General features: G+C 65.0%; 51 protein-coding genes, 1 tRNA gene and 1 pseudogene (2 of these 53 only partly in view). 18 read left to right on the forward strand and 35 right to left on the reverse strand.

Going from position 1 to position 56,113, the window contains the following annotated elements; all coding sequences use genetic code 11:
• The 9 genes from HUI96_RS10215 to HUI96_RS10255 all read right to left on the reverse strand — a co-directional run.
• Positions 1 to 528: the 5' end (the start) of a branched-chain amino acid ABC transporter substrate-binding protein gene (locus tag HUI96_RS10215; protein WP_188254532.1), read on the reverse strand. Its footprint begins 591 nt before the window's first position; only the first 528 of its 1,119 coding nucleotides appear in the window; the start codon lies at positions 526 to 528; its stop codon lies off the left edge, out of view.
• A 141-nt stretch (positions 529 to 669) separates the two neighbouring features.
• A complete protein-coding gene (locus HUI96_RS10220) occupies positions 670 to 1,017 on the reverse strand; it encodes a DUF6867 family protein (protein WP_188254533.1) in 348 nt (115 codons plus the stop codon).
• 15 nt (positions 1,018 to 1,032) lie between these two features.
• Positions 1,033 to 1,761, reverse strand: coding sequence for an ABC transporter ATP-binding protein (locus HUI96_RS10225; protein ID WP_188254534.1), 729 nt, complete (start codon positions 1,759 to 1,761; stop codon positions 1,033 to 1,035).
• Positions 1,761 to 2,843, reverse strand: coding sequence for an ABC transporter ATP-binding protein (locus HUI96_RS10230; protein ID WP_237684049.1), 1,083 nt, complete (start codon positions 2,841 to 2,843; stop codon positions 1,761 to 1,763). Before HUI96_RS10230 ends, HUI96_RS10225 begins: the two co-directional genes overlap by 1 nt.
• Positions 2,843 to 4,234, reverse strand: a complete 1,392-nt coding sequence (gene livM, locus HUI96_RS10235; RefSeq protein WP_188254535.1) for a high-affinity branched-chain amino acid ABC transporter permease LivM — start codon at positions 4,232 to 4,234, stop codon at positions 2,843 to 2,845. The genes HUI96_RS10230 and livM overlap by 1 nt, the downstream gene beginning before the upstream one ends.
• 3 nt (positions 4,235 to 4,237) lie before the next feature.
• Positions 4,238 to 5,140 carry a branched-chain amino acid ABC transporter permease gene (locus HUI96_RS10240; protein ID WP_188254536.1) on the reverse strand — a complete coding sequence of 301 codons (903 nt, stop codon included), beginning with the start codon at positions 5,138 to 5,140 and terminating at the stop codon, positions 4,238 to 4,240.
• Between the two features lie 324 nt (positions 5,141 to 5,464).
• Complete coding sequence (locus HUI96_RS10245) at positions 5,465 to 6,466, reverse strand: 4-hydroxyproline epimerase (protein WP_188254537.1); 1,002 nt, start codon at positions 6,464 to 6,466, stop codon at positions 5,465 to 5,467.
• A 45-nt stretch (positions 6,467 to 6,511) separates the two neighbouring features.
• Positions 6,512 to 7,771 carry an NAD(P)/FAD-dependent oxidoreductase gene (locus HUI96_RS10250; RefSeq protein WP_188254538.1) on the reverse strand — a complete coding sequence of 420 codons (1,260 nt, stop codon included), beginning with the start codon at positions 7,769 to 7,771 and terminating at the stop codon, positions 6,512 to 6,514.
• Between the two features lie 21 nt (positions 7,772 to 7,792).
• Positions 7,793 to 8,686 carry a dihydrodipicolinate synthase family protein gene (locus tag HUI96_RS10255; protein WP_188254539.1) on the reverse strand — a complete coding sequence of 298 codons (894 nt, stop codon included), beginning with the start codon at positions 8,684 to 8,686 and terminating at the stop codon, positions 7,793 to 7,795.
• Positions 8,687 to 8,789: 103 nt separating this feature from the next.
• On the opposite strand from HUI96_RS10255, the gene HUI96_RS10260 reads away from it, so the two are divergent.
• Complete coding sequence (locus HUI96_RS10260) at positions 8,790 to 9,443, forward strand: GntR family transcriptional regulator (protein ID WP_337918209.1); 654 nt, start codon at positions 8,790 to 8,792, stop codon at positions 9,441 to 9,443.
• 98 nt (positions 9,444 to 9,541) lie between these two features.
• Here HUI96_RS10260 and bfr read toward each other — a convergent pair whose 3' ends face one another.
• A complete protein-coding gene (gene bfr / locus HUI96_RS10265) occupies positions 9,542 to 10,027 on the reverse strand; it encodes a bacterioferritin (RefSeq protein WP_188254540.1) in 486 nt (161 codons plus the stop codon).
• Positions 9,993 to 10,304, reverse strand: a complete 312-nt coding sequence (locus HUI96_RS10270; RefSeq protein WP_188254607.1) for a (2Fe-2S)-binding protein — start codon at positions 10,302 to 10,304, stop codon at positions 9,993 to 9,995. Before HUI96_RS10270 ends, bfr begins: the two co-directional genes overlap by 35 nt.
• 350 nt (positions 10,305 to 10,654) lie before the next feature.
• On the opposite strand from HUI96_RS10270, the gene HUI96_RS10275 reads away from it, so the two are divergent.
• Both HUI96_RS10275 and HUI96_RS10280 read left to right on the forward strand, forming a co-directional pair.
• Positions 10,655 to 11,902 (forward strand): NAD(P)/FAD-dependent oxidoreductase, encoded by a 1,248-nt coding sequence (locus HUI96_RS10275; protein ID WP_188254541.1) that lies wholly within the window; start codon positions 10,655 to 10,657, stop codon positions 11,900 to 11,902.
• Positions 11,903 to 12,046: 144 nt separating this feature from the next.
• Positions 12,047 to 13,285 carry a TCR/Tet family MFS transporter gene (locus tag HUI96_RS10280; protein WP_188254542.1) on the forward strand — a complete coding sequence of 413 codons (1,239 nt, stop codon included), beginning with the start codon at positions 12,047 to 12,049 and terminating at the stop codon, positions 13,283 to 13,285.
• Here HUI96_RS10280 and HUI96_RS10285 read toward each other — a convergent pair.
• Positions 13,282 to 14,418 carry a DegT/DnrJ/EryC1/StrS family aminotransferase gene (locus HUI96_RS10285; RefSeq protein ID WP_188254543.1) on the reverse strand — a complete coding sequence of 379 codons (1,137 nt, stop codon included), beginning with the start codon at positions 14,416 to 14,418 and terminating at the stop codon, positions 13,282 to 13,284. The two genes, HUI96_RS10280 and HUI96_RS10285, sit on opposite strands and share 4 nt — an antisense overlap.
• 246 nt (positions 14,419 to 14,664) lie before the next feature.
• Here HUI96_RS10285 and denD point away from each other — a divergent pair, with 246 nt between their 5' ends.
• The 3 genes and pseudogenes from denD to HUI96_RS10300 all read left to right on the forward strand — a co-directional run.
• Entirely contained in the window at positions 14,665 to 15,645 is a 981-nt protein-coding gene (gene denD, locus HUI96_RS10290; protein ID WP_188254544.1) for a D-erythronate dehydrogenase, read from the forward strand.
• A 125-nt stretch (positions 15,646 to 15,770) separates the two neighbouring features.
• Positions 15,771 to 16,016, forward strand: a complete 246-nt coding sequence (locus tag HUI96_RS10295; protein ID WP_188254545.1) for a type II toxin-antitoxin system Phd/YefM family antitoxin — start codon at positions 15,771 to 15,773, stop codon at positions 16,014 to 16,016.
• Between the two features lie 17 nt (positions 16,017 to 16,033).
• Positions 16,034 to 16,420, forward strand: a pseudogene (locus HUI96_RS10300) (type II toxin-antitoxin system VapC family toxin); the annotation flags it as partial.
• A 7-nt stretch (positions 16,421 to 16,427) separates the two neighbouring features.
• Here the strand turns inward: HUI96_RS10300 and typA are convergent.
• Positions 16,428 to 18,254 (reverse strand): translational GTPase TypA, encoded by a 1,827-nt coding sequence (gene typA / locus HUI96_RS10305; protein ID WP_188254546.1) that lies wholly within the window; start codon positions 18,252 to 18,254, stop codon positions 16,428 to 16,430.
• Positions 18,255 to 18,452: 198 nt separating this feature from the next.
• Here typA and HUI96_RS10310 point away from each other — a divergent pair, with 198 nt between their 5' ends.
• A complete protein-coding gene (locus HUI96_RS10310) occupies positions 18,453 to 20,150 on the forward strand; it encodes an adenylate/guanylate cyclase domain-containing protein (protein WP_188254547.1) in 1,698 nt (565 codons plus the stop codon).
• An 83-nt stretch (positions 20,151 to 20,233) separates the two neighbouring features.
• Positions 20,234 to 20,725 carry a GNAT family N-acetyltransferase gene (locus HUI96_RS10315; RefSeq protein WP_188254548.1) on the forward strand — a complete coding sequence of 164 codons (492 nt, stop codon included), beginning with the start codon at positions 20,234 to 20,236 and terminating at the stop codon, positions 20,723 to 20,725.
• Between the two features lie 111 nt (positions 20,726 to 20,836).
• Here the strand turns inward: HUI96_RS10315 and HUI96_RS10320 are convergent, their stop codons facing one another.
• The 7 genes from HUI96_RS10320 to HUI96_RS10350 all read right to left on the reverse strand — a co-directional run bounded on the left by HUI96_RS10320 (position 20,837) and on the right by HUI96_RS10350 (position 28,604).
• Entirely contained in the window at positions 20,837 to 22,210 is a 1,374-nt protein-coding gene (locus tag HUI96_RS10320) for an FGGY-family carbohydrate kinase (RefSeq protein ID WP_188254549.1), read from the reverse strand.
• Positions 22,211 to 22,488: 278 nt separating this feature from the next.
• Positions 22,489 to 22,803, reverse strand: a complete 315-nt coding sequence (gene rhaM / locus HUI96_RS10325; protein WP_188254550.1) for an L-rhamnose mutarotase — start codon at positions 22,801 to 22,803, stop codon at positions 22,489 to 22,491.
• Positions 22,804 to 22,808: 5 nt separating this feature from the next.
• The gene (locus HUI96_RS10330) at positions 22,809 to 23,864 is read right to left on the reverse strand and encodes an ABC transporter permease (protein WP_237684050.1); all 1,056 of its coding nucleotides are present in this window, start codon (positions 23,862 to 23,864) and stop codon (positions 22,809 to 22,811) included.
• Entirely contained in the window at positions 23,861 to 24,874 is a 1,014-nt protein-coding gene (locus HUI96_RS10335; RefSeq protein WP_188254551.1) for an ABC transporter permease, read from the reverse strand. Before HUI96_RS10335 ends, HUI96_RS10330 begins: the two co-directional genes overlap by 4 nt.
• A 176-nt stretch (positions 24,875 to 25,050) precedes the next feature.
• Complete coding sequence (locus tag HUI96_RS10340; RefSeq protein WP_188254552.1) at positions 25,051 to 26,553, reverse strand: ATP-binding cassette domain-containing protein; 1,503 nt, start codon at positions 26,551 to 26,553, stop codon at positions 25,051 to 25,053.
• 164 nt (positions 26,554 to 26,717) lie between these two features.
• Positions 26,718 to 27,734, reverse strand: a complete 1,017-nt coding sequence (gene rhaS / locus HUI96_RS10345) for a rhamnose ABC transporter substrate-binding protein (protein WP_188254553.1) — start codon at positions 27,732 to 27,734, stop codon at positions 26,718 to 26,720.
• Positions 27,735 to 27,809: 75 nt separating this feature from the next.
• On the reverse strand, positions 27,810 to 28,604 hold the full coding sequence (locus tag HUI96_RS10350) for a DeoR/GlpR family DNA-binding transcription regulator (RefSeq protein ID WP_188254554.1): 795 nt from the start codon (positions 28,602 to 28,604) through the stop codon (positions 27,810 to 27,812).
• Positions 28,605 to 28,796: 192 nt separating this feature from the next.
• Here HUI96_RS10350 and HUI96_RS10355 point away from each other — a divergent pair, with 192 nt between their 5' ends.
• Positions 28,797 to 30,887, forward strand: a complete 2,091-nt coding sequence (locus HUI96_RS10355; protein ID WP_188254555.1) for a bifunctional rhamnulose-1-phosphate aldolase/short-chain dehydrogenase — start codon at positions 28,797 to 28,799, stop codon at positions 30,885 to 30,887.
• A 96-nt stretch (positions 30,888 to 30,983) separates the two neighbouring features.
• On the forward strand, positions 30,984 to 32,276 hold the full coding sequence (gene rhaI / locus HUI96_RS10360) for an L-rhamnose catabolism isomerase (RefSeq protein ID WP_188254556.1): 1,293 nt from the start codon (positions 30,984 to 30,986) through the stop codon (positions 32,274 to 32,276).
• A gap of 333 nt (positions 32,277 to 32,609) precedes the next feature.
• Here rhaI and HUI96_RS10365 read toward each other — a convergent pair whose 3' ends face one another.
• From HUI96_RS10365 to HUI96_RS10375, 3 genes are all read right to left on the reverse strand, one after another.
• On the reverse strand, positions 32,610 to 33,317 hold the full coding sequence (locus tag HUI96_RS10365) for a FadR/GntR family transcriptional regulator (protein WP_188254557.1): 708 nt from the start codon (positions 33,315 to 33,317) through the stop codon (positions 32,610 to 32,612).
• Positions 33,314 to 34,492 carry an enolase C-terminal domain-like protein gene (locus HUI96_RS10370; RefSeq protein WP_188254558.1) on the reverse strand — a complete coding sequence of 393 codons (1,179 nt, stop codon included), beginning with the start codon at positions 34,490 to 34,492 and terminating at the stop codon, positions 33,314 to 33,316. The genes HUI96_RS10365 and HUI96_RS10370 overlap by 4 nt, the downstream gene beginning before the upstream one ends.
• Positions 34,493 to 34,633: 141 nt before the next feature.
• On the reverse strand, positions 34,634 to 35,521 hold the full coding sequence (locus HUI96_RS10375; RefSeq protein WP_188254559.1) for a sugar phosphate isomerase/epimerase family protein: 888 nt from the start codon (positions 35,519 to 35,521) through the stop codon (positions 34,634 to 34,636).
• Between the two features lie 362 nt (positions 35,522 to 35,883).
• Here HUI96_RS10375 and HUI96_RS10380 point away from each other — a divergent pair, with 362 nt between their 5' ends.
• The 4 genes from HUI96_RS10380 to HUI96_RS10395 all read left to right on the forward strand — a co-directional run bounded on the left by HUI96_RS10380 (position 35,884) and on the right by HUI96_RS10395 (position 40,879).
• Positions 35,884 to 36,939, forward strand: a complete 1,056-nt coding sequence (locus tag HUI96_RS10380) for a sugar phosphate isomerase/epimerase family protein (RefSeq protein WP_188254560.1) — start codon at positions 35,884 to 35,886, stop codon at positions 36,937 to 36,939.
• Between the two features lie 203 nt (positions 36,940 to 37,142).
• Entirely contained in the window at positions 37,143 to 38,327 is a 1,185-nt protein-coding gene (locus HUI96_RS10385) for a Gfo/Idh/MocA family protein (protein ID WP_188254561.1), read from the forward strand.
• A 382-nt stretch (positions 38,328 to 38,709) separates the two neighbouring features.
• Positions 38,710 to 39,894 (forward strand): tRNA epoxyqueuosine(34) reductase QueG, encoded by a 1,185-nt coding sequence (queG, locus tag HUI96_RS10390; RefSeq protein ID WP_188254562.1) that lies wholly within the window; start codon positions 38,710 to 38,712, stop codon positions 39,892 to 39,894.
• A 79-nt stretch (positions 39,895 to 39,973) separates the two neighbouring features.
• A complete protein-coding gene (locus HUI96_RS10395; protein WP_188254563.1) occupies positions 39,974 to 40,879 on the forward strand; it encodes an SDR family oxidoreductase in 906 nt (301 codons plus the stop codon).
• A gap of 151 nt (positions 40,880 to 41,030) precedes the next feature.
• On the opposite strand, the gene HUI96_RS10400 is transcribed toward HUI96_RS10395, so the two are convergent.
• Positions 41,031 to 41,115, reverse strand: a tRNA-Leu gene (locus HUI96_RS10400).
• Between the two features lie 349 nt (positions 41,116 to 41,464).
• Here HUI96_RS10400 and HUI96_RS10405 point away from each other — a divergent pair.
• Entirely contained in the window at positions 41,465 to 42,892 is a 1,428-nt protein-coding gene (locus tag HUI96_RS10405; RefSeq protein ID WP_188254564.1) for a mannose-1-phosphate guanylyltransferase/mannose-6-phosphate isomerase, read from the forward strand.
• Positions 42,893 to 42,986: 94 nt separating this feature from the next.
• Here the strand turns inward: HUI96_RS10405 and HUI96_RS10410 are convergent, their stop codons facing one another.
• Complete coding sequence (locus HUI96_RS10410; RefSeq protein WP_425299208.1) at positions 42,987 to 44,099, reverse strand: cell wall hydrolase; 1,113 nt, start codon at positions 44,097 to 44,099, stop codon at positions 42,987 to 42,989.
• 232 nt (positions 44,100 to 44,331) lie between these two features.
• On the opposite strand from HUI96_RS10410, the gene HUI96_RS10415 reads away from it, so the two are divergent.
• Positions 44,332 to 44,775 (forward strand): DoxX family membrane protein, encoded by a 444-nt coding sequence (locus HUI96_RS10415; RefSeq protein ID WP_188254565.1) that lies wholly within the window; start codon positions 44,332 to 44,334, stop codon positions 44,773 to 44,775.
• A gap of 36 nt (positions 44,776 to 44,811) precedes the next feature.
• Here the strand turns inward: HUI96_RS10415 and pmtA are convergent, their stop codons facing one another.
• From pmtA to HUI96_RS10430, 3 genes are all read right to left on the reverse strand, one after another.
• Positions 44,812 to 45,417 carry a phospholipid N-methyltransferase PmtA gene (gene pmtA / locus HUI96_RS10420; RefSeq protein ID WP_188254566.1) on the reverse strand — a complete coding sequence of 202 codons (606 nt, stop codon included), beginning with the start codon at positions 45,415 to 45,417 and terminating at the stop codon, positions 44,812 to 44,814.
• A 77-nt stretch (positions 45,418 to 45,494) separates the two neighbouring features.
• Positions 45,495 to 46,622 (reverse strand): molecular chaperone DnaJ, encoded by a 1,128-nt coding sequence (gene dnaJ, locus HUI96_RS10425; protein WP_188254567.1) that lies wholly within the window; start codon positions 46,620 to 46,622, stop codon positions 45,495 to 45,497.
• A 193-nt stretch (positions 46,623 to 46,815) separates the two neighbouring features.
• Positions 46,816 to 47,331 (reverse strand): phosphatidylglycerophosphatase A family protein, encoded by a 516-nt coding sequence (locus tag HUI96_RS10430; protein WP_188254568.1) that lies wholly within the window; start codon positions 47,329 to 47,331, stop codon positions 46,816 to 46,818.
• 133 nt (positions 47,332 to 47,464) lie between these two features.
• On the opposite strand from HUI96_RS10430, the gene HUI96_RS10435 reads away from it, so the two are divergent.
• Positions 47,465 to 48,103, forward strand: a complete 639-nt coding sequence (locus HUI96_RS10435) for a CDP-alcohol phosphatidyltransferase family protein (RefSeq protein ID WP_188254569.1) — start codon at positions 47,465 to 47,467, stop codon at positions 48,101 to 48,103.
• 92 nt (positions 48,104 to 48,195) lie between these two features.
• Here the strand turns inward: HUI96_RS10435 and dnaK are convergent, their stop codons facing one another.
• Positions 48,196 to 50,109, reverse strand: coding sequence for a molecular chaperone DnaK (gene dnaK, locus HUI96_RS10440; protein WP_188254570.1), 1,914 nt, complete (start codon positions 50,107 to 50,109; stop codon positions 48,196 to 48,198).
• A gap of 237 nt (positions 50,110 to 50,346) precedes the next feature.
• The gene (locus HUI96_RS10445; protein ID WP_188254571.1) at positions 50,347 to 51,333 is read right to left on the reverse strand and encodes a Gfo/Idh/MocA family protein; all 987 of its coding nucleotides are present in this window, start codon (positions 51,331 to 51,333) and stop codon (positions 50,347 to 50,349) included.
• Between the two features lie 307 nt (positions 51,334 to 51,640).
• Here HUI96_RS10445 and HUI96_RS10450 point away from each other — a divergent pair, with 307 nt between their 5' ends.
• On the forward strand, positions 51,641 to 51,997 hold the full coding sequence (locus HUI96_RS10450) for a septal ring lytic transglycosylase RlpA family protein (RefSeq protein WP_188254572.1): 357 nt from the start codon (positions 51,641 to 51,643) through the stop codon (positions 51,995 to 51,997).
• Between the two features lie 32 nt (positions 51,998 to 52,029).
• On the opposite strand, the gene HUI96_RS10455 is transcribed toward HUI96_RS10450, so the two are convergent.
• The 5 genes in view from HUI96_RS10455 to HUI96_RS10475 are tightly spaced (at most 11 nt apart) and all read right to left on the reverse strand, a layout consistent with a single transcriptional unit that may run on beyond the window.
• Positions 52,030 to 53,085, reverse strand: a complete 1,056-nt coding sequence (locus tag HUI96_RS10455; protein WP_188254573.1) for a D-alanine:D-lactate ligase-like protein — start codon at positions 53,083 to 53,085, stop codon at positions 52,030 to 52,032.
• 11 nt (positions 53,086 to 53,096) lie between these two features.
• On the reverse strand, positions 53,097 to 53,852 hold the full coding sequence (locus tag HUI96_RS10460; protein WP_188254574.1) for an MBL fold metallo-hydrolase: 756 nt from the start codon (positions 53,850 to 53,852) through the stop codon (positions 53,097 to 53,099).
• A 1-nt stretch (position 53,853) separates the two neighbouring features.
• Complete coding sequence (locus HUI96_RS10465) at positions 53,854 to 54,492, reverse strand: 2-dehydro-3-deoxy-6-phosphogalactonate aldolase (RefSeq protein ID WP_237684052.1); 639 nt, start codon at positions 54,490 to 54,492, stop codon at positions 53,854 to 53,856.
• Entirely contained in the window at positions 54,489 to 55,433 is a 945-nt protein-coding gene (locus HUI96_RS10470) for a 2-dehydro-3-deoxygalactonokinase (protein WP_188254575.1), read from the reverse strand. The genes HUI96_RS10465 and HUI96_RS10470 overlap by 4 nt, the downstream gene beginning before the upstream one ends.
• On the reverse strand, positions 55,430 to 56,113 hold the 3' portion of the coding sequence (locus HUI96_RS10475; RefSeq protein WP_188254576.1) for an SDR family NAD(P)-dependent oxidoreductase. 84 nt of this gene lie beyond the right edge of the window; 684 of the gene's 768 nt are visible here — the last part of the coding sequence; its start codon lies beyond the right edge, outside the window; its stop codon occupies positions 55,430 to 55,432. The genes HUI96_RS10470 and HUI96_RS10475 overlap by 4 nt, the downstream gene beginning before the upstream one ends.

Here is a 56,113-nt window from a genome sequence, read left to right on the forward strand (position 1 = left end):
GAGGCCCTGGCCGTAAGGCGTCTTGTCGTGGATGATGGCGATCTTGCGGTCCTTGAACTTGTCGGCGAGATAGGCGCCGGCGATGCCGCCCTGCTGGTCATCGCGGCCGCAGGTGCGGAACACGTTCCACAGGCCGCGCTCGGTGAACTGCGGGTTGGTCGCCGCCGGGGTCACTTCCAGAATGCCGTTCTCGGCGTAAACTTCCGAGGCCGGGATCGACACGCCCGAGTTGAAGTGGCCGACGACGAACTTGACGCCATCGGCGACGAACTTGTTGGCGACCGAGATGCCCTGCTTCGGATCGGACACGTCGTCGCCGACCACCAGCTTGATCTGCTCGCCATTGATGCCGCCCGCCGCATTGATGTCGGCAACAGCCTGTTCGGCGCCCTTCTGCAGTTGCGCTCCGAAGGCTGCGTTGGGGCCGGTGATCGGTCCGGCCACGGCGATGACAATATCCGCCCAGGCGCTGCCGCTGAACGCGACCAGCGCGGTCAGGGCAACCGCGGACAGAAGAGATTTCTTCATTGATACGCTCCCATTACCGGGCGGGCCCTGGATGAATACTTGTCTGTCATGCGACGCCCACCCTTATCGCAGAACAGCCAGTTTGCCGATTTTCAGGCACTTGTCACGCCGTTTCATCCCGATCCGGCGAGATCGATTGGCTCAGCTTTTTGTCTTCCAGCCGAGCGCGGAAGTCCTTTCGTATAGCCAGTGATACTGCGTCACCATTTGGTTCGTGCGGGTGTAGCGATAGCCAAGCAGGCCGAAGATGAGCAGGATGACGGTATCGACGATGTAGTACTGCGCCGAGAACATGGTTCCCTCGAACAGCGCATGGTGGATGAAGCGCACCGCCAACCCGAGCAGCAGGAGATAGACGACCAGAGCCGATACCGGCCGCCAGGTCTGCGCACAGGCGCGGCCAGTCATCCAGGCCGCCCAGCCACCCAGGAGGCAGGTAACGAAAAGGAATTGCCAGATATTGGCTTCTTCATAAAGGATGCCGTGCATGATGCTACTCCCGTCTCAGTGCCGGCCGCCTTCCAGATAGGCGGCGCGCACCTCCGGATTGGCGAGAAGCTCCTTGCCGGTGCCGCTCATCGTTACGTTGCCGTTGACCATAACGTAGCCACGAGTCGCCAGCTTCAGCGCGCCGAAGGCGTTCTGCTCGACCAGGAACACGGTCAGCCCCTGCTTCTCGTTGAGCTCGCGTATGGCATCGAAGATCTGCTTGACGATCAGTGGCGCCAGACCGAGCGACGGTTCGTCGAGAAGCAGCAGCTTTGGCCGGGCCATCAGCGCGCGGGCGATCGACAGCATCTGCTGCTCGCCGCCCGACAGCGTGCCGCCCCGCTGCGACAGACGCTCCTTGAGCCGCGGGAACAGTTGGAAGACCTTCTCGGCGTCCTCATCGAAATGTTTGAGGTTGTCGAGGCTGGCGCCCATCTGCAGGTTTTCGAGCACAGTCATGCGCGGGAAGATGCGCCTGCCTTCCGGAGACTGGGCTATGCGCAGCCGGGCGATCTCATGCGTAGGCAGGCTTGTGATGTCGTTGCCGCCGAAGGTGATTGTTCCGGTGCGCGCGCGGGGCGCACCGAAGATCGTCATCATCAGCGTCGACTTCCCGGCACCGTTGGCGCCGATCAGGGCGACGATCTCGCCTTCGTTGACGGCGACATTGACGCCGTTCAGCGCGCGGATATTGCCGTAGTAGGTCTCGACACCCCTGACGTCGAGCAAGGCTCTCGAGGCCATTATTCCCCACCTCCGCGCTTGTCGTCCGGCTGGCCGGAAATCCCGGCCGCCCTGTCCCTGGCCTCTCGCTCCTCGATCCGTTCGGCTTTCGAAGCTCCACGCATCACGGAAACGCGCTCTTCGTCGTCGCTATGCGCGATCGTGTCGGTGACGGGGCCCGCCAGCATCGACGCCGAATCGGGGGGGCCATGGTCGCGGTCAGGCTCGGCATCAAGCTCCTCGATGACGCGATCGTCGCCGACTTCGGTGAGCACCTCGACGATCTCCTCGTCTTCGACGCCAAGATAGGCGGCGATGACCTTGGGATCGCTCTTCACGGAAGTGGGATCGCCATCCGAGATCTTGCGGCCATATTCGAGCACGACGACATGGTCGGAGATCTCCATCACCACCGACATGTCGTGCTCGATGAGCAGGATCGAGGTGCCGGTATGGTCCTTGATGTCGTTGAGCAGCGCGTTGAGCGCATGCGACTCACGGGGGTTGAGGCCCGCGGCCGGCTCGTCCAGGCAGAGCAGTTCCGGTCCGGTGCACATCGCCCGGGCGATCTCCAGCCGGCGCTGCGCGCCATAGGGAAGGTCGCCGGCGGGATCGTCGGCGCGGTCAATGAGGTCGGCCTTCTCCAGCCAGAACTTCGCAAGGTCGATCGCCTCGGCGGAGGCCCGCCTGTAACCGCCGATGCCAACGAGGCCAAGGATGGTGTAGCCCGACGCCTTCATCAGCTTGTTGTGCTGGGCGACCAGAAGGTTTTCCAGCAGGGTCATGCCCGAGAACAGGCGGATGTTCTGGAAGGTGCGCGCCACCCGGGCGCGCGCCGTGATCTCATGGCCGGGCAGGCGCTCCAGGAGATAGGCCGACCCGTCGCGCCTTGCCATCGTGATCATGCCTTCGGTCGGCTTGTAGAAGCCGGTGATGCAGTTGAACACAGTGGTCTTGCCGGCGCCGTTCGGGCCGATCAGCGCGGTGATGTCGCCGCGGCGGGCCTCGAACGACAGATCGCCGATGGCGACCAGGCCGCCGAACTTCATCGAGAGGTGTTCGACCTTCAGGATCGGGTCGGGCATCGGAACTGTGTACTCCATCAGCCGTGCCCTTCCTTGGTGAAGGAGGCGGATACCGCCTTTCGTTCGTGCAGGAAGGCGGTCGGTTCCCGGCTTCCGACGAATCCGCGCGGCTTCCACACCATGACGATCACCATGGCCAGACCGAACAGCAGCATGCGGTAGAGTTCGGGCGTAAAGCCGTCGCCGAACACCGCCTTGAGGAACTGCATCTCGCGCAGGATCTCGGTGCCGCCGATCATGACGACGGCAGCGACGGCGATGCCGGCCAGCGAGCCCATGCCGCCGAGGACCACGATCGCCAGGATGATCGCCGATTCCAGGAAGACGAAGGATTCCGGGCTGACGAAGCCCTGCCGCGCGGCGAAGAACGAGCCGGCAAAGCCGCCGAACATCGCGCCCGTCGCGAATGCGGTGAGTTTGGTGGTCGTCGTGTTGATGCCGAGCGAGCGGCAGGCGATCTCGTCCTCGCGCAGCGCCTCCCAGGCACGTCCCACCGGCATGCGTCGCAGCCGGATCGTCACGAAGGCGGTGAGCATCGCCAGCAGCAGGATGAGATAATAGAGGAAGATCTTGTAATAGGCGCCAGAGGTCGCGATCCCCAGCACCTTGCCGATGTAGTGGGGCGACGAGACGTCGAAGTTGAAGATGCCGAAGAATGTGACCTTCGGGATGCCCGATATACCCGCCGAGCCGTTGGTCACCTCGCGCCAGTTGATGATGACGAGGCGGATGATCTCGCCGAAGGCAAGCGTCACGATCGCGAGATAGTCGCCGCGCAGGCGCAGCACCGGAAAGCCGAGAATGACGCCCCAGAACGCCGCCATCATGCCCGCCGCCGGCAGCAGGATCCAGAAGGACCAGCCGAACTCGCTGGCGAGCAAGGCGTAGGAGTAGGCGCCGACCGCGTAGAAGGCGACGTAGCCGAGGTCGAGCAGGCCGGCGAGGCCGACGACGATGTTCAGACCCCAGGCCAGCATCACGTAGATCAGAATCTGGATGCCGAAATTGTCGACCCACTTGAGCGAGCCCTGGAGGCCGACCAGTGCGACAATGACGACCGGGTAAAGGAAAAGGCCCAAAACCGCCAGCTTTGTCCAATTCTTGCGAAGAGCGCTCGGCTCGACCGCGACGGCGGGAGCCTTCGCCCTTGCCGCAGCGCGCGCGGCCAACGTCGGCTGGAGATAGGCGACATAGGCGAAGCGCCCGGCCATCGTGAGCAGCACCAGGATTGCGAGGACGCCCCAGCGCTGCACCAGGATCAGTTCGTTGCGGATGTTCTGGTCGGTCTTCAGTCCGACAAGAAGCACGAACAGCCCGAAGGAGATCGCACCGGCGAAGAGAGCCTCGCGAATGGCAGTAGCGTAGTTCGTGTTGGCGGCGACCCGCTCTGTGGAGACGGCTTCAGCCATGGGTCAGACCTTTTCCACTTCGGGGCGGCCCAAAATGCCGGAGGGCAGGAAGATCAGCACGATCGCCAGGATCGAGAAGGCAGCGACGTCCTTGTAGTCGATCGAGAAGTAGGCCGACCACATGCTCTCGATGAAGCCGATCATGAGCCCGCCGACCACCGCACCCGGGATGGAGCCGATGCCGCCGAGGACCGCGGCCGTGAACGCCTTCACTCCAGGCACGAAGCCGTCCGAGAACACCACCACGCCATAGTACATCAGGAACAGCGTTCCCGCGACCGCCGCGAGCGCCGCGCCCATGATGAATGTAATCGATATGGTGCGGTCGACGTCGATGCCGAGCAGCGCCGCCATCTTGCGGTCCTGCTCACAGGCGCGCTGGGCGCGGCCAAGGGAGGTCCTGTTGACCACGTACCAGAAGATGGCGAGCAGGGAGACCGTGACGATGACGATGATGATCTGCTTCAGCGAAACCGAGATGCCGCCGATGTTGTAGACTTGGCTGACCATGGGCGGGATCGGCTTGTTGCGCGGACCCTGGGTGACCTGGACGAAATTGGAAAGCGCGATCGACATGCCGATCGCGGTGATCAGGGGGGCGAGCCGGAACGAGCCGCGCAGCGGGCGGTAGGCGACCTTCTCGATCGTCCAGTTGTAGAGGCTGGTGAGCAGCATCGCGACGATCATCATGACCAGGAGCGCGATGACGACGGGAACCGAGTAGAAGACGGCGCCCAGAATGAGGAAGACGATTAGGGCGGTGAACGCCCCGATCATGAAGATGTCGCCGTGGGCGAAGTTGATCATGCCGATGATGCCGTACACCATCGTATAGCCGATGGCGATCAGCCCATAGATCGATCCCAGCGTCAGCCCGTTGATAAGCTGCTGGACGAAGTATTGCATTGAATCTCCATTCCCCTGGAGGTCGTCCTTAATGGCGCCTCCTTTTCATTGTTAGCCGAGCAGCATGGCACGGATCCGGGACTGACGATCAGTACCCTTCCGTTCCCATCATTCAGGCGTCCCATTTCGCCTGAATGCCGCGGCAGCCCCCTGGACCAGCGCGGACCGTAGCATTGGCATATCGCAATGTCCGCGATGAATCGAGGCTGTTTTAGCGGTTGCCTCGCATGAAATGTGACAATCTTGCGAAATACTGGTGGGTTGTTGCGCGTATGCGGCCCTCCCTCGCCGTCCGGTGCGTAGCGTGTCGAAGCTTCCTATGCGTCACTTCACGAGGAAGCCGTGAGCGAACGGATCGCGGTCGTCGATGAAGATCGTGTTCAAGCCGGTCATGCGCGCCCATCCTCCGATCGAGGGGACGATCGCAGGCTCTCCCGCCATTTCCACCTCGCGCTCGACGCGCCCGCGGAAGAGCGAGCCGATGATCGACTCGTGGACGAAGGCCTCGCCCGCCTTCAGACGTCCCTTTGCGTGCAACTGCGCCATGCGCGCCGAGGTGCCTGTCCCGCAAGGCGAGCGATCGATCGCCTTGTCGCCGTAGAACACGGCGTTGCGCGCATCGGCCTCTTCGTTCGTCGGCGCGCCGGTCCAGAGTATGTGGCTCAGGCGATTGATGCCCGGATTTTCCGGGTGGACGAACGAGTACTTCTCGTTGAGCCGCTGCCTGACAATTGGGCTCCAGGCGATCAGGTCGCCGGCCGAGTGGTCGGCCATGTCGCGAAAATTCTTCTGAGGCTCGACGATGGCGTAGAAATTGCCCCCATAGGCGACGTCGACGACGATTTCACCCAGTGTCGGGCATTCGACCGTCAGTCCTTCCGCATAGAGGAAGGAGGGGACGTTGGTGATCCGCACCTCCTCGACATATTCGCCTTCCTGCCGGTACTCGGCGATGACGAGTCCGGCCGGGGTGTCGAGCCTGAGCACGCCGGGGGTCTTCGGCTTCACCAGCCCGTGCTCGATCGCCATGGTCACCGTGCCGATGGTGCCGTGGCCGCACATGGGCAGGCAGCCGGAGGTCTCGATGAAGAGGATGGCGATGTCGCAGTCCGGCCGCGTTGGCGGATAGAGGATCGAGCCGGACATCACGTCGTGGCCGCGCGGCTCGAACATCAGACCGGTGCGGATCCAGTCGTACTCGGCGAGGAAGTGTGCCCGCCGTTCCATCATAGTTGCACCCTGAAGCACCGGCCCGCCGCCCGCCACCAAGCGCACCGGGTTTCCGCAGGTATGGCCGTCGATGCAGAAGAAGGAATGGCGGGACATTTCTATTGGACCTCCCAGACAGTCACAGCCATTGCGAGATGACCGTCAAAACCTCTGCGGACTGAAGGGCGCGAGATCGACGGCCGTAGTCTTGCCCGTGGCGAGGTCGCGGATCAAGCGTCCGGTCGCGGCGGACTGGGTCAGCCCGAGGTGTCCATGCCCGAAGGCATAGAAGACGTTGGGCGCACTGCGGGCGCGGCCGATCACCGGCAGGGAATCGGGCAGGGACGGACGATAGCCCATCCACTCGCGCCCGCCTTCGGTCTTGAGCCCCGGCAGGAACTGTTTCGCCTTCTCCAGCATGGCTCTCGCGCGCGCGTAGTTCGGCGGCCGCTTCAGGCCGGCCAGTTCCACCGCCCCGCCGACGCGGACGCCAGTGACGAGCGGCGAGACGACGAAGCCATGTCCGACGAAGGTCAGTTGCCGGCGCAGATCGAAGGCGCCGACCGGCAGCGTCGTGTTGTAGCCGCGCTCGGTCTCCAGCGGGACGCGATCACCGAACTTCGCGGCATGGAAATGCGACCAGGCGCCGGCGCAGATGACCAGGCTGTCTGCAGTGCTGGTCGAGCCGTCGGCAAATCTCAGCCGCACCTCGGAGCGTCCGGCGTCTTTGCGCGCGATCTCAGCGCCTTCGAACAGACGTCTCTCGAACCGGGCGCCAAGGCGCTCGGCATAGGCCCAGATCGCCTTGCCGAACAATTTCGGATCGTCGACCTGCTTCCAGGTCGGCATGAAGGTGCCGTGCGTGAAGCGTGGCGACAGTCCGGGCTGCAACTCGGCGAGGCGCGCGCCCGAGACATGCTCGAAGGGTATGCCGAGCCGTTCGCGCGCCTCCCAGCCCGGGAGCGACGCCTTCAACTCGGCCTCACTTTCGTAGAGGTCGATCGCGCCGTTGTGGCTGATCATCCCCGCAGCATCCGCGCGCTCGGAGAGCCCTGCCCATTCGGATTCCGCGAGCCGCATGAGGCCCGCCTGCGCATTCAGGCTCGCCTCGAACTTGCTCGGGTGGCCGGCGCGCATGAAGCGGATCAGCCAGGGCATTAGCTTCGGGAGATAGGCGGGGGGGATGGTCAGCGGCCCAAGCGGGTCGGCAAGCCAGCCCGGCAGCTTCTTCAGCATGCCCTTGTGCGAGAGCGGCAGCGGGTCGGGAAAGGCGAGCGCGGCTGCATTGCCGGAGCTCGTCTCTTCGCAGACACCTGTCCGGTCGTAGACCGTGACCTGGAAACCCGCTTCCGCGAGATTCGCCCCCGTACAGATGCCGACGATGCCGGCGCCTATGACTGCGATATGCGTACGGTCACTCATATTGAGGCGACTAGACCGAGATCAGAAAACGGGCAGTTCCGGCCGCTTCGCCAGCGCATCACGCACCACCTTTTCCGCAGCCGCGCGGCGTTCGCCGGATAGCGGCTGGCGCGGCATGCGGACACGGTCGTTGGTGCCGATCGCCAGCACCTCGGCCAGCTTGATATTCTGGACGAGGTAGGTGGAAACGTCGAGATCGAGCAGCGGGCGGAACCAGCGGTAGATCTTCAGCGCCTCGTCGCGGCGGCCGGCCTTCATCAGGCGGTAGATCGCGACCGTCTCGCGCGGGAAGGCGGTCACCAGCCCCGCCACCCAGCCGATTGCGCCGACCGAGAGCGCCTCGAAGGCGAGATTGTCAACGCCGGTGAAAAGGTCGAAGCGGTCGCCGAAGCGGTTGATGATCTCGGTGGAGCGCCGAATGTCGTCCGAGGATTCCTTGATCGCCACGAACAGCGGATCGGAAGCCAACTCTTCCATATCGTCAACCGTGACATCGACACGGTAGGCCATACGGTTGGAGTAGATCATCACCGGCAGGTCGCCGGCCGCCGCAACTGCCTTCAGCGTCGCCACCGTCTCCTGCGAATTGGTGTGGTAGATCGGGCTCGGCACCACCATCAGCCCATCGGCGCCCTCGCTGGCAGCACGCCGGGCCAGCGCCGCGCCGTCGCGGGTCGCCGCCTCGTTGACGGTCAGCAGCACCGGTCTTCCGCCAGCCACCTTCTGTGCGGTCTTCAGCACCTCGATCTTTTCGTCCTGGGAGAGCATCGGGCCTTCGCCGAGCGAGCCAGCGACGATCAAGCCGTCGCAGCCAGCCTCGATCAAAAGGCCGAAGCAGCGCTCCATCTCGGCATGGTCGAGCCTGTCGTCCGGCGTGAACTTGGTGGTGACGGCTGGGTAGATCCCGCTCCACATGGTACTTCTCCTCCAGATATATTACTGATATATCTGCCTCTCGGGACTCATGTCAACAAGCGCGAGAGGCTGATAATGACAAAGATGGATCAGAGGCGGGCTCGTGGATCAGCTTAGCACCGGAATTGAGTCGGCCACCGCCCGCGCCTATCGCGCCCTGGAGCAAGCCATCGTCATGCTGGATCTGGCTCCCGGCAGCATCACAACCGAGGCGCAACTGATCGAGCGGATTGGATTGGGACGAACGCCGGTGCGCGAGGCGATCCAGCGGCTCGCCTGGGAAGGTCTTATGGAGGTGCGACCGCGCGCGGGGCTCGCAATCGCCCCGCTCCACGCCGGCGACTGGCTGCTCGCCCTGGACGCGCGCGAAGGGGTGGAGATGGTGCTCGCGCGCGCGGCGGCACGCTACGCCACGCCACTCGCGATTGAGCGGTTCCAGCATGCCGCGCAAGCCATGCACCGGGCGGTGGTGGCAAGCGATGTCGCCGGCTTCCTAGAAGCCGACAAGGCGCTGGACGAGGCGCTGGCGCTTGCCGCCGACAACCGCTTCGCCGCGCGCCTGGCCGCACCGCTGCAGACCCACTCCCGCCGCTTCTGGTTCCGCTATCAGCGCGAGACCGGACTCGCCGAATCCGCCGCCCGCCACGTCGAGCTGATCCAGAAGATCCTCGCCGGGGATGAGGCGGGCGCGGAGGCTGAGGCCGGGAGGCTGATGGCGCTGCTGCGCAGCCACGCCCAGGCAGCGGTGAGCAGGTAGCCGTTTACGCAGACACTCGAACTGTCCCGGCACCACGGCTCCGCTGGGCGGCCAACGTCGAGAATTTGGGCTGCGCCAGCGACGAAATCTTGGAAAACCTACTCCACTTCGTTCGCCGGTTCGGCGTTGAGCTGGCCATAGCGTTCCTCGCCGATCTGGTTGAGCAGTTGGATCTGCGTCTCGAGGAAGTCGATATGGCCTTCCTCGTCCTTCAGAAGATCCTCGAACAGTTCCATCGAGACGTAGTCGCCGAGGTCGTGGCAGATTTCGCGGGACTTCTTGTAGGAGGTGCGGGCGTCGTATTCGCCGGCGAGGTCGGCCTCCAGCACCTCCTTGACGTTCTGGCCGATGCGCAGCGGGGCCAGGGTCTGCAGGTTGGGATGGCCTTCCAGGAAAATGATGCGCTCGATCAGCCGATCGGCGTGATGCATCTCCTCGATGGATTCTTCCCGCTCCTTCTTGGCGAGCTTCTGATATCCCCAATCGTCGAGGAGCCGGTAATGCAGCCAGTACTGGTTGACAGCACCGAGTTCCAGGAAGAGCGCTTCGTTAAGCCGCTCGATGACTTGGGGTTCGCCTTTCATTCAATCTGCTCCCGTATGTCGACCGGAGTTCCCTCACCCGGTCCAGGTATGAAACGAGGTCGGGCTCGTTCGGTTGCGAGCGCGCATGATAGGCTTCGGTAACCCGAATGATGATTTCGACCACATTCGGAAAACAGCCGCAACAGCGCCCGCGCTTGCGCATGCTGTGATAGACCTTGGCGGGGACGATCAGCGACCAGGGATCCTGATCGAGCAGGTCCAGGATTGCCTGTTCGACCTCCTTCTCGGTGATCACATTGCAGTGGCAGATCAGCATATCGTTCTCTTGGCCAGCGGCTCCGTCCGTTGGACCCTCGCCGGCATATCTATTGCTGCTAGCGGGCAGCCCTTTCAGCACGCTATCGGGATGGTAACGACCCCTCCCCTGCGCACATTCCCTCTACGCCTGCTGGACGGGTCGAGTCAATGAAGAGTCTTGAAAACGGCTTGTTCTTCAATACGTTAGAACTATTCTAAACTAGTCAGGTATTCTTGGCAGTGGCTTCCACGGGCTGCTCCTTGACTTCTCCGCCTTCCAGTGCGACGCGCTGCCGCGCCCAAATGTCGGGCCCAAGCAATTCTCTGGTGAATTCACTCGCTAAGCTGTCGCGCCAAAGGGAAGACCTTATGAACAACGGCGTCGTCATCATCGGAACCGGCCATGCCGGCGTGCAGGCCGCCGCCAGCCTGCGCGAGGAAGGTTTTGACGGGCCGGTCACGCTGGTGGGCGACGAGAGCGATCTGCCCTATCACAAGCCGCCGCTCTCAAAAGCCTTCCTCAAGGACGCGAACGCCAAGCCTCAAGTGCTGCGCGCCGAGGCCTTCTATACGGGTGCCGGCATCGACCTTCGCCTCGGCAGCCGGGTCGCTGGCATCGACCGAAGCGCCCGGCGCGTTCAATTCGAGAATGGCGAGGCGCTGCTCTTCGACCGGCTGATCCTGGCGACCGGCTCGCGCCCGCGGCTGCTACCTGCGACCGCCGGCCTGGCAAATGTTCTCGCCTTGCGCACCGTCTCCGACGCGCGGCTGATCCGCGAACGCGCCGGCAAGGCCGAGAATGTCGTCGTGCTTGGCGGCGGCTTCATCGGGCTGGAGATCGCCGCGACACTTTCCGCGGGCGGACGGACGGTGACCGTAATCGAGGCGCAGGACCGGCTGCTCGGCCGTGCGGTCGCGCCGCTGCTCGCGGGCCACGTCGCCGAGCGGCTAGCCACCACGGGGGTAAAACTGCTGACCGGGACCACGGTCGAGCGCTTCGAAAGCGAGGCGGGCCGTATCGTCGGCGTGACCACGTCCGCGGGCGAGCGGATCGCGGCCGACATGGCGCTGGTCGGGATCGGCGCCGTCCCGAACGTGGAACTTGCCGAGGCTGCCGGGCTGGCGGTCGGCAATGGCATCCGCGTAGACCCGCAGATGCGGAGCTCCGTGCCGGAGATCCTGGCGATCGGCGATGCGGTGAATTTCCGCCAGTGGCATTGCGGGGCCGACGTGCGGCTGGAATCGGTCCAGAACGCGACGGATCAGGCGCGACTGGCCGTGCGCACCATCATGGGCCACGGCGGCGTCTATGACAGCGTGCCGTGGTTCTGGTCCGATATTGGCGATATGAAGCTGCAGATGGTCGGCCTGATCGCGGGCAGCGACCGTGCGGTCCTGTCGGGCGAACCCGGCGAAAACCGCTTTTCGGTTTTCCACTACAGGGGGCTGGACCTGATCGCGATCGAATCGGTCAACCGCCCGGCCGACCACATGCTCGGCCGCAAGATGATCGCCGCGGGCTACTCTCCGACGCCTGAGGAACTTGCCGCAGGGGACCTCAAGGCCACCTTCGCCCGCTGGCAGGAGGATGGGTCAGGACGGGCAGCGGCGGAGTAGCCGCGCCCTCCGACTCCCTCGCAAGGGGGAGATGAGTGTCTCTCGATTCCCTCACCGTCACCTCCTGTCAGGAACATGCGGCTGGTAGCTGGCGCAGCGAAAGCCGGCAGAGTATAAGCCCCGTCCCCAAACACCGAGGACAGCATGAGCCCGATCACCGGCGCGAGGCGGCAGGCCGCGCTCGCCTTCATCCTCATCGTGGCGCTGCTCGATGTTTTGTCGATGGGCATCGTCATCCCGGTGCTGCCGCCGCTGATCGAGGAATTCGCGGGCTCGAGCGCCTCGGCCGGCTGGATCAACGGTGTGTTCGTGGCGCTGTGGGCCGCGGCGCAGTTCGTCTGCTCTCCGATCGCCGGTTCCCTGTCCGACCAGTACGGGAGGCGGCCGGTCATCCTGCTCTCGGCGGCGGGGCTCGCCTGCGACTACGTCCTGATGGCGGTCGCGCCGAACCTCTGGTGGCTGGCGCTCGGCCGCATCATTGCCGGCGTGACCTCCTCCAGCTTCACTACCGCCTTCGCCTACATGGCCGACGTCACCCCGCCGGAGGGCCGCGCCCGCGCCTACGGCCTGATCGGCGCCGCCTTCAGCGGCGGCTTCGTCCTCGGGCCGGTGCTCGGCGGCTTCCTCGGCGAGATCTCGCCGCGCGCGCCTTTCTGGTTCGCCGCGGGACTTACCGGCATCACCTTCCTCTATGGCCTTTTCGTCCTGCCGGAATCCTTGCCTCAGACGAACCGCATGATCTTTTCATGGAAGCGCGCCAACCCGTTCGGGGCGTTGAAGCTGCTGCGCTCGCATTCGGAGCTTGCCGGCTTGGCGACCGTCAACTTCCTGCTGCACTTCGCCCACCACGTATTCTCGGCGGTCTTCGTTCTCTATGCCGGCCACCGTTATGGCTGGGGGTCTTGGGAAGTCGGCCTCGTTCTGGCCCTGGTGGGCGCGCTCGACATGGCGGTGCAGGGGCTGCTCGTCGGGCCCGCGGTACAGCGCTTCGGTGATCGCCGCGTCATGGTGTTCGGCCTGTTCGGCGGCGCGGTCGGCATCGCCTGCATGGGGCTGGCGCCGACCGGCATGCTGTTTGCCCTGGCGATGTTCCCCAATGCGCTATGGGGGCTATCGATGCCGACGCTGCAGTCGCTCATGACCCGGCGGGTTTCGGAGCGCGAGCAGGGACAGTTGCAGGGCGCCAACATGAGCGTGGCGTCGGTTGCGGGCGTGGCCTCGCCGCTGTTCTTCGGTGCGGTCTATGCCACCACGGTGGAACCGGTCTCCTTCGAGCCCTTCCCGGCGCTGTCCTTCTTCATCGCCGCGCTCGTCCTGCTTCTAGCGGCGGTGCTGGGCTGGGTCGTGGCGAGGCGGGCGGCTGGGGCCGAAGCCGTGGCCTAGGCGGCGATCGCTTCCCGCACCGACTCGATGATGTAGGCCTGGTCGTCGGCCGCGAGATAGGGGTGCATGGGCAGGCTGAAGACGTCCTGCGCGACGCGGTCGCTAACCGGCAGGCCGTTGCCGACCGCCGGGAATTGGCGATAGGCCGTCTGGCGGTGCAGGGGAGTCGGGTAGTAGACGGCCGTCGGCACGCCCTTGTCCTTCAGGCGCGCCAGGATAGCGCCGCGGTCCTTGCCCGGCGTGCGGATCGTATACTGCGCCCAGGTCGAGACACAGCCCTCGAGCACGGTGGGCACGATGGCGACATCGCGCAGCCCGTCATTGTAGTTCGCTGCGATCCGGTTCCGCGCCTCGATCTCGTCGGCGAAGATCGCCAGCTTCTCGATGAGGATGCCGGCCTGCAGCGTGTCGAGCCGGCCGTTCATGCCGATGCGGACGTTGTCGTACTTGTCGGCGCCCTGGCCATGCACCAGCAGCGAGCGCAGCACCGCCGCCGTCTCATCGTCGTCGGTGAAGATTGCGCCGCCGTCGCCATAGGCGCCGAGCGGTTTTGCCGGGAAGAAGCTGGTCGTCGTCATCGCACCGATCGTGCCCACCCTGCGGCCGCGATAGTCCGCGCCGAAGGCTTGAGCTGCGTCGCAGATCATCCAGAGCCCCGCCTCCGAAACGACCGGTTCGATCTCCGTGTAGTCGGCCGGCTGACCGAACAGGTCGACTGAGATGACGCCGGCGGGCGTCAGGCCCGCCCGCTTGGCCTCCGCGATGGCGCGCTCCAGGCTCTTCGGATCGAGGTTGAACGTGTCCTCGTGGATGTCGACGAAATAGGGTGTCGCACCGATCAGAGCTACGACCTCGGCGGTGGCGGCGAAGGTGAAGCTCGGGCAGAACACGGCGTGACCTGGCCCGACCTCTCTGGCCATCAGCGCAAGCGAGAGGGCGTCGGTGCCATTCGAGCAGCCGATCGCATGCTTTGCGCCGCAGAATTTTGCGAGGGCCGACTCGAACTCTCCCACCTCCGGCCCAAGGATGTAGGCGCCATGCGCGAGCGTCCGCTGGATGGCGGCGTCGATCCTGTCCTTGATCCGCTCCTGCTGGGCGACAAGGTCGATGAAGCGGATCGGCTTTCTCGTCATAGAATGGTTCCGGGATGGCGAATCGGGCGGGAGCGCCACTGGCGCTAGGTTTGTTCCTATCGCGCCCGCCACGTCCAGGTCAAAACACACCGTATTATCGGCATGTTACGGCGCGTGTAGGGAGTTTCGGTGTTTGCCCGGCAGGATGACGGTCCTGGCCCACTGTCTCGCATGCAATTCGCGCATGCGCGGTGAGCCAATCCCGGCTATGTGTCGCCAAGACTGATTTTCGGAGGAGGAACGCCAATGCACGTGATGATCATCGGAGGAGCCGGCATGGTCGGCGGCAAGCTCGCCGCCCGGCTCGCCGCAAAGGGAACCCTCGCCGGCAAGGACATAGAGCGCCTGACCCTGGTCGACGTGATCGAGGCGAATCTGCCCGCAGGCAAGCCGGCCGCGGAGGCGATCGTCTCGGACATGTCCATGCCGGGCGAGGCCGAGCGGCTGGTCGCGCTCAGGCCGGATGTGATCTTCCACCTCGCGGCGATCGTCTCCGGCGAGGCGGAGGCAGACTTCGACAAGGGCTATCGCATCAATCTCGACGGGACGCGGTTCCTGTTCGAGGCGATCCGGCAGGAGGGTCTTCGCGATCGGTACTTTCCGCGCGTGGTGTTCTCGTCATCGATCGCGGTGTTCGGCGCGCCGTTCCCGGAATCGATCGGCGACGAGTTCTTCACCACGCCGGCCACCAGCTACGGCACCCAGAAGGCGATCGGCGAGTTGCTACTGTCCGATTACAGTCGCCGCGGCTTCTTCGACGGCATCGGGATCCGCCTGCCGACCATCTGCATCCGGCCCGGAAAGCCCAACAAGGCGGCCTCCAGCTTCTTCTCCAGCATCCTTCGCGAGCCGCTTGCGGGTCAGGAAGCCGTGCTGCCGGTCTCGGAAGACATCCGCCACTGGTTCGCCAGCCCGCGCGCCGCGGTCGGGTTTCTGGAGCATGCCGCGGAGATCGACCTCAAGCCGCTGGGGCACCGCCGCAACCTTTCGATGCCCGGCCTGTCGGCGACCGTAGGCGAGGAGATCGAAGCGCTGGGACGGGTCGCCGGCGACAAGGCGGTAAAGCTGATCCGGCGCGAGCCCGACGAGACGATCATCCGCATCGTCTCCGGGTGGGCCGGCCGCTTCGACGCACGCCGGGCGGAACAACTCGGGTTCAGGGCCGAGACGTCATTCGACCAGATCGTACGCGCTCACGTCGAGGACGAGTTGGGCGGGAAAGTGTGAAGGGTCGGAGCAGGGCGCATCGAGTTCACTGAAGCCTAGATGCGCCTCCATCCTTTACTGCGCGCTGGTTGCCGGAGTCGCCGAACTGCCTTAGGCTCACCGAACTATACCTCAAGGACGACAACATGCGTACGGTCGGAGCAATCGAGGCGAAGAAAAAGCTCGATAGCCTGCTCGATCTCATAGCTCGCGGCGAGGAGGTCGTGATCACCCGGCACGGCAAGCCCGCTGCAAAGCTGGTTGCACCGAGCGGAGAGCCAAAGCGGTCGTCGCAAGCGGCCGACGCCGTCATGCGGATCAGAGAGCGTAGACGAGGCGTGACGCTCGGCGGGATCAGCATCCGCGGGCTCATCGACGATGGCCGAAAGTAAGCTTCGTCGTCGACGCCTCCGTCACGCTGTCCTGGTATTTCCAGGACGAGGTTACCCTAACCTCGGAGGCATTGCTCGACAAAGTGGCTTCTGACGGAGCCGTTGTACCTTCACATTGGCGGCTTGAGGTCGCCAATGGTTTCCGTACGGCCCTCCGGAGGGGGCGCATCAGCCTCGAATATCGTGATTCTTCATTGCGCGATCTCGCAGCATTGCCGATCGAGATCGATACCCATACCGCGCTCCACGCCTGGGACACCACATTGGCGCTTTCCGATCGGTTCGGGCTGACGCCCTACGACGCTGCCTATCTGGAGCTTGCCATCCGCAGAAAGCTGCCGCTGGCCTCGTTCGACGATGCCTTGCGCGACGCCGGAGCCGTGGTCGGCGTCGCGTTGACATAAGACCTACTCAGGCCGCTCCCACCGCCTTCTGCTTCTCGAAGCGCTTGCGGTCATTCGGGTCGAGGTGGAGCTTACGCAGGCGGATCGTCTTCGGCGTCACCTCGACCAGTTCGTCGTCCTGGATCCAGGCCAGCGCCCGCTCCAGCGTCATGCGGACCGGAGGCGTGAGCTTCACGGCCTCGTCCTTGCCGGCAGCGCGGATGTTGGTGAGCTTCTTGCCCTTGAGCACGTTCACCTCGAGATCGTTGTCTCGGGAGTGGATGCCGATGATCATGCCCTGGTAGACCTTCACGCCCGGGTCGATCACCATGGGGCCGCGGTCTTCCAGGTTCCACAGCGCGTAGGCCACCGACTCTCCAGCCTCGTTGGCGATCAGCACGCCGTTGACGCGGCCGGCAATGTCGCCCTTGTAGGGCTCATAGGCGTGGAACAGCCGGTTCATCACGGCGGTGCCGCGCGTATCGGTGAGTAGCTCCGACTGGTAGCCGATCAGGCCGCGCGTCGGCGCATGGAAGACGAGGCGCTGGCGGTCGCCGCCGGAGGGGCGAAGCTCGACCATCTCGGCCTTGCGCTCGCTCATCTTCTGCACGACGACGCCCGAGTGCTCCTCGTCGACGTCGATGACGACTTCCTCGATCGGTTCGAGCAACTGCCCATCCTCGTCCTTCTTCATGACCACGCGCGGGCGCGACACGGCGAGCTCAAAACCTTCGCGACGCATCGTTTCGATCAGCACGGCAAGCTGCAGTTCGCCGCGGCCGGACACGTAGAACGAATCCTTGTCCGCCGACTCCTCGATCTTCAGAGCAACATTGCCCTCCGCCTCGCGCAGCAGCCGGTCGCGGATGACGCGGCTGGTGACCTTGTCGCCCTCGGTGCCGGCAAGCGGCGAATCGTTGACGAGGAAGGACATGGTAACGGTCGGCGGATCGATCGGCTGCGCCGCCAACGGCTCCGTCACCGAGGGATCGCAGAAGGTATCGGCGACGGTGCCCTTGGACAGGCCGGCGATGGCGACGATATCCCCGGCATGAGCATCCTCGATCGGCTGGCGCTCGATGCCACGGAAGGCAAGGATCTTCGACACGCGACCGTTTTCCAGTAGTGAGCCGTCGTGATGCAGCACCTTCACCGCCTGGTTGGGCTTGAGCGTGCCCGATTCGATGCGGCCGGTGATGATGCGCCCCAGGAACGGGTTGGCTTCGAGGATGGTGCCGATCATCCGGAACGGCCCGGTGCCGACCTTCGGCTCCGGCACGTGGCGAAGCACGAGGTCGAAGAGCGGAGCAAGTCCGTTGTCGCGCGGCCCCTCGGGCGCCTCGGCCATCCAGCCGTCGCGGCCGGAGCCGTAGAGGATTGGGAAATCGAGCTGCTCGTCGTTTGCATCGAGTGCGGCGAATAGGTCGAAGACCTCATTGACCACCTCGACATGCCGGGCGTCCGGCCGGTCGATCTTGTTGATGGCGACGATCGGCTTCAGGCCGACCTTCAACGCCTTGCCGACCACGAACTTGGTCTGGGGCATGGGTCCTTCGGCGGCGTCGACCAGCACGATCGCGCCGTCCACCATGTTCAGGATGCGCTCCACCTCGCCGCCGAAGTCGGCGTGGCCCGGCGTGTCGACGATGTTGATGCGGGTGTCCTTCCACTCGACCGAGGTCGCCTTGGCAAGGATGGTGATGCCGCGTTCCTTTTCGATATCACCGGAATCCATGACGCGTTCGGCAACGCGCTGGTTGTCCCGGACGGAGCCGGATTGCTTGAGGAGCGCATCGACCAGGGTCGTCTTGCCATGGTCGACGTGCGCGATGATCGCGATGTTGCGAAGCTTCATGTTCTCTTTTCTATGGACTCGGGAAATAGAGCGCAGGCCGAGGTCACAGCGCCAATTTCAATCGCGCGGGCTCTTACATGTTTTTTCGCATCTGCGAAAGGGTTTGCCGCGCAGTTCTGGTATGCACTGAGCGGCAGCAGTCTTGACGGACGCTGAACCCGCCACCTGAATATGGGCGGAAGAGCTGGGATTTTCGAGATGAGCGAGCCCGTGCGAGCCGGAGCGGCGGGGAATACTCGACGAGAGCTGGTCGTGCGCAACATGCGCCTGGTCTCCGGCCTCATCCTGATGGCCTTCGTCGTCACCCATCTCATCAACCACGCGCTCGGCCTCATTTCACTCGGGACCGCCGAGCAGGGCCGGCACATCTTCCTGAGCGTATGGCGCAATCCGCTCGGTACGCTGCTGTTCTACGGCGCGGTGCTCGTCCATGTCGCGCTAACGCTGCTTGCCCTTTACCGGCGCCACACGCTTTCCATGCCGCCGCGCGAGTGGGCGCAAGTGGTCCTCGGCCTCGCCATACCGTTGCTGATCGCGGAGCACGTCGTCGGCACGCGCGGCCTCCATCAGCTCTTCCAGGCGAAGGACACCTATGCCTTCGTGGTCGAGTTCTGGAGCCAGTCGGCCGCGAACAGCATCAGGATCGTCATCGCGCTCCTGGTGATCTGGGCCCATGGCTGCCTCGGCCTCTTCTTCTGGCTGCGGTATCGGCCCTGGTTTCCGCGTGCCGCCCCTTACCTCCTGGTGCTCGGCGTTCTCATACCGGTGCTCGCCCTTCTTGGCTTCTCGGACATGAGCCGAGAGGTCGCTGCGATGGAGTCGCCATCGCTGACCGCGATCGATCCCGACGTGGTGCCCGCAGCATTGGCCGCGAAGGATACGATCGATCGCGCGGTGTACGCCGCCTACGTGGCGCTGCTTGCGCTGGTGCTCGGTGCACGGGCGGTCCGCGACCACCTGGAGCGGCGAAACATGATCGAGATTCGCTATCCCGGCGGGCGCAGCGTGCGGGTAGCCAAGGGCTGCAGCGTGCTCGATGCCAGCCGGCTGGGCGGAATCAATCACTACGCCGTCTGCGGCGGACGTGGCCGTTGTTCCACCTGCCGGATACGGGTGTTCGAAGGTCTCGCGGACCAGCCTGAGCCCGATCCGGTAGAGGCGAGGACGCTTCTCCGGATATCGGCTGAAGACGACGTTCGGCTGGCGTGCCAGTTGCGGCCGACCCACGATCTCGGCGTGGCGCCGCTGCTTTCGCCGCTGCCCAGCAATGAGGCGCCGATGGGCGCAGCGAGCGATCCAGGTCACGAGAAGGTCGTCGCGGTGATGTTCTGCGACATGCGTAGCTTCACGGCCTTCGCCGACCAGCGGCTGCCCTTCGATGTCGTGTTCCTGCTCAACCGCTATTTCGGTGTGGTCGGCAATGCGGTCGAGAGCGCCGGCGGGCGTCTCGACAAATTCATCGGCGACGGTGCGATGGCGCTGTTCGGACTGGAGGGGCGGCCGGACGAGGCCTGCCGAGAGGCCCTGCTCGCCGCTCGCGCCATCATCGATGGCGTCGACAGGCTGAGCGAGGACCTTTCGGCGGAGTTCCGAGGGCATCTCAGGGTCGCGATCGGCATCCATGTCGGCCAGGCGATCGTCGGCAGCATGGGGTATGGACGAGCCATGAGCGTCACCGCGATCGGCGACACCGTCAATGTCGGCAGCCGGCTCGAGGCGGCGGCCAAGGAGTTCGATGCCGCGATCGTCGTCTCGGAAGCCGCGGCCAAGCTGTCGGGCCTCGACCTATCCGGCTTCGACGCGCGCGAGATCGAGATCCGCGGCCGCGCCAGGCCGCTGGGTGTCTATGTCCTTCGGCAGGGCGCGACCGCTCCCGCACCCGTGGCGGTGGGCTGAGCGCAACGCGCCGCAACCCGCCTCCTCCTTGCGGCACCGGCTTGTCCGTGGCACTCGTGCGCGCGGCCGGCGAGGAACTCTGAATGATCGACGACATGACCGACCTGCGGGACCTTTCCGCAGCCACAGCCGAACGGGTGCTCGCACTCAACAATGCCCATGCCGCGGAACTGTCGTGGCTGGAGCCGGAGAAGCTGCAGCGCATGATCGCCGAAGCCTATTTCGCGCGGGCAATCGGCGAGGCCGACGCTTTCATGATCAGCTTCGACCAGGATGCGGACTATGGCAGCCCGAACTTCCTGTGGTTCAAGGAGCGCTATCCCCGCTTCGCCTATGTCGACCGCGTGGTCGTTGCCCCGCATGCTCGCGGCCGGGGTCTGGCCCGGCGGCTCTATGAGGGACTCTTCCGCCAGGCGGCTGCCGACGGGCACACGAGGATCGTCTGCGAGGTCAATGCGGAGCCGCCCAACCCGGCTTCGGACGCGTTCCACGCCGCGCTGGGCTTCAGCGTGGTCGGGAGCGCGGAGGTGTATGGAGGGGAGCGGACGGTGCGGTATTACGCGCGGGTGCTGTAGCTTAGCGTACCCGCGCCCCTCTGATCCCTCGTCACAAGCGGCGGCTGTGCCTTGCGGCACGCCGGGCTATCGCCACGTGCCATACGAGCGGGGAGAGCCCGGCCGGACAAGCTAAACGGCAGCCGCCCGCCATCTCGCCACATAGTCCGCCCAGGCCGGCTCCGGCGAAATCGTCGTCTGCGGGCCGAGGGAGACCTGGCCCGCCGCAGCGAACAACAGCGCCGCGCCGACGCTGGTGCCGGTTCCGCCCTTCGAGACCAGCACAGGCCGTTCGGTGGCGGTCGCGAGCATGCGCGTGAAACACCCGTTCGCGCAGAATGGGCCTTCGACGATCGTCTCGCCGCGCGCGCCGGCAAGTTCGAGGCAGATCGACGTCATCATCGCCAGATGGAAGGAGACGGCCGCAAAGCGCTGGCCTTTACCTTCGGGTTCGCCCGGCAGCCAGCGCGCCTCGCGGTCCGGATAGGGGCCGGAGCTTTTCACGACCGAAGGCGTCAGGATGACGGGCGTCGAGAGCACGCGCGAAACATCCGCCTCGTCGGGTTCGGGCGCCTGATCACCCAAAAGCAGTGAGAAGGTGCGGCCGCCCATGAAACGCGCCGAGGGCGCGGGATCGCCGAAGGCGTTGACGTTGATCAGCGTGTCGCGCGCGGGATCTAGCTTGACGGTATCGCCGCCCACCGCCATCGCCACCACCCAGGTCCCGGTCGACACCACCGTGAACGGTGCCGCGCGCAAGACCAGGTGGGGATAGAGCGAGGCGTTGGAATCATGGATGCCGCAGAGCACCGGCGTTTCCTCCGCCAGCCCGAGGCGGCGGGCGAGAACCGGCAGCACTGGCCCGAGGCGCTCGCCCGCGCTATGCAGCGGCGCCATCAGGTTGCGCCAGCCGAGTCGGTCGACGAGGCTGGAGAAATCGCGCTTGGCCGGGCTCCAAAGGTCCGTGTGGGTGCCTAGCGACGTCGCCTCGTTCGCCGCCACACCGGAGAGACGGTAGCTCCAGTATTGCGGGTAGGTGAGGATTTTTACCGTTCGGCCGAAAGCCTCCGGGAAGGTGCGGCTTTGCCAATAGAGCTGCGCGCCGAGGTTAAGCCCTCCCGGCAGGCGCGGCGAGCCGGTCTCCGAAAAGCGCGGCCGGACCGCGCCGTATTCTTCCGACAGAGTATCGGGGCCGGGAAACTCGTAATCGAGTACGCGGAGCGCCAAGGAACCGTCGGCGCCAAGCAGGGCGCCGGATGCGCCGTGGGCGGTGACCGAGATGGCGTCCGGCGCTCCTTCGCGCGCCAGATCTGCGAGCCCGTCCTGGATGAATTCCCAGAGCCGTTCCGTGTCGAAATGCGGATAAGGCCCCTCGGAGATCACCTCGTTCGGAGTTCGCGCGACGACCTGCTCTTCCATGCTCTCCAGATCGACGGCGGCGATCTTCGCGCTGCTCTTGCCGATGTCGATGACGGCAACGCGGCGGGGAGTACTGCGCGCCGTCATGGAGTGAGGCCTCGCCTATGCTCCGTTGCTGGGTAACCACCGCGGACGCTTTCACCCCCACCCCTAACCCCTCCCCACAAGGGGGAGGGTGACTTGGTCGTGGCTGTCCTCGCCCCAAACGCGTCCAGGTCTGGTGCAGGAGTGCGATCAGCGAGTCTCCCTTCCCCTTGTGGGGAGGGGTTAGGGGTGGGGGTATGAGGCTTCGAAAACCAGCCAATCCGGCTGGGTGAGGGGGAGGTTCCTGCGCTAGATAGATCCTCCTCCCGCATCCGATAGCCTCACTCCAGATGAAACATGGTCTGGAGCGGCACGGCGACCGGCTCGTTGTCGGGCCTGGTCTCCATGATGTCGGCCATGTGGGCCCACCAGCGCTTCATCACCGGATGGTCCGGCAACTCGTCCATCCTGTGGTCGTCGGGGCTCCAGAGTACGCCGAACAGGAGGTTGGTCTCGGCGTCGAGATGGATCGAGTAGTCGGAGACGCCCGCCTCCTTCAAAAGCGCAACCAGTTCCGGCCAGATCGCATCGTGCCGGCGCTTGTACTCCTCGGCCATGCCGGAATTGAGCCGCATGCGGAAGGCGTATTTCTCCATCCCGCTCACCCCGCCGGCTTGCGCAGCCCGAGGCGATCGACGATGCGCGGGATCGCGATCACTGCGATCAGCAGGGCGCCGATGTAGACGCTCACCACCTGGCCCGGAATGTTGTTGAGCGACATGCCGAAGGTGACCAGCCCCAGCACGAAGACGGCAAGGACGACGCCGAGGATCGAGCCGACGCCGCCGGCGATCGAGACGCCGCCCAGGATCACCATGGTGACGATGTCGAGTTCCCAGCCGATCGCGATGTTGGAGCGCATCGAGCCGAGCCGGGCGGTGAGCAGCGCTGCCGCAAGACCAGACAGGATACCGGATACCATAAACAGGAGGAATGTCAGCCTATCCACCGGAATGCCTGAGAAGCGCGCCGCGATCGGATTGGAGCCGATGGCGAAGAGTTTTCGGCCGGTCGCCGTCTTGTGCAGGACAATCCCGAACAGGACGGCGAGCACCAGGAAGATGAGAAAGGAGAGCGGCACAGGCGGCACGAACAGCCACGAGATCCCCGTCTCCTTCATCTTGATGAAATAGCTTTGGCCGAGGTCGAGGAACTCCTGCGGGTACTTGGTCTTCGCCTGGTCGCCGAGGACCACCTGGGTGAGGCCGCGGAACAGAGACATGGTGCCGATGGTGACGACGATTGCCGGCAGGCCGGCCCCCGTCACCAGCAGGCCGTTGAAGACGCCGCAGGCGAGCCCGATGCCGATGCCCACCGCGAACAACGCACCAGGGCCGAACCCTGCCTCGGCGGCGTAGCCGATGCCCATCGCCGCCAGCGCCACGATCGCCGCCACGGAGAGGTCGATCTGGCGCACCAGGATGAGCAAAGCCATGGCGAGCGCGATGATCGCCTTCTCCGAGAAATTGAAGGTCGCGTCGGCGAGATTGAAGACGTCGAGGAAATAGGGCGAGACCATCGTGTTCACGACGGTGGTGGCCGCCAGCAGGATGACGAGAATCACCTCCCAGCGCATCAGCACGTCGCGAATGCCCCGCCGCGGGGCGTCGAGCACCGTATAGCGCGTCTCCGGCGGCGGGGAGATGGGCGCGTTCATGCCCTTGCCCTCCGCAGCATGCGGGTGTCGCGGCCAAGCCGCCGCGCCTCGGGCAGGATCAGCTTGTCCGGCCGCTTCTCGGCGCGGGCGTTGATGACGACGGCGGCGAGGATCACGGCGCCGGAGATCGCCATCTGCCAGAACGGCGTGATCTGCAGGACCGGGAGCGCGGTCATGACGATGCCGAGGAACAGCGCGCCGAGCAGCGTGCCGGCCACGGTGCCCACGCCGCCGCCGATGGATACCCCGCCGATGACGCAGGCGGCGATCACGGTCAGTTCATAGCCGTTGGCGATCTCGGAATAGGCGACGCCGTAGCGCGCCACCCAGAGATAGCCGCACAGGCCGGCGACGGCGCCGGAAATCGAATAGGCGAGCAGCTCCTGCCGGCTCTGGTCGATGCCGCAATAGCGCGCCGCCACCGGATTGCCGCCGACCGCATAAAGGCCGCGCCCGGCGCGAGTCAGGTTGAGGAAGACCCAGAACAGGATCGAGACGAGGATCGCGATCCACACCGGTGTGGTCAGGCCCAGGAGCGCCATCTTGGGGAAAGCCTGGAACGTCACGCCCATTTCCGAGGCGTTCACCTGGTCGCCCTTGGCGATGATGATGATCAAGCCGCGATAGACGGCGAGCGTGCCGAGCGTCATCACGATCGGCGGGATGCCGAGAAACGCGATGAGCGCGCCGTTGATCATACCGAGCACCAGGCCGGAGAGGATCGCCGTCAGGATCATCAGCACCAGCGGCGTGTCGGGATAATACTGGCTGACCAGGGCAGCCAGCATGCCCGACAGCGCCAGGTTGGCCGCGACCGACAGGTCGATGCCGCGGGTGAGGATCACCACCATCTGCGCCAGCGCCATCATGAACAGCACCGAGGTCTCGGTCAGGATGTCGCCGATGTTGCGCCATTCGAGGAAGACGGGCTGATAGGCGCCGATGACGCCGACACCGACGATCAGGACCAGCGCGAGGCCGAGCTCGCGATAGTTGAGAACGTTTCTCATCCGGCGCTGCCCCGATGCTGGATCAGCCTCGGCGATGACATACCCCCACCCCCTAACCCCTCCCCACAAGGGGGAGGGGGGCGTCAGCGCCTCAGAATCCCCCTCCCCCTTGAGGGAAGGGGTGAGGGGTGGGGGTGCAACTATCAAACGCCGCGTCTTGATCGCCCGCCCCGCCATCACGCTGCCTCCTTCCGGGCGCCGGTGGCCGCCCCGACGATCGCTTCGGCGCTCCACTTGCCGCGCTGGAACTCGTCCACGACGCGGCCTTCCTTCATCACCAGGATGCGGTCGGCGAGACCCATGACCTCCGGCAGCTCGGAGGAGATCAGGATGACGGCGAGGCCATCGCCCGCAAGCTCGCCGATGAAGTCGTGGACGGCCGCCTTGGAGCCGATGTCGATGCCCTTGGTCGGCTCGTCGAGGATGATGACTTTCGGCCGGGTGGCCAGCCATTTTGCGATCACCACCTTCTGCTGGTTGCCTCCGGAAAGCTCGCCGAGCCGCTGCTCCCAGTTGGCGGCCTTCACCGCTAGGCGCCGGCCAAGACGACGCGTCTCGTCCTGCTCGGAGGGACGCGAGAGGAAGAGCCCGCGCACGTGCTTGACCAGGTTGGCGAGCGTCACGTTCTCGCGGATGCCGAGCGACAGCACCGCACCCTGCTCCTGCCGGTCCTCCGGCACATAGGAGATGCCGGCATGGATCGCGTCCGCAGGCGAGCGGATGGAGAGCGGCTTGCCTTCCAAAGTGACGCTGCCGCGCGTCAGCGGCGTGATGCCGAACAGGCCCTGCATCGCCTCGGTCCGCCCGGCGCCCACCAGGCCGTAGAGCCCAAGGATCTCGCCCTTGCGCAGGTCGAACGAGACGTCGGCGAACTCGGTGGCGTTTGAGAGGTCTCTTACGGAGAGCGCGACCCCGCCGATCGGCACGTCGCGCTTCGGAAACACCTGGTCGACCGGCCGGCCGACCATCATGCGCACCAGCTGCGGCTCGGTCACATCGCTCAGCGGCCCCTCGCCCACCTTGTCGCCGTCGCGCAGGCAGACGAAATCGTCGGCGATGCGGAAAATCTCATCGAATTTGTGGCTGATGAAGACGACGGCGCGCCCTTCCGCCTTGAGCTGGGCGACGATGCGGAAGAGGTCGTCGATCTCGTTGGCCGACAGCGCTGCCGTCGGCTCGTCCATGATGACGACCTGCGCCTCGTGGGAGAGCGCGCGGGCGATCTCGACCAGATGCTTCTGGGCGACCGAGAGGCGCTTCAGCTTGAACTCGGGCGGGATCTCCGCGTCGATGCGCTTGAGCAGGGCCGCCGCCTTGGCCCGCATCTCGGACCAGTCGACCAGCCGCCCGGCCCCGACCGGCATGTGGCCCATGAAAATGTTCTCGGCGACCGACAGTTCGTCGAACATCACCGTTTCCTGGTGAATGGCGGCGATGCCGGCCGCCCAGGCGTCACGCGGGGAGGCAAAGCTCTTCGGCTCGCCTGCGACCCGGATCTCGCCTTCGGTGGGCGTGTAGATGCCGGTCAGGATTTTCACGATGGTCGACTTGCCGGCCCCATTCTCGCCGATCAGCGCGGTGACGCTCCCTGGCCTGAGCGCCAGGCTGACATTCTGCAGCGCGCGCACGCCCGGGAAGGTTTTGGAGACGCCGGTCAGGGTGAGGATGGGTTCAGACACGGGAGAGACGCTGACCTCTTACCCTCCCCCTTGTGGGGAGGGTCGATGAGCAGTTTGAGCGCAGCGGAAACTGCGAAGCGGGGTGGGGTCGAATCTAGGATGCAAGCCCACCCCGCCCTTCGGGCGACCCTCCCCGCAAGGGGGAGGGTAAGGGCGCCGCCAGATCAGAAGATCTTGGCGAACTCCTCGACGTTGGTCTTGTTGAACTCGAAGGGCTCGCCCATGACGGCCTCGCCGTCCTTGCCGACCGTCGTCTCGCCCTTCTTGCCCATCGACAGCTTGGCGCCTTCCGCCGCGTCCTTGCCGTTGAGCAGGTCGGCCATGATCATGGTCGAGGCATAGCCGTACTCGACCGGATTCCAGATCGCGAAGGAATCGCAGGCGCCCTGCATCACGTAGTCCTTCATCTCGGACGGCAGGCCGAGGCCGGTGATGTAGACCTTGCCAATCAGCCCGCCGTCGACGATCGCCTTGGCGCCCGAGCGGATGCCGATCGTGGTCGGCGAGATCACGCCGCGCAGGTTCGGATGCGCCTTCACTAGGCCCTGCATCTCGCGGTAGCTCTTGTCGTCCTGGTCGTCGCCGTAGACGGTCGCCACCAGCGGCATCTCGGCATATTCGGGCTTCTTCCACTCCTCCTTCATGGCCTCGATCCAGGAGTTCTGGTTGGTCATGGTGGAGGCGGCCGACAGGATCGCGACCTCGCCCTTGTTGCCGAGCGTCTTGGCGATCATCTGTACCTGCTTGGCGCCGATCAGCGGGGTAGACGAGGCAGACAGATGGACGGTGCGGCCGGCCGGCGCGATCGCCGAGTCGAAGCTCATCACCTTGATGCCGCGCTCGGCCGCCTTCTTGCCGACCGGAACGAGGGCGTCGGCGTCGTTGGCCGAGACGATGATGCCGTCGACCTTCTGCGCGATCTGGGCGTCGATGACGGCGATCTGCTCTTCGGCGGTCGGCTTGGCCGAGGCGGTGTAGATGATCTCGATGCCGCCGAGCTCGGCCGCGGCTTCCTTGGCGCCGTTGGCACAGGCGTCGAAATAGCTGTTGCCGAGATTCTTGACGATGAGTGCGATGCGCTTGTTGGCCGCGCGGGCCGGCCTGGTGATGATCGCCGGCGCGGCGAGCACGACCGCTCCCGCCCCTGCGATCCTGATCAGTTCGCGACGTGTGGTCTTCATGGCATTTTCCTCCCTGCCAATACCCAAGTTTCCACTCTCGGACCGGTCAACCCGGCCCGACCGTCCCTCCGCTCCTCATGCGGCGGAAGCGATCTCCTTCCCAACGCGTGCTATCAAGGTCTCCACCCCGGCCCTCTCCAGCATCCCCAAGGCGGCCTCGCTGATGCCGTCGTCCGTCACCAGGGTCGTGACCCGGGACAGCGGACACACCACCAAGCTTCCCTTAGGTTCGAATTTGGTCGAATCGGCGAGAACTATCAAGCGATCGGCGCGCGTCAGCAGCTTCGCCTCGGCCCGCGCCACCAGCGGGTCGGCCTCCACCACGCCGAGCGACGTGATCGCTGCCGCGCTCATGAACATGGTGGTGGCATGCAGGTTCTGGATCGCGTCGTCCTCGAAAGGCGACAGGATGATACCCTGCTCGCGATAAACCTCGCCGCCGGGAAGGGTGATGCGGTTCTCGCTGCCGCGGATCAGCGCCTCGGCGATCGGGAACGAGTTGGTCAGGATGTTCAGCCGGCGGTCTTTGAGGAAGTCGACCATGGCGAAGGTCGTCGTGCCGGCGTTGATGATGATCGACTCGCCATCCTGGCAAAGTCCGCAGGCGGCGGCGGCGATCGCCCGCTTTTTCTCGGCGTTCTTGACGCGCTGAGAGCTGAATGTCGGCGCGCCCAACGTCGCGGGGAGCGGCTCGGGTGCGGAGATGCCGCCATGGACGCGGCGAACGAGCCCTTCCTTCTCCAGCCGTGCAAGGTCGCGGCGCAGCGTGGCGCTCGAGGCTCCGGTCAGCCGGACCAGCTCGCGCACCGGCACGACGGCCCGTCCGGCCATCGACCCAAGTATCGCCGAACGCCGGTCTCTTTCGTGCATGAGAGCCTTGCTCGCCTGAATTCGATCGCATCAATGCATGCGCGCTCATGAGCGTCAACGAAAATGAGCGTATCGCGCTGCAATAATTGGTTGCGCAACGCATTTGCTCAATTTCGCTCGAAATCCCGATTGACCGTGAGCGTTTTCCGGCGCTAGCGTGCGAGCAAAACATTCCCGGGAGGAGCCGAGGACATGGCCGGCAGCAGACTTGCCAACCTGTGGGACGATCAGAAGGCGGCCGGTCGCAGCGAGGCCGAACTGCTGGTCTATCGATCGAACCTGCTCGGCTCCGACAAGCGCATCACCAATTACGGCGGCGGCAACACCTCCGCCAAGGCGTTTGCGAAGGACCCGCTGACCGGCGAGACCGTCGAGGTGCTCTGGGTCAAGGGCTCGGGCGGCGACCTCGGCACGATGCGCATGGAGGGGCTGGCCAGCCTCTATATGGAGAAGCTGGAGAGCCTGAAGAAGCTCTATCGCGGCGTCGACTTTGAAGACGCGATGGTCGACTACCTGCCGCACTGCACGTTCAACCTGAACCCCCGCGCCGCTTCGATCGACACGCCGCTGCACGCCTTCGTGCCCACAAAACATGTCGACCACATGCACCCCGATGCGGTGATCGCGATCGCCGCGGCGAAGGACAGCAAGGCGCTGACCAAGGACGTTTTTGGCGGCGAGATCGGCTGGCTGCCGTGGAAGCGGCCGGGCTTCGAGCTCGGCTTGTGGCTGGAAAAGTTCTGCCGGGAGAACCCGGATGCGGTCGGCGTCGTTCTCGAAGGCCACGGCCTCTTCACCTGGGGCGACACCTCAAAATCCTGCTACGAGGCGACGATCCGCATCATCAACCGCGCGATCGAGTGGTTCGAGGCCAATGGGCGCGGCAGACCGGCCTTCGGCGGCGAGGTCCGCAGGACGCTTCCGCAAGCCGAGCGCCGCGCCATCGCCGCAAAGCTGATGCCGGCGATCCGCGGCATGATCTCGGCCAAGGAGCGCAAGGTCGTCCACTTCGATGACTCGCCCGCGGTGCTGGAGTTCATCGCCTCGCGCGACATGCAGGCGCTGGCGGCGAAGGGCACGAGTTGCCCCGACCACTTTTTGCGCACCAAGCGCAGCCCGCTGGTGGTGGATTTCGATCCGGCCAGTCCCGATCTGGAGAAGACGCTCGCTGGCCTGCCCGCCGCGCTGGTGGCCTATCGCCAGGGCCACGCCGACTATTACCAACGCTGCAAGCGCCCCGAGAGCCCGCCGATGCGCGATCCGAACGCTGTCGTCTATCTGGTGCCCGGCGTCGGCATGTTGACCTTCGCCAAGGACAAGGCCACCGCGCGCGTCTCGGCCGAATTTTATGTCAACGCCATCAATGTGATGCGCGGCGCTTCCTCGGTGTCGGACTATATGGGTCTCGCCGAGCAGGAGGCCTTCGACATCGAATACTGGGTGCTCGAAGAGGCCAAGCTGCAGCGGCTGCCCAAGCCCAAGGCGCTTGCCGGCCGCATCGCTCTGGTGACTGGAGGGGCAGGCGGGATCGGCAGGGCGACGGCCGAGCGACTGCTCGCCGACGGCGCCTGCGTGGTGCTGGCCGACATCGACGCCTCAGCCCTCGAAAGAACGGAGAAAGAGCTCGCGGACCGACATTCGCCCGACGTGGTGCGCGGGGTGCGGTTGGACGTAACGAAGGAAGCAGAAGTGACCGAGGCCTTCGCCTTCGCTGCGCGCGAATTCGGCGGGCTCGACATTCTTGTCTCCAATGCCGGCATCTCCTCGGCCGCGCCGGTGGACGAGACCGAGCTGTCGCTGTGGAACCGCAACATGGAGATCCTGGCGACGGGCTATTTCCTCGTCTCGCGCGAGGCGTTCCGGCTGATGAAGCGGCAGAGGGCCGGCGGCAACATCGTGTTCATCGCCTCCAAGAACGGGCTGGCCGCATCACCCAACGCCTCCGCCTACTGCACGGCCAAGGCCGCAGAGATCCATCTCGCCCGCTGCCTCGCGCTGGAGGGCGCCGAGCACGGCATCCGCGTCAACACGGTCAATCCCGACGCAGTGCTGCGCGGCTCCAAGATCTGGAGCGGTGAGTGGCGGGAGCAGCGGGCGGCCGCCTACAACATGGCGCCGGACGAACTCGAGGAGCACTACCGCAAGCGCTCGCTGCTGAAGCTCAGCGTGTTCCCGGAAGATATCGCCGAGGCGGTCTGGTTCTTCGCCTCTGACCTGTCGGCCAAGTCGACCGGGAACATACTCAACGTCGACGCGGGCAATGCGCAGAGTTTTACGAGGTAGGGTGAGATTTGGGAGGACGGCGTCCCTTCGCACTGGTGTGCCAGGCACATTCGTCAAAGACTAAGATGTCCACTGCGCAACTGGGAGGAGGCGCACATGACCGAACAACTCATCGCCACTGATCTCGTCCACGAGCACAACGCCGAGCGGGAAGGAAACCTGCGCCGCGACTACGACCATCTCGGCGAGCAGCTTTCCCGCCGCGGCATCGACATATCGGCAATCCTGGCAAGGGTCGAAAAATTCGGCGTGGCGATCCCGTCCTGGGGCGTCGGCACCGGCGGCACACGCTTCGCGCGCTATCCCGGCCCGGGCGAGCCGCGCGACGTCTTCGACAAGATCGAGGACTGCTCCGTCATCCAGCAACTGACGCGCGCCACGCCGACGGTGTCGCTGCACATCCCCTGGGACAAGGCCGACCCCAAGCGCCTGAAGCAGGCGGCAAGCCGCTTCGGCCTCGCCTTCGACGCCATCAACTCGAACACTTTTTCCGACGCAAAGGATCAGAAGCTTTCGTATAAATTCGGCTCGCTCAGCCATGCCGATGCCGCGGTCCGCGGGCAGGCGGTGGAACACAACATCGAATGCATCGAGATCGGCCGCGAGGTCGGCTCGAAGGCGCTGACGGTGTGGATCGGCGACGGCTCGAACTTCCCCGGCCAGGTGAATTTCACCCGCGCCTTCGAGCGCTATCTCGCCGCGATGCGCGAGATCTACGACGCGCTGCCGGATGACTGGCGGCTCCTCACCGAGCATAAGATGTACGAGCCGGCCTTCTACTCCACCGTCGTCCAGGACTGGGGCACCAACTACCTGATCGCCCAGGAGCTCGGCGAAAAGGCTTTCTGCCTCGTCGACCTCGGCCATCACGCGCCGAACGTGAACATCGAGATGATCGTGGCCCGCCTGATCCAGTTCAAGAAACTGGGCGGCTTCCACTTCAACGATTCCAAGTATGGCGACGACGATCTCGACGCCGGCTCGATCGACCCTTACCGGCTGTTCCTGGTCTTCAACGAACTGGTCGACGCGGAACTCTCCGGCGCCGCAGGCTTCGACCCGGCGCACATGCTCGACCAGAGCCATAACGTCACCGATCCGATCGAGAGCCTGATGCTGTCGGCCGCCGAGTTGCAGCGCGCCTATGCCTCAGCCCTGCTGGTCGACCGCGCCGCGCTGGAAAGCTCCCAGGAGGAGAATGATGCGCTCATGGCTACGCAGACGCTGAAGGCGGCGTTCCGTACCGATGTCGAACCGATCCTGGCGATGGCGCGCCTCAGCAAGGGCGGTGCGATCGATCCGGTCGGGGCCTATCGGAAAGCGGGCTATCGAGTGAAGGTCGCTGCGGAACGGCCGGCGGTAGCTTCGATGGGTGGCGGGATCGTGTAGGGCTTCGGAGCTTCAGGTGCGTCCTTCGAGGCTCCCCTTCGGCTGCTCGCGACTTGGTCGCTCGCGCTCAGGGTCGCACCTCAGGATGAGGAATGTGGGTGCTACAGCGCCAATCACGATCCGTCAGCGCCAAGCCACTGATCTGAAGGCCGGCTGATTCTTTGAGCCGATGCTGACTGTAAGCGCTGCAGGCACAACGGTCCTCATCCTGAGGTGCGAGCCCGCACGGGACTTGTTATAGGGAAATTGACCTCGGCGGGCGAGCCTCGAAGGACGCACCTGAACCAAGCGGGCAAGAGGCCTCCAGCGACGGCACTTCGACCGAAGCGGCTTCTACGCCCTCTTCAGCACCTTCGCCGCCTCGTCGCCGGTGAGCAGATCCTTCCAGTAGCTTTCCGCGCCCTGCAGGTGCGCGCTCATCAGCGCCTGCGCGAGATTGCCGTCGCGGCGGACCAGCGCGTCGTAGATCTGCAGGTGCTCGGCATGCGAGCGCCGGCCGCGCGCCGGATCGTTGAAGTAGATCGGCAGCCGGGTCTCGCCCATCACGTAGTAGACGCTGCAGATGCGGTGGAAGATGCTGTTCTGCGTCGCCCGCACGATCTCCAGGTGGAAATCGCGGTCCTCGCGCGCCAGCGGCTCTCCCGCCGCCAGTCTCGCCTCGGAGGCCGCAAGGATTTCGCGCAGCCGCTCGAAATTCTCTTCCGTTGCGCGGCTGCAGGCGAGCTCGGCCGCCTTGATCTCGTGGATCTTCCTGAGCTCTACTGTCTCGTAGATCTGCACAGGATCGAGCGGCACGCCGGCCTTGGCGAACAGCGCCATCGCCTCGACGCTCGCCTGTCGCGTGGTCAGGTAGATACCCGACTTGGCGCGGCGCTCGACGATACGCATGGCTTCCAGGATCGCGAGCGTCTCGCGGATTTGGCCCCGGCTCACGCCGAAATGCTCGGCAAGCTCGCGCTCCGACGGCGTACGTCCGGTCTCGGCCTGCGAAGAGGCGTAGAGATGGGCGGCGAGTTCCGCGAGGAGATCCTTTTCCTTCATTTCATTCCTGCGCTCCAGGCATGCGCCTGGAGAAATCTTTCCGAAACCGTGAAGCCGAGGCCGGGCTTCTCCGGTATGGCGATCATGCCGTCGCGGACCTCGACCGTCTCTTCCACCAGATCGTGGATCATCGGGTTGGCACCGAGGGAATATTCCACCGTGAAGCTTGCCGGGGATGCGGCACATAGATGCAGGCCGGAGAAAAAGCAGGGCGCGCCTGCCCACAGATGCGGGGCGAAGCGGAGATTGAAGGCGCTCGCCAGCGTGCCGATCTTCATCGCCTCGCTGATGCCGCCGCAGAAAGCCGGGTCCGGCTGGAATATGTCGGCCGCCTTCAGTACCGCCAGATCGCGAAAATCGTAGCGGGTGGCCTCGCTCTCGCCGGCCGCGATCGGCACGCTGGTCGAAGCGCGCACCTCCGCCATGCCCGCCTTGTCGTCGGCAATCACCGGCTCCTCAAACCAGGCGAGATCGCAATCCGCGGTCAGCGCGGCGAAGCGCTTCGCCTCGGCCACCGTGTAGGTGCCGTGCGCGTCGGCCATGATGTCGACGCCCTCGCCTAGAGCCTGCCGGGCCGCGCGGACGCGCGCCGCTGAAATGTGCGGCGCGCCGTCCATCGCACCCACCCTCATCTTGACGGCCCGGAATCCCCCCTTCTCGATGTATGACTTCAGTTGATCGCCGATCTCCGCCGCGGGCGCCCAGCCGCCGGAGGCATAGGCCGGCAGCCGGTCCGCCTTGCGCCCGCCGAGCAATTGCCAGACCGGCTGGCCGAGGTGCTTGCCAAGAATGTCCCAGAGCGCGATGTCGACGGTGCTGATCGCCGCCACCGACATGCCTCGCCGGGCGATGTGGGGCATGGCATGACCGGACTTGGCCGCGCTGTCGGCGCGCACGCCGTTGTAGAGCATCTCCCAGATCGGCCCGATGTCGCCGGCGTTGCGGCCGACCAGCATCGGCCCGATCTCGTGGTTCAGCATGTGCACGAGCGCCGAGTAGGAACCGGCGCTGCCGGCTGCGTTCTTGCCCTCGCCCCAGCCGACCAGGCCGTCTTCCGTCTCGATGCGCAGGATGGCCGCATCGAAGGTGCGCACCTGGCCGAAGTCGCTGCGGTGCTGCCGCGCGGCTTCGATGGGGATGCGGACCCACCAGGCCTGGGCCTTTGCTATGCGCACCTGCGGCCTCCTGCCTTCCCGCGACAGGCACCCCCACCCCTTACCCCTCCCCACAAGGGGGAGGGGAAATGCGAGGCGTGCGCGCCCCCCTCCCCCTTGTGGGGAGGGGTAAGGGGTGGGGGTAGGGTCATTTCGGGCGAGCTACTTGATCAGGGGCAGCAGCATCTCCGCGGTGATCCGCATCTGGTCGGTGTAGAACTTTTCGGTGAGCAGGCTCGATCCGTGGTCCTGGATGAATTTCAGCTGCTCGGGCGAGATATCGACGGGATTGCGTTCGACCATTTCGGGATATCGGTTGGCGGGCGTGCGATCGACCGGAGCGACGAACTCGTTGGTGAGGGCGCCGTCGTAGCCGATCTCCTTCAGGGTTCCGACGATCTTCGACCAGTCGATGGTGCCGAGGCCGGCAGCGAAGCGGTTGTTATCGGCCACGTGGAAGTCGAACAGGCGCTTGCCCGCCTTGCGGATCGCCTCGTGAACGTCGAACTCTTCCATGTTGAGGTGATAGGCATCGAGGCAGACGCCGCATTCCGGCGAGACGGCGTCGGCAAGCGCCATAGCCTGCTCGCCGCGATTGAACAGATAGGTCTCGAAGCGATTGAGCGGCTCGATCGCGATCCTGACGCCGACCTTCTTGGCATGCGCGAAACATTCGCGGGTCGCGTCGACGACCCAGTTCCACTCCTCCTCCTCGGTGCCGTCCGGGACGACCTTGCCGACGGTGGCGGGGACCAGCGTGATGATCTCGCCGTCGAGCTCCGAGACCATGGTGAGCACGTCCTTGACATACTGCACCGAGCGCTCGCGCTGGCCCTGGTCCTTGGCCGCAAGATTGCGCTCGCCCAGCATGAGGGTGACCGCGCCCCAGCAGCGTATGCCGTACTGGCTGAGCAGGCGGCGCGTTTCCTTGGTTTCGTACTGCGCGGGCTCGCCGGAGATCTCGATCGATTCATAGCCGAACTGCTTGATGCGCCTCAGAGTCGTCTCAAGCGGTTCGGCCCGCATCCAGTTGTGCGTGGAAAGGTGCATGGCGTCTTCCTCCCAATCTCGCCTTCTCTGCCGCTCCGCCCCGGAGCCTATTCTGCCGTCCGGCCGGACCAGCCTCATATCTGGTTGGACCAATTCGGTGATGCCGGATTTCTAGCCCATTTGGGCGACTGCCGCAAGGATCACCCTCCCACCCCGCCGCGAACCCAACCAATTGGCTGATCTTCAATTGAAAATGCTTGGGCACGGCGAAGGAAGGAATGCGCTTCGCTCGTTAGCCCATCCTTGACCAGTCGCCGCTTTTTGGTATGACCAGTATGGGCAAGATCGGCTGAGACCGATGCAACCGGCCCTTGCGGCCAATCCGGCATCGCCTATGATGCCCGGCGTTTCGGGAGGACGACATGGCAAAGACGATGAAGGGCCCCGCGATCTTTCTGGCCCAGTTCGCCGGCGACGCGGCGCCGTTCAGTTCGCTCCCCGCGATCACCAAATGGGCAGCCGCCCTCGGTTATGAGGGCGTTCAGATCCCGACCTGGGACGGTCGGCTGTTCGACCTGAAGAAGGCTGCGACGTCAAAAACCTACTGCGACGAGGTGAAGGGCATCTGCGCGGACGCCGGCGTTGAGATCACCGAGCTTTCCACCCACCTGCAGGGCCAGCTCGTCGCCGTCCATCCGGCCTATGACGCTCAGTTCGACGGCTTCGCCCCGCCGCAGGTCCACAACAATCCCAAGGCGCGGCAGGCCTGGGCGGTCGAGCAGATGGAATTTGGCGCGGCCGCGTCACGGAATTTTGGCCTCTCGACTTCGGTCGCCTTCTGCGGCGCGCTGGCCTTCCCCTATCTCTATCCGTGGCCGCAGCGGCCCGCCGGCCTGATCGAGGAGGCGTTCGCCGAGCTCGGACGCCGCTGGAAGCCAATCCTCGACAAATATGAGGATGCTGGCGTCGACATCGGCTTCGAGATCCATCCTGGCGAGGACGTGTTCGACGGCGCCACCTTCGAGATGTTTTTGGACTCGGTCGGCGGGCATAAGCGCTGCAACATCAACTACGACCCGTCGCACTTCCTGCTGCAACAGCTCGATTATCTCGCCTTCATCGACATCTACCACGAGCGCATCAAAGCCTTCCACGTGAAGGACGCCGAGTTCAACCCGGACGGCCGCCAGGGCGTCTATTCGGGCTACCAGGGCTGGGTGAACCGCGCCGGCCGCTTCCGCTCGCTGGGCGACGGCCAGGTCGATTTTTCAGGCATCTTCTCCAAGCTCGCGCAGTACGACTACGACTCCTGGGCGGTGCTGGAGTGGGAATGCTGCCTCAAGCATCCGGAGGATGGCGCGGCGGAGGGCGCGCCCTTCATCGCCAACCACATCATCCGGGTCACCGAGCGCGCCTTCGACGATTTTGCCGGGGGGACCACGGACAAGGCGCTGCTCAGGAAGATGATGGGGATTTGAGCGCTTCCCCTCCCCCTTGAGGGGAGGGTGGCCGGACGAAGTCCGGCCGGGAGGGGTGCAAGCGGCCGTGCGCGACGCCTCTCATTGCAGCAGGCGGAACAAGATCACGAAGAGGCTTTCATCGACGACCCCACCCCGGACGGTTGCGCCGTCCGACCCTCCCTCAAGGGGGAGGGGGGCGTCGCGCCAGGAGGGAGGAACAGATGGTAACCGGCAGGCAGGTTGAATCGGGGGCGGGGCCGATCCGCTACGGCATGGTGGGCGGCGGCCAGGGCGCCTTCATCGGCGCCGTGCACCGCATCGCGGCACGCATCGACGGTGAGTTCGAGCTGGTCGCCGGCGCGCTGTCCTCGAACCCCGAGCGCGCCAAGGCGTCGGCCGCCGAACTCGGTCTCGACCCCGAGCGCAGCTACGGCACCTTCGCCGAGATGGCCAAGGCCGAGGCCAAGCGGCCGGACGGCATCGAGGCGGTGGCGATCGTCACGCCCAACCACATGCATTGGCCGGCGGCGAAAGCGTTCCTCGAAGCAGGCATCCACGTCATCTGCGACAAGCCGCTGACCTCCACGCTGGCCGACGCCAAAAAACTTGCCGCGGCCGTCGAGAAGAGCGGAAAACTCTTTGTCCTGACCCACAACTACACCGGCTATCCGATGATCCGCCACGCCCGCGAGATGGTGGCGAGCGGCACGCTCGGCGACATCCGCGTCATCCAGGCCGAGTACCCGCAGGACTGGCTCACCGAAAAGGTGGAGGACACCGGCTCGAAGCAGGCCGCCTGGCGCACCGATCCAAAACAGTCGGGCGCGGGCGGCTCCACCGGCGACATCGGCACGCATGCCTACAATCTGGCGCGCTTCGTCTCCGGGCTGGAGCTCGACAGCCTTGCCGCCGACCTCGATTCCTTCGTGGCGGGCCGCCAGCTCGACGACAACGCGCATGTGCTGCTGCGCTTCAAGCCGAAGGGCAACGAGCCCGGCGCCAAGGGCATGCTGTGGGCGAGCCAGGTGGCGCCCGGCAACGAGAACGGCCTGAAACTGCGTATCTACGGCACCAGGGGCGGCATCGAATGGGTGCAGGCCGACCCGAACTATCTCTGGTACACGCCCTTCGGCGAGCCGAAGCGCCTGATCACCCGCGGCGGCGCCGGCTCCGGCCCCGCCGCGGCGCGGGTCACACGCGTGCCGCCGGGCCATCCGGAAGGCTATCTCGAGGGCTTCGCCAACATCTATGCCGAGGCGGCCCGCGCCATCCGCGCAGCCCGCAATGGCGGCAAGATCCCCAACGACGTGGTTTTTCCGACCGTGCAGGACGGGGTGGAGGGCGTGGCGTTCGTCGAGGCCTGCGTGCGATCGTCGAAGAAGAACGGCGCCTGGACGAAGCTGTAGGTGCGTGGGGTCTAAGCCACGGCAAACGAATTCAAGTGACGCGGTCATTTCGACCCCCTCTCCGTCTCGGGCTTCGCCCTCGATACCTCTCCCCCTGAGGGGGGCGAGGAAGTGCCGCGGTGGCGCAGGGCACCCTTCCTCTCCCCCACGACGTGGGGGAGAGGTGCCGGGCGCAGCGAAGCGGAGAGGGGGTATTTGATCGAGCACGATCCCGAGAATCAGTTCCGGATCGCGCGCTGGCCGACTGTTAACCTGAGTTCGGTACCCTGAGCCTAGAGCTTGCCTCTCGGTAGCCACAGGCAAGGAAAGCTTGCGTCCAGACAGGACCTCGGTCGTCACCTCCCGCTGGCATCACCTCCTCCGCGGTGCCATATAGGCCGGCATGGACGTGTCCGACCGGCCGCTAGCGGTCAAACCAAGCGCAGCAGCCAAGCTCCGCGCCTTTCTCGACAAAGAGGCGCGTGCGGCCGGATTCGACCGGGTCGCGGTCACCTCGCCGGATGCGATCCCGCTTGCGCCCGAACGTCTCGCCGACTTCGTCGCCAATGGCCGGCATGGCTCGATGGAATGGATGCAGGAGACGCTGGCGCGACGCGGAGACCCGCGCGTGCTGTGGCCCGAAGTGCGCTCGATCATCATGCTGGCCATGAACTACAGCCCGGAGCACGATCCGACGGCGGTGCTTGCCAGCAAGGACCGCGCAGCGATCTCGGTCTACGCCCAGAATCGCGACTACCACGACCTGATCAAGGGCAGGCTGAAGACGATCGCCGGAAAACTGGCCGCCCGAACCGGTTGCGACGTAAAAGTGTTCGTCGACACGGCGCCCGTCATGGAGAAGCCGCTGGCCGAGGCCGCAGGCCTGGGCTGGCAGGGCAAGCACACCAATCTGGTGAGCCGCGAGATCGGCTCCTGGTTCTTCCTCGGCAGCATCTTCACCGCGGCCGAACTCGTACCCGATGCACCTGAACCGAACCGGTGTGGCTCCTGCCGAGCATGCCTCGACGCCTGCCCGACGAACGCCTTCCCGGCGCCGTTCCATCTCGATGCCCGCCGCTGCATCTCCTACCTGACCATCGAGAACAAGGGGCCGATCCCGATGGAATTCCGGGAGGCGATCGGCAACCGGATCTTTGGCTGCGACGACTGCCTCGCGGCGTGCCCCTGGAACAAGTTCGCGCGCGAAGCCTCCGAGGCCAAGCTGAAGGCGCGCGAGGATCTGCAGGAACCACGACTTGCCGACCTGCTGGTTCTGGACGACGCGGCTTTCCGGGCGCTTTTCTCCGGCTCGCCGGTTAAGCGGATCGGCCGCGATCGGTTCCTGCGAAATGTCCTCATCGCGGCGGGCAATTCCGGTGAGGCTGGGCTGATCGCCCCATGCCTTCACCTGCTAGAGGACCCCTCGCCGCTGGTGCGCGGCGCGTCGGTATGGGCGCTGTCGCGGCTTATGCCAGTTGGGGACTTCATGGCGCTGGCGAATGCCCGGCGTGAGGACGATCCGTCCGTCGCTGAGGAATTGCATTGGGCCGTGGAACGCGTGAGTAAGGAGCCCGCCGAGGCTGCATAGGTTTCGGTGTCTGTGTCGTCTCTACGGCCGAGACAGGTCGCCGCATCCCCCACAAAAGCTAACTGTCGAGACAATCCGAATGAGAGTTTTCGTTTTCGGAGCGGGCTATTCGGGCAAGGCTTTTGCCGCCGCAAAACCGGCGCCAGCAATCCGCGTAGCCGGCACGACGCGTTCCCGCGAAAAGCTCGCCGCTCTCGAGGCCGCCGGTGCGGCTCCCTTCCTTTTCGACGGCGCTCTCTCGGACGAAATCCGAAGCGAACTGCTTGAGGTCACGCACCTCGTAATTTCCACGGCGCCGGATGACGCGGGCGACCCGGTGCTCACGGCCGCGCGGCAGGTGATCGCGGAAAGGATGCCCAGGCTCGGCTGGATCGGCTATCTGTCGACCGTCGGCGTCTATGGCGATCACCAGGGCGCCTGGACCGACGAGACGGCCGAGTGCCGGCCGGTCTCGGCGCGCTCGCGCCGCCGTGTGGAGGCGGAGCGCGAGTGGCTGGCGCTGGGCGCCCATATCGGACTGCCGGTGGCGGTGCTGAGGCTCTCCGGCATCTACGGGCCGGGGCGCAACGCTTTCGTCAATCTGCGCGACGGGGCCGCCCGCCGCCTGGTGAAGAAGGACCAGGTGTTCAACCGCATCCATGTCGCCGACATAGCCGGCGCGCTCTGGCATCTGGCCGGCCGCAAGCTCGGCGGCGTCTACAACGTCACCGACGACTTGCCGGCGCCGCCGCAGGATGTGGTCGCGTATGCGGCGGAACTGATTGGCGTGCAGCCGCCGCCGGAGATCGCCTTCGAGGAGGCGGAGCTTTCGCCGATGGCGCGTTCCTTCTACGGCGAGAACAAACGCGTCTCGAACGCCCTGATTCGGTCGACCAACTACCGCTTCCTTTACCCGGACTATCGGACCGCATTCTCGGCCATGTGGGCTGACGGCAGTTGGGCGGGCTCCGCATCCGACGCCCGCAGCCCGATAAGGCAGTCGTGATCGGATCGCCCTTGGCGACATCCAGCGCGCACGACCGGGCCAGGAAGGCCGGGAGCTTGCTCCTTTGAAGCGGTGGAGAGGAGAGGAAAAAGGCAACAAAAAAGCCCGGCGAACCGGGCTCTTTGTCGTTCCACCAAACTTCGCTGAAGTTTGGTGCCCAGGAGAGGACTCGAACCTCCACGCCTCGCGGCACACGGACCTGAACCGTGCGCGTCTACCAATTCCGCCACCTGGGCAGGTGCGCCGCTGATCTAAGCGGAGGGTTACCGGGTGTCAACGCGCAATTTTCATGAGGCCACCTCATGCGACATTCTTTTCTGAGGATGTTCGCCGGGATCGCCTGACCCTCACGCGCGATCCGATCGGCCGCGGTTACACGCAAATCCGCCAAGCTGGAGAAGATAGACCGTAGCGAGGCGCCGCCGCTCCCGGATTGGGCGGAGACGCGTCGGATACAGTCTACCTCGTGTCATAACCATATCGGCGTACTCCGCCCGAAACAGCCGACACGCTTGACTTGACGCGCGCCGCCCGTTTCTGTCTTCCTGGGCTGCTGCGGCAGGCGGGACACTGGAAGGCGAGGGCATGTCTCCCATTCATCCGATTCTCCTCTGCGGCGGTTCCGGGACGCGGCTCTGGCCGCTGTCGCGAAAAAGCTATCCGAAGCAGTTTTCGCAGTTGATGGGAGAGGAGAGCCTGTTCCAGGCCTCGGCCCGGCGGCTTTCGGGCCCGGGCTTCGCCCGCCCCGTGATCATCACCGGCGATCCGTTCCGCTTCATCGTCACCGAGCAGCTCGCAGCGATCGAGCGCGACCCCGCGGCCATCCTGATCGAGCCGGAAGGGCGCAACACCGCCCCCGCGGTCCTTGCCGCGGCGCTCTGGATGGAGCGTTCGGATCCAGACGCCCTCATGCTGGTCGCGCCGTCGGATCATGTGATCCCCGATGCCGCGGCCTTCCGCGAGGCAGTGGCGGCGGGAGCACCGGCAGCCCGAAGCGGGCAAATCGTAACCTTCGGCATCCGGCCGACGAGGCCGGAAACCGGCTACGGCTATCTGGAACTGAAGGAGGCTCTCGGAGCGTTCGATTTCAAGCCGCAACCGCTGGTCCGGTTCGTGGAAAAACCCGACGCCGCGCGTGCCGCGGACATGCTCGAAGCGAAAAACTATCTCTGGAACGCCGGAATCTTCCTCTTCACCGCGCGCACGATCATCGACGCGTTCAGGGCCCACGCGCCGGGGCTGTTCGAGCCGGTTTCACAGGCGGTGAAGGATTCCAGGTCGGATCTGGCCTTCGTACGCCTGGCGTCCGAACCCTGGAGAGAAGCCGAGGCGATTTCCGTCGACTATGCGGTGATGGAAAGGGCGGACAACCTTTCGGTCATTCCCTACGACAAGGGTTGGTCCGACCTCGGCGGCTGGGATGCGGTCTGGCACGAGAGCGGCCCCGACGGCGAAGGCAACGTTTGCGCGGGCAATGCCACGGCGATCGGATGCCGCGACACGCTGCTGCGTTCAGAATCGGCCAGGCTGGAACTCGTCGGCATCGGGCTCGAGGACATCGTCGCGGTGGCGATGCCCGACGCCGTCCTGGTGGCACGAAAGTCGGACAGCCAGCAGGTCAAGGATGCGGTTGCCGTGCTCAAGGCACGGCGTGCCCAGCAGGCCGAATGCTTCCCGGTCGACCACCGGCCCTGGGGCTGGTTCGAGAGCCTCGTCCTCGGCCCGCGTTTCCAGGTCAAGCGCATCGTGGTGCAACCGGGCGCTGCGCTGTCGCTCCAGTCGCATCATCATCGATCCGAACACTGGATCGTGGTGGAAGGCACTGCGAAGGTCACGATCGACGGCGAGGTGAAGCTGGTCTCGGAGAATCAGTCCGTCTACATTCCGCTTGGCGCCGTCCACCGCATGGAAAACCCCGGCAAGGTGCCGATGGTGCTCATCGAGGTCCAGACCGGCAGCTATCTCGGCGAGGACGATATCATCCGCTACGAGGACGTTTACGCCAGAAGCTGAAGCCGGGCTGGGGGTTCCTTCGACGTCCCTCTCGTGCCTTCACCGTGAAGTCTCTTCCAGCATCCGTCACAAAGCCTTGCGGCTGCTCGCTGACTCACTCGAAGCCTAGCGCCGTGCGTTCCTGCGCCAACAGCAGGGCGCCGATCGCGCTTGCATCCTCCGCGTCGACCTCGAATGCCGCCATCGAAGCGGGCTCCGGCGCCAAGGCCTGGCCGACGGGGGTCTCGGCGGGTGCCGCGGCCTGGATTCCGCCCCTCAGGCCGGTCGTGGCTGCGGCGACCAACATTTCGCCGGATGCGGCAGGCAGTGGCTCAACATGGGCAGGGCGCGAGGCACTCGGGAAGGGGATGGCATTGGTGGTTTCCGGAAGCACGATTCCGGCCACCGCATCGAACGGCGAGGACGAAATACCGGTCGAGGGCGTTGGGCCGTCGATCGCCATGACAGTGACCGGCTGCTGCTCCTCGGGTCCCTGCTCCACCTTGGGCGCGGAAATTGCGGCCGGGATCGGCGCGGCAACGTTGTCGGCAGCCGCAATCTGGGTGCCGGCCTTTGCGGCTGCGGCTGCGGCTGCGGCATCGGAAGCCGGAAGGGGGCCGCGCGTCCCGGCGAGACGATCACCCTTCTGGCCAACATCCGCCTCGGCCACCATAACGGCGGGTTCGAATCTCGGCTTCTCGGGCGGCAGGACAACCGGATCGCCCTGCCGGTTGCGCTTCTCGTAAAAAGCGTTGCCGCCGGCGACCAGCGTGTAATGCATGTTCCTGTAGGGGAACTTCAGGCCGGCCGTGTGGAAGAACATGGCATTCTTCACCTTCGAATGCCGCTCGCCCTTCAGCACCGCATCGGCCGCTTCCGCGACGTCCGGCAGCTCCTGCGAATTCATCTCGCGCGTCAGCACGCCCGGCGCGAACTGTCCGGGCGCCCCGACGACCTGGCAGATCGTGTCGCCCCATTCGCCGGACCGGAGCCGGTTCATGACGACCGTGCCGACAGCGACCAGGCCATCGCGGCTGGAGCGATCCGCTTCGAAGAACATGGCCCGCATCAGGCATTCGCGATCGGCCGCGGAATAGCCGTAGTGGCGCGCGGGCATAGCCATCGAGTTCATGCCGCCATCCATGTCGGTGGACTGGCTGCAAGCGGCTATGGCAAGCGGAAGGACGACGGCCGCGAACATGGCCGACAGGCGCTGTGGCGCCTTCACGAGTGTCCCCTCATCGTCGCTCCGTCCCTTGCGTACTGTCAGGATTGGCAAATTTCGGGCGAAAAGATGACTATAGGGTTTCAGAATCGTGAAGCGGGACGGGCAAATCGCGACGCGTCGGGTGAGGTGACGCTGCTATGACGAGGCAAATCAAAATTTTGTTAGAGGAGTTTAGTTGCTTTCCTACGATTCGTCTCCTCCTTGTGCCCCCGCAATTCGGCAGGAGAATCAGGTGCGCGAATCATCGGATAGGAAGCTCTTCATCCCAGCACTGGGGGGCCTCTACGCCGCTCTCCGAGAAAGCGCGGAAACGCTTCTGCGGGTCGTCGCCGGCCTTGCGCTCGTCACGCATGGCGCGCCGAAGATAGTCAACCCGTTTGGGGCGGTCGGGACGGTGGAGAAACTGGGCTTTTATCCCGGCGCATTCTGGTCGCCGCTGCTATCGGCGACCGAGTTCTTTGGCGGAATCCTGATCGCCATCGGCCTCTTCACCCGCCCGGCATCCGTCGCGGCGGCGATCGTCCTCCTCGTGACGGTCTGGTTCCACTGGGTGACGCTCGGCCAGGGCTATTCCGGGTCCGAGAAGTCGATCCTCTGGGCCGCGATCTTCATCTTCTTCGCCATCCGCGGCGGAAACCGCCATTCCGTCGACGCGAAGCTTGGCCGCGAGTTCTGATCGGCCGCGCTCGGCCGATCAGGCCCGGCATGGCGCTCAGTGCCGGTCGCGCGAATAGAGCCAGAGCTGGGTGGGCGGAAGATTGCGAATCACGAAATCAAAGTGCTTCACTGAGTAATTCCCCAGTCCCGGCGGGACCGGGGATTTCGGGCCATAGGTCAGTTGGATGACCGGCCTGCCGGGCGGCACGCGATCGAGCAGATCCTCGATGTAGGCTACCCGACGCTCCACCGGGAAATTGAGCAGCGGAATACCTGAAATGACGCTGTCGAACTGTTTCGGAGCATCCTCCCCTAGAGCGCCAGTCAGATCAAAGGCGTCGCCCTGGATCACGTTGACGTCTGGAAAATGCCGCCTGAGGTGCTCCACGAAGTCGCGGGCATATTCGACAAGATAGAGTTTTCGGGCCGGAATGCCCCGGGCGAGGATAGCGCGGGTGATGACGCCCGTTCCGGGCCCGATCTCCAGGACGGGCAGGCCGGACGAGGGGTCGATCACCGACGCCATTCGTTTGGCAGTGATCGAACTGGTTGGGATGATTGCGCCAACCGCCTTTGGCTTATCCATCCAGCCGCGGAAGAAGCGAACCTCTTCATCGAATTTCTTGGCGATCGTCCTGCGCAGTTGCGAAGCGCTATGCATGAATTCGTCTCCTGCCGCTCGCCCGGTGGACCAAATAGCAGGCCGCCGCCTTCATGGAAAGCGGAACGGCTCCGATGTCAGCGCTCGCCAAAAGACTCGAAGAAATCCTTCATTCGCGAGAAGAAGCCGCTCGATTGCGGCGAGTTCTCCTGCGACGAAAGGCTCTCGAACTCCTCGAGCAACTCGCGCTGCCGCTTGGTGAGGTTCTGCGGCGTCTCCACCACGGTCTGGATATAGAGGTCGCCGATGACCGGCTGGCGCAGCACCGGCATCCCCTTGCCCTTCAGGCGGAACTGGCGGCCGTTCTGCGTCCCTTCGGGAACCTTCACGCGCGTCTGCGAGCCGTCCAGCGTGGTGACCTCGAAGGAACCGCCAAGCGCCGCGGTCGTCATCGAGATCGGCACCTTGCAGTAGAGATCGGCGCCGTCGCGCTGGAAGAATTCGTGCGGCTTCACCGAGAGGAAGATGTAGAGGTCGCCCTGAGGCCCACCGCGCAGGCCGGCCTCGCCCTCATTGGCGAGCCGGATGCGAGTGCCATCCTCGATACCCGCCGGAATGTTGACAGACAGCGAGCGCTCCTCGGTGACCCGCCCCTGGCCTGCGCATTTTGGACAAGGATCCTTGATGGTCTGGCCGCGGCCCTGGCACTGCGGACAGGTCCGCTCGATAGAGAAGAAGCCCTGGGCTGCCCTTACGCGGCCCGAGCCGCCGCAGAGGGAGCAGGTGACCGGCTGGGTGCCCGGCTTCGCTCCGGAGCCCGAACAGTCGGTGCACGAGATGGAGGCGGGCACCCGGATCTGGGCGGTCTTGCCCGTGTAGGCCTCCTCCAGGGTGATTTCCATATTGTAGCGGAGATCGGCACCGCGCTCGCGCCCGCCTGTGGAGCGACGGCGCCCGCCACCCATCATCTCCCCGAAGATGTCCTCGAAGATGTCGGAGAAGCCGCCGCCAGCGAAACCGTGGGCGAAGCCGTTGCCGCCATGCTCGAACGCGGCATGGCCGAAACGGTCATAGGCAGCGCGCTTCTGCGGATCCTTCAGAGTCTCGTAGGCTTCGTTGATCTCCTTGAACTTCTGCTCGCACGCCGCGTCACCGGGGTTGCGGTCGGGGTGGAACTGCATGGCGAGCTTGCGGAATGCGCCCTTGAGTTCCTTATCGTCGGCGGTCTTGCCGACCCCCAGTGTTTCGTAGAAATCAGCCTTCATGAACATGCCTTTAGACTAAACGGAAGAGTGTTCTCAGCGGCCCGCCATTTCGAGAACCTTCCGCAGTGTGCCCGATTTAGGAATTGCTGGCGTCCTATGCCATATGCGACGCCTGCGGCAGAGAACTTTTCTTGTGCTTTGTGCCTTTACGCCACACCCTTGCAGCCCTTGGCTCAGGAAGAATCCGGCAAGGTCATGTCACGAAACCGAAAAGGGCTGCGGCCGACAGTAGCAGCGCGACCGCATAGGCGACAGCAATTGCGTCATCGAGCATGATGGCGAGCCCGCCGCGCATCCTCCTGTGAACGAGGTTTGCCGGCCAGGGCTTCAAGACATCGAAGATTCGGAAGAAGAGGAATCCAGCGATCCACCAGACGGGATCCACAGGCAGAAGGACCAACGTCGCCGCCGCTCCGAACGTCTCGTCGATGACGACAAACTGCGGATCGTCCTTGCCCGACTCCGACTCGATCACCGACGAGGACCACACACCAAGCACGAAAACGAGGGCCAGCACGACTGACGCCGCGATCTGACCGGCGGGAACTAGGCAAGCGGCCAATCCCACGCCGAGCGCCGATCCGACTGTCCCCGGCCACAAGGGGGACAGGCCCGCGCCGCCGGAAACGGCGATCCAGAATGCGATGCGCTCGGGAGGACTGCCTTGCGCAATCCGCAACGCCGTTTTGGAAGCGCTGTCCTCGCTCATACGCTTGTCGTGTGCTGCATGAAAACCACCTGTAGCATAGCGCCCGCATATACCGCTAAAGGATTATGCTTCGTAAGATTACAAGCCCGGGCGCGGCGCAGGTAAAAGGGGCGGTCGGATGCTCGACGGATTGATGAGAGACCGTTTCGATCCAATTCTGGAGCGGTTGGCATCCCCCCTTGTTCGCGTCGGGATGACGCCGAACCAGGTGACCGCCGCAGGCACGTTGCTCGTCTTCGCCGTCAGCGGCCTTTATCTCTATCACGAGTCCACCCTGCTTTTCGGGCTGACCCTGATATTCGCCGCCCTGTTCGACGGCCTCGACGGGGCGGTGGCGCGACGGCGAAGGATGGCGACCAAGACCGGCGGCTACCTCGACGCGATCGCAGACCGATACCAGGAACTGGCGGTGCTCTGCGCGATCGCCGCGGTGAACGATCTCTGGGCACTGGCGCTCGCCGTCTTTGCTGGCGGCGTGCTTACCTCCTACGCGAAGGCGCGGGCGGCGCTGGAGATCGCGGTCGGCAACCGCAAGTGGCCGGACCTGTTCGAGCGGGCCGAACGAGCGATCTTCCTCTGTACCCTGCTGGTGGTCTGCGGCCTGCTCGACAGCTTCGCATTGCCGTTCGAATGGCTGCTTTCGACCGGGCTCGCCGCCATGGCTGTGCTTACGCACTTCACGGCACTGCAGAGGATTTTGCGCGTGGTGAGGTCCTTGAGGTTGGTCGACAGCGCCATGGTACAGCCATCGGTTTCCCAGCCGGGCGAGTGATCCCCGAGGCACCGGCTGTTAATCCGCAGCGCAAAAGAAAAAGCCCGGCGCATGGGCCGGGCTTTCTCGGGTAAAGAATTTCCAGAAGCCGATCAGGCCGACTTCTTCTTGCCGTCCTCGTCGATCTCCTCGAAATCGGCGTCGACGACGTCCGAGTCCTTGGCGGCATCCGCCTTGGCATCGCTCTCCGCGGCCTCCCTCTGGGAAGCCTCGTACATCGCCTGGCCGAGTTTCATGGACACCTCGGCGAGGGTCTGGCTCGCGGACTGGATGGCGTCGACGTCGTCGCCCTCGGCAGCCGTCTTCAGAGCGGCGATGGCGTCGGCGATCGCGGTACGGTCGGCCTCCGAAACCTTGTCGCCATACTCCTTCAGCGACTTCTCGGACGAATGCACCAGCGCCTCGGCCTGGTTCCTGGCCTCGACCAGGGCGCGCCGCTGCTTGTCGGACTCGGCATGCGCCTCGGCGTCCTTCACCATCTTCTCGATGTCAGTGTCGGAGAGACCGCCCGAAGCCTGGATGCGGATCTGGTGCTCCTTGCCGGTGCCCTTGTCCTTGGCCGTGACGTTGACGATGCCGTTGGCGTCGATGTCGAACGAGACCTCGATCTGCGGCACGCCGCGCGGCGCCGGCGGGATGCCGACCAGATCGAACTGGCCGAGCAGCTTGTTGTCGGCCGCCATCTCGCGCTCGCCCTGGAAGACCCGGATCGTGACCGCGGACTGGTTGTCCTCGGCGGTCGAGAAGGTCTGGCTCTTCTTGGTCGGGATCGTGGTGTTGCGCTCGATGAGGCGGGTGAAGACGCCGCCCAGCGTCTCGATGCCCAGCGACAGCGGCGTGACGTCGAGCAGCAGCACGTCCTTCACGTCGCCCTGCAGCACGCCGGCCTGGATCGCAGCACCCAGCGCGACAACCTCGTCGGGGTTGACGCCCTTATGCGGCTCCTTGCCGAAGAACTGCTTCACCACTTCCTGGACCTTCGGCATGCGGGTCTGGCCGCCGACCAGAACCACCTCGTCGATCTCGCCAGCCTTTAGGCCGGCATCCCGGAGCGCGGCCTTGCACGGCTCGACCGTGCGCTGCACCAGGTCGTCGACCAGGCTCTCGAACTTGGCCCGGGTCAGCTTCATCGTCAGGTGCTTCGGACCGGTCTGGTCCGCGGTGATGAAGGGCAGGTTGATCTCGGTCTGTGCCGAAGAGGACAGCTCGATCTTGGCCTTCTCAGAAGCCTCCTTGAGACGCTGCAGGGCGAGCTTGTCGTTCTTCAGGTCGATGCCCTGTTCCTTCTTGAACTCGGCAGCCAGGTACTCGACCAGGCGCATGTCGAAATCCTCGCCGCCGAGGAATGTGTCGCCATTGGTCGACTTCACCTCGAATACGCCGTCGCCGATCTCGAGGATCGAAATGTCGAAGGTGCCGCCGCCAAGGTCATAGACGGCGATGGTCTTGCCTTCCTTCTTGTCGAGGCCGTAGGCGAGTGCGGCCGCGGTCGGCTCGTTGATGATGCGGAGCACTTCGAGGCCCGCGATCTTGCCGGCGTCCTTGGTCGCCTGGCGCTGGGCGTCGTTGAAATAGGCAGGAACGGTGATGACGGCCTTCTCGACCTTCTCGCCGAGATAGGCTTCCGCGGTCTCCTTCATCTTCTGCAGGATCATCGCGGAGATCTGGGAGGGCGACAGCTTCTTGCCGCCGGCTTCCACCCAGGCGTCGCCATTGTCACCCCGCACGATATGATAGGGGACGAGCTTCTTGTCCTTCTCGGTCACCGGATCGTCATAGCGGCGGCCGATGAGGCGCTTCACGGCGAAAATGGTGTTCTCGGGATTGGTGACCGCCTGACGCTTGGCCGGCTGGCCGACGAGGCGTTCGCCGTCGTTGGTGAAAGCGACGATCGATGGGGTCGTGCGCGCTCCCTCCGCGTTTTCGATGACCTTGGCATCCTTGCCGTCCATGACGGCAACACAGGAATTGGTTGTTCCGAGGTCGATGCCGATAACTTTAGCCATGTATGTCTCTCCTTTAAGCAGACCGTCAGGACCCAATGAGGCGTTCCGGAGACGGCCCCTGTTCACGGGAAATTCCGCGCAAAAGTCCCGGTTTCGGCCGGCTCTGGCGCTCTGCGGCGTATATAAGAACCACCTCTCGGACGCGCAAGCGTCCTCCAGCAAAGCTGCTCCCTAAACGCTGGGCCGGGGCGTATTACCTTGCGTCAACTTCGCGAGTGCCAAGGCGACCGGCGGCTTTCAGACGTCCACCCAGCCTTCCTTCTCGGACGCCCGGAAGATCGCATCGATCGCCTTCTGGTTCTTCACCGAGTCCTCAAGCGTGAAGACCTCTTCACTGCCGCCCTGCGCGGCGAGGGCGAAAGTCTCGACCTGCAGCCGGTACTGGCGCGTCGCGGGGAAGCGGAAGACGGTCGCCTCGGTGTGGTTCTGGTTGTGCAGTTCAATGCGGTGATGGTCGTAATCGCCGGCGTTGAAGGGAGCGTGCACCTCGATAAAACCCTTCTCGCCGTGGAAGACCATGAATTGGCGCAGCGCCATCTGGGTCGAGCAGTAGAAGGTGAGGTGGAAATCGCCGAAATCCGCCTTGGTGCTGGAGTAGATGTCGGTCCCGAATTTCGGATCGCGCTCGACGGTCGCCTGGATGCGCGTCGGCTCCTTGCCAGTGACGAAGCGCGTCGACACGGTCGGGTAGACGCCGATGTCGGGCAGCGCGCCGCCGCCGAGCTCCGGCTGGTTGCGCATGTTGTTCGGGTCGACATTGTAATAGGAGAATGCGCCCTGCACATGCCGGAGCCGGCCGATTGCGCCGCCCTGCACGAGTTCGCGCACCTTCTTCCACTGCGGGTGGTAGATCACCATGAACGCTTCGCAGATGAGCACCTTGTTGCGTTCCCGCGCGGCGATCACCTGCTCGATGTCCCTGGCCTCGAGCGCGAGCGGCTTCTCAACGAGCACATGCTTGCCCGCGTCCGCCGCCTTTACCGCCCATTCGACGTGCTGCGAGGTCGGCAGCGGGATATAGACGCCGTCGATCGTGTCCGAGCGCAGCATCTCCTCGTAGGAACCGAAAGCATGCGCAGCGCCGAACCGCCTCGCGAATGCCTGGGCCTTGGCGAGGTCGCGGCTGGCCACGGCGGCAAGCACCCCGTTCTCTGCGTCCAGAATGGCCGGCACAAGCTGCTCGCGTGCGATCTTGGCAGTCGACAGGACACCCCAGCGGAACATCGGCTCACTCCCTCATGAGTTTGTTTCTACGTCCAGACTGCGACAGGTCGAGCAGCCCAGGAGATATGTCAAGGGCAGGCGCGCAGAGCGTAAGATGGGAGTAACAGAGCCGGTGCATCCGGTTCGAGGTGGAACCGAGGGACCCTCCCGGCGTTAGCGTAACGGGAGCGTTCGGCCTCACGAACTGTAAGCGACTGCAATCAGACGTTACCGGTTTGCCCCGGAATCGCCCGACTCTCGCCCCACGCACTGCCCCATTCGCTTCGATGAGTCCACTCGTACTACTTAGTTACGGAGTGGGATCCACATGAAGATGAACTGCGGCAAGGCCGCGGCGATCTCGGTTGCCGCGGGGGCAATGCTTGTGGCTGCGAACAGCGTGGCTTCGGCACAGTGCGGCGGGGCGTCCTGGTACGCTCTCACCTCCAAGACGGCCTCCGGCGAGCGGATGAATCCCGCCAAGCTGACGGCCGCCCATCGCAGCCTTCCCTTCGGGACCAAGGTCCGGGTTACCAACAAGCGCAACGGCAAGAGCGTCGTCGTGCGCATCAACGACCGGGGGCCGTTCGTGCGCGGCCGCATACTCGACCTGTCCAAGGCCGCGGCGGGCCATCTTGGCTTCGTGGGCGCCGGCCACACCAACGTCTGCGTGGCCAAGGCCTGACTTGAACAGCCCGGGGCGGCCGCTAGCGAAGGCTACCGCGGCGGAAGCCGCCGGGCCGCCGTCCCCGCGATCGAGTCCGCCAGCGAAAGCCCCCACTGCGCCTGGCAATAGGCGCGGAAGTCGAAACAGGGCAGGCCGGGGCAGACCTCGAACTCGATGAGATGGACGGTGTCATCCTCCTCGACCCGCAGATCCATCGAGAATACGTCCTTGACGCCGAGGACGTCGATCAGCACCGCGGCGATCTCGCGGATACGCCGGTCCGCCACCGGCTGGACGGCAGCCACCGGCACCAGTTCTGGCTCGCGATAGGCTCCGCTGGCTTTTGTCGCGGCGCCCGTGTCGCCATAGAGCGCTATGGAATCTGCCATCGTCTGGAAGTCGCCGCCGGAGTCGACGAAGAAGACGCCGAGCGCGTCGACACCCGCCTTCGGGTCCACGGCCAGGAAGCTCGCGCGCACGTTGCGGCCTTGCACATAGGGCTGGACGACGACGTCGTCCCGGTAGGCCGAATGGACGCACCGGCTGAGTTCCAGCGCCACATCCAGGTTTTGGCAGCGCGAATCCGGCCAGATCCCGATCTTGGCGCCGAGCCTGTTCGGCTTGACGAAATAGCCGGCTCTGGAAACCGGCGGCTCGACGAGCCATCTGCCGTTGCGAGCAAGCCCGGCGGCGGGAACGGGAAGGCCCATCGCCCCAAGGACTGCGCCGGAGCGGAACTTGTCCTGGCACAGCGCAAATAGCGAGTCGTCCGACCCGATCGTTTGCATGCCCCTCAGCCGCGCCAACGCCGGCCCGCCGCTGCCGCGGAAATAGGCGATGCCATCGCTGATGGTCCAGGCCATGGAGGTCCGCGGGTCAGCATCTGCCAGGTCGGCTGCAGCAGCATCGAGCGGGGTCGGCCTGAAATCGATGCCGCGCCGGCGGCAGGCGTCGGCGATTTCCGCCAATTCCGGAGCAAGGTCGGTGCTCTGCGCCAGGTAGGAGGAAATCTCGAGCGCGTGCTCCTCGCGGAACCCGTCCTGCAGGAGCAGCGTACGGCACGCCTCCTCCGGCTCGAAGATGAAGTAGAGGCGAGGCGAGGCCATCCAAAAATCCCTCAGGCGCCGATATCCCGGCGGTAGCGCGCGATCCGATCCTGGAACGCAGCGCGCGAGAGAATGGCCCCGTGGCCGGGACAGGCTAGCGCGAAATCGACCTCCAGCAGCCGATCATGCGACCTGAGCAGCGCGCCCCGGTCGGTGCCCGGAATATCGTCCCAAATGTGCCCGTCATGCACCACGTCGGCGCAGAAGAGCAGGCCGTTCGCGGCATCCAGGATCGTGAGCGATCCGGGCGAATGGCCGGGCGTGTGCAACACCGTCAGCGCCCGGCCGCCTATGTCGACAGTGCCGCCCTCCGCGAGTAAAGCGTCCAGAGGGCAGGCGCGCTGCCGGACGGATGCAGGGTCGATCCGGCCGCCCCCGGCTAGAGCCTCGAGACCGTCGAGATAGGGCAGCGCCTGCGTCGCCACCGGGTGCGGATCGGCGAAGACTGCAGCCTCGGCTGGATGACCATAGCGGGTCCCGGCGAGATGCAAGAGGCCGATATGGTCGAAATGGCTATGGGTAGCGATGGCGAGCAGCGGCTTCGACCGATCGGGCCGAAGCGCGTCCAGGGAGGAACAGAAGCCCCATCCGCCATCGATCAGGCAGTCCGCATCGTGTCCGATCAGGAGGTAGAAGTAGGCCCGCTCCCGTTCCGAGACGACCGCCTCCGACAGTCTGAGCACGCCGGGGGCTACAGTATCGACGAGGAGGCTCGACTCGTCACCTACCAGTTCCGGCCAGCGCCGCAGTCCCCCAAGTGTACCCACGCTAGACGTCGGGGGCACAAAAAACGCGGTCCCATGCGTCGGCCGCGGCGATGGCGCGCTGGCTGACCCCATCCACGCCCATGCCAGGCTTGAACAGGCTGGAGCCGAGCCCGAAGGTGCGGACGCCGACCTTGGCATAGGCGGCGAAGTCCATATCCGACACGCCACCGACGACGCCAACCAGAGCCTCCTTCGGCAGCACCGCTTTCATTGCCGCGATGCCGCTCGGCCCCAGCACGCTGGCGGGAAAGAATTTCAGCGCCGACGCCCCGAGCCGCAGCGCCTGAAAAGCCTCCGTCGGGGTGAACACGCCGGGCAGCGTAACCAGCCCAAGGTCGGTGGCGCGCATCATCACCTCGGCCTGGATGTTCGGGCTAACCAGCAGACGGCCGCCCACATCCTTGAGCCGGTCGACATCCTCGGCGCGCAGTACCGTGCCGCCGCCGATCAGCGCCTCGGCGGGCAAAGCCTGCACCAGCGCCTCGATCGAGCGGAACGGGTCCGGCGAATTCAGCGGAACCTCGATGGCTTCGATCCCGGCCTCGTAAATGACCGAGCCGATCTCGACCGCCTCTTCGGGTCGCAGGCCGCGGAGGATTGCGACAATGCCGCGACGCATGCTTGGAAAGGGGACGCTCATCCTGTCACCTCCTTGATCATGCCGAGCTCACGCGCCGCGTGGATGAGACCCAGCCGCACGGCTTCGTCGGCATCGACGGTGATGCAGTCCATGCCTGCCCAGCCGAGCGCTGCCTGATAAAGATCGCACAAAGTGCCGGATGCGATCAGAACCACTGGGCTGTCGGCGAGCGCGAAAAGCGCCTTCGCGGCTGCGATCTCCGAACCGATCAGAAGACCGGACAGAGCGGCCGCGGCATCATGCGGAGCCAAGCCGTGGAGCAGCGATCCCGCGCGGAAGCGGAACAGTCCGGTCTCCAGCGGGGCTACCGAAGACAAGGCCTTCCGGACATTGTTTGCGAAATGCGGATCCTTTGCCGCGACCCGCGCATCCTTCGCTATGGAGTGAGCAAGGATCGAATGCCCGCTGAGCACGGAAAACATCTCGCCGGTCATGAAGGTTTGGAAGAAAGCGACGGTGCCGTCGACGATATCCACCCATTTGGAATGGGTGCCAGGCATGCAGACGATATGCCGGCCGGAGCCGATCTTGGCCACGGCGCCCGCAAGCTGCGTTTCCTCGCCGCGCATGACGTCGGGCCTGTCCGCGTCACGCTGCGCCAGCCCGGGAACGATGCGCACGTCGCGCTTAGCGGAAGGCACGCGCACCGCCGCCCCGAATATGTCGGCCAGCGATGCGGGTACGCTCGCATAGGGCGCCTCAATCCAACCCTGACGCGCGCCGGCCATACCGCAGATCACCACCGGGAGGTCAGCCGAAGCGCCCATTTCGCCGAGATGGCGCTCGAGGATTTCCTCGAAACGGTCGGGCTGCGCCGCGAGCAGGCCTTCGTCGCTGCGGCGCTCGGCAAGGATCTCGCCGTAACTGTCGAGCAGCCAGATACGCAGCCGGGTGGTGCCCCAGTCGGCAGCGGCGACGGCTGCCTCACGGGTTCCGCTCACAGGAAACCTCCATCGACGATCATCGTCTGTGCCGTCAGCATACGGGAAGCGTCGGAAGCCAGGAATAGGCAGGGCCCGACCATGTCCTCCGGCTGCATCTCCTCGCGGATGCACTGGCGGGCGACGTGCGCCGCGATGCTCTCCTCGGTGACCCAAAGCTGCCGCTGGCGCTCCGTCATCACCCAGCCCGGAGCGACGGCGTTCACGCGTATGCCCCACGGCCCGAGCTTGCCTGCAAGGCCTTTCGTCAGCCCGATGATGCCCGCCTTGGCAGCAGTGTAGGCCGGCAGATCGGGATGATTGATCATGAAGGAGGTGGAGGTGAAGTTGATGATCGAGCCTCGGCCGGCTGCACGCATCCCCGACGCCACCGCCTGGGCGGTGAAGAACTGCGGCCTGAGATTGATTGCCTGGTTGTTGTCCCAGTACTCGACCGTCACCTCCGCCATGTCGTGGCGGTCGTCCCAGCCGGCGTTATTGACGAGCACGGTGGCCGCGCCATGCGCCGCTTCGGCCTTAGCCACCGCGGCCTTCAGCGCGTCGATGTCGCGCAGGTCGCAGCGGATGAAGAGCGGTCTTGACGAATAGGCGCGGCCCAGCCGGTCACGCAGTGCTTCGCTCGGCTCCTCGGCGATGTCGAGGAAGGCGACACGTGCGCCCTGGGCGACAAAGCCTTCGGT

Source organism: Pseudaminobacter soli (ex Zhang et al. 2022), from assembly GCF_014595955.1.
Lineage (GTDB): Bacteria > Pseudomonadota > Alphaproteobacteria > Rhizobiales > Rhizobiaceae > Kumtagia > Kumtagia pseudosoli.

Coding starts and splice junctions, on each gene's coding strand:
- HUI96_RS10245 (WP_188254537.1), bottom strand. CDS start 6,466: ATGTCCCGCCATTCCTTCTTCTGCATCGACGGCCATACCTGCGGAAAC.
- HUI96_RS10375 (WP_188254559.1), bottom strand. CDS start 35,521: ATGCACCTTTCCACGCACAACTGGATGCGGGCCGAACCGCTTGAGACG.
- HUI96_RS10275 (WP_188254541.1), top strand. CDS start 10,655: ATGAACAACGGCGTCGTCATCATCGGAACCGGCCATGCCGGCGTGCAG.
- HUI96_RS10350 (WP_188254554.1), bottom strand. CDS start 28,604: ATGCACGAAAGAGACCGGCGTTCGGCGATACTTGGGTCGATGGCCGGA.
- HUI96_RS10270 (WP_188254607.1), bottom strand. CDS start 10,304: ATGCTGATCTGCCACTGCAATGTGATCACCGAGAAGGAGGTCGAACAG.
- bfr (WP_188254540.1), bottom strand. CDS start 10,027: ATGAAAGGCGAACCCCAAGTCATCGAGCGGCTTAACGAAGCGCTCTTC.
- HUI96_RS10465 (WP_237684052.1), bottom strand. CDS start 54,492: ATGAGCGTCCCCTTTCCAAGCATGCGTCGCGGCATTGTCGCAATCCTC.
- HUI96_RS10395 (WP_188254563.1), top strand. CDS start 39,974: ATGAGAGTTTTCGTTTTCGGAGCGGGCTATTCGGGCAAGGCTTTTGCC.
- HUI96_RS10295 (WP_188254545.1), top strand. CDS start 15,771: ATGCGTACGGTCGGAGCAATCGAGGCGAAGAAAAAGCTCGATAGCCTG.
- HUI96_RS10220 (WP_188254533.1), bottom strand. CDS start 1,017: ATGCACGGCATCCTTTATGAAGAAGCCAATATCTGGCAATTCCTTTTC.
- rhaI (WP_188254556.1), top strand. CDS start 30,984: ATGACCGAACAACTCATCGCCACTGATCTCGTCCACGAGCACAACGCC.
- HUI96_RS10280 (WP_188254542.1), top strand. CDS start 12,047: ATGAGCCCGATCACCGGCGCGAGGCGGCAGGCCGCGCTCGCCTTCATC.
- HUI96_RS10315 (WP_188254548.1), top strand. CDS start 20,234: ATGATCGACGACATGACCGACCTGCGGGACCTTTCCGCAGCCACAGCC.
- HUI96_RS10450 (WP_188254572.1), top strand. CDS start 51,641: ATGAAGATGAACTGCGGCAAGGCCGCGGCGATCTCGGTTGCCGCGGGG.
- HUI96_RS10445 (WP_188254571.1), bottom strand. CDS start 51,333: ATGTTCCGCTGGGGTGTCCTGTCGACTGCCAAGATCGCACGCGAGCAG.
- queG (WP_188254562.1), top strand. CDS start 38,710: ATGGACGTGTCCGACCGGCCGCTAGCGGTCAAACCAAGCGCAGCAGCC.
- livM (WP_188254535.1), bottom strand. CDS start 4,234: ATGGCTGAAGCCGTCTCCACAGAGCGGGTCGCCGCCAACACGAACTAC.
- HUI96_RS10455 (WP_188254573.1), bottom strand. CDS start 53,085: ATGGCCTCGCCTCGCCTCTACTTCATCTTCGAGCCGGAGGAGGCGTGC.
- typA (WP_188254546.1), bottom strand. CDS start 18,254: ATGAAGCTTCGCAACATCGCGATCATCGCGCACGTCGACCATGGCAAG.
- rhaM (WP_188254550.1), bottom strand. CDS start 22,803: ATGGAGAAATACGCCTTCCGCATGCGGCTCAATTCCGGCATGGCCGAG.
- pmtA (WP_188254566.1), bottom strand. CDS start 45,417: ATGCATAGCGCTTCGCAACTGCGCAGGACGATCGCCAAGAAATTCGAT.
- HUI96_RS10430 (WP_188254568.1), bottom strand. CDS start 47,331: ATGAGCGAGGACAGCGCTTCCAAAACGGCGTTGCGGATTGCGCAAGGC.
- HUI96_RS10405 (WP_188254564.1), top strand. CDS start 41,465: ATGTCTCCCATTCATCCGATTCTCCTCTGCGGCGGTTCCGGGACGCGG.
- HUI96_RS10320 (WP_188254549.1), bottom strand. CDS start 22,210: ATGACGGCGCGCAGTACTCCCCGCCGCGTTGCCGTCATCGACATCGGC.
- HUI96_RS10255 (WP_188254539.1), bottom strand. CDS start 8,686: ATGTGGAGCGGGATCTACCCAGCCGTCACCACCAAGTTCACGCCGGAC.
- HUI96_RS10365 (WP_188254557.1), bottom strand. CDS start 33,317: ATGAAGGAAAAGGATCTCCTCGCGGAACTCGCCGCCCATCTCTACGCC.
- HUI96_RS10380 (WP_188254560.1), top strand. CDS start 35,884: ATGGCAAAGACGATGAAGGGCCCCGCGATCTTTCTGGCCCAGTTCGCC.
- HUI96_RS10285 (WP_188254543.1), bottom strand. CDS start 14,418: ATGACGAGAAAGCCGATCCGCTTCATCGACCTTGTCGCCCAGCAGGAG.
- HUI96_RS10250 (WP_188254538.1), bottom strand. CDS start 7,771: ATGAGTGACCGTACGCATATCGCAGTCATAGGCGCCGGCATCGTCGGC.
- rhaS (WP_188254553.1), bottom strand. CDS start 27,734: ATGAAGACCACACGTCGCGAACTGATCAGGATCGCAGGGGCGGGAGCG.
- dnaK (WP_188254570.1), bottom strand. CDS start 50,109: ATGGCTAAAGTTATCGGCATCGACCTCGGAACAACCAATTCCTGTGTT.
- HUI96_RS10230 (WP_237684049.1), bottom strand. CDS start 2,843: ATGGAGTACACAGTTCCGATGCCCGACCCGATCCTGAAGGTCGAACAC.
- denD (WP_188254544.1), top strand. CDS start 14,665: ATGCACGTGATGATCATCGGAGGAGCCGGCATGGTCGGCGGCAAGCTC.
- HUI96_RS10435 (WP_188254569.1), top strand. CDS start 47,465: ATGAGAGACCGTTTCGATCCAATTCTGGAGCGGTTGGCATCCCCCCTT.
- dnaJ (WP_188254567.1), bottom strand. CDS start 46,622: ATGAAGGCTGATTTCTACGAAACACTGGGGGTCGGCAAGACCGCCGAC.
- HUI96_RS10240 (WP_188254536.1), bottom strand. CDS start 5,140: ATGCAATACTTCGTCCAGCAGCTTATCAACGGGCTGACGCTGGGATCG.
- HUI96_RS10335 (WP_188254551.1), bottom strand. CDS start 24,874: ATGAGAAACGTTCTCAACTATCGCGAGCTCGGCCTCGCGCTGGTCCTG.
- HUI96_RS10355 (WP_188254555.1), top strand. CDS start 28,797: ATGGCCGGCAGCAGACTTGCCAACCTGTGGGACGATCAGAAGGCGGCC.
- HUI96_RS10225 (WP_188254534.1), bottom strand. CDS start 1,761: ATGGCCTCGAGAGCCTTGCTCGACGTCAGGGGTGTCGAGACCTACTAC.
- HUI96_RS10330 (WP_237684050.1), bottom strand. CDS start 23,864: ATGAACGCGCCCATCTCCCCGCCGCCGGAGACGCGCTATACGGTGCTC.
- HUI96_RS10385 (WP_188254561.1), top strand. CDS start 37,143: ATGGTAACCGGCAGGCAGGTTGAATCGGGGGCGGGGCCGATCCGCTAC.
- HUI96_RS10310 (WP_188254547.1), top strand. CDS start 18,453: ATGAGCGAGCCCGTGCGAGCCGGAGCGGCGGGGAATACTCGACGAGAG.